The 57,671-nt window shown below is 47.9% G+C and carries 47 protein-coding genes, 1 tRNA gene and 1 pseudogene (2 of these 49 cut by a window edge); 22 read left to right on the forward strand and 27 right to left on the reverse strand.

The features are described 5' to 3' along the window. A protein-coding gene (gene parE, locus ACTHSX_RS08550; RefSeq protein WP_440377392.1) for a DNA topoisomerase IV subunit B crosses the window boundary here: on the reverse strand, positions 1-59 show its 5' portion. 1,927 nt of this gene lie to the left of the window's left edge; 59 of the gene's 1,986 nt are visible here — the first part of the coding sequence; its start codon is at positions 57-59; its stop codon lies off the left edge, out of view. Between the two features lie 68 nt (positions 60-127). Continuing rightward, on the reverse strand, positions 128-664 hold the full coding sequence (locus ACTHSX_RS08555; protein WP_004520487.1) for an RNA pyrophosphohydrolase: 537 nt from the start codon (positions 662-664) through the stop codon (positions 128-130). A gap of 328 nt (positions 665-992) precedes the next feature. On the opposite strand from ACTHSX_RS08555, the gene ACTHSX_RS08560 reads away from it, so the two are divergent. From ACTHSX_RS08560 to ACTHSX_RS08570, 3 genes are all read left to right on the forward strand, one after another. Next, positions 993-2,138: a polyamine ABC transporter substrate-binding protein gene (locus tag ACTHSX_RS08560; RefSeq protein ID WP_440377391.1), complete on the forward strand. Its 1,146-nt coding sequence runs from the start codon at positions 993-995 to the stop codon at positions 2,136-2,138. A gap of 107 nt (positions 2,139-2,245) precedes the next feature. After that, positions 2,246-2,518 (forward strand): ACT domain-containing protein, encoded by a 273-nt coding sequence (locus tag ACTHSX_RS08565; RefSeq protein WP_128581304.1) that lies wholly within the window; start codon positions 2,246-2,248, stop codon positions 2,516-2,518. A 15-nt stretch (positions 2,519-2,533) separates the two neighbouring features. Next, complete coding sequence (locus tag ACTHSX_RS08570; protein ID WP_440377390.1) at positions 2,534-3,889, forward strand: PFL family protein; 1,356 nt, start codon at positions 2,534-2,536, stop codon at positions 3,887-3,889. A gap of 49 nt (positions 3,890-3,938) precedes the next feature. Here ACTHSX_RS08570 and ACTHSX_RS08575 read toward each other — a convergent pair whose 3' ends face one another. Then, positions 3,939-4,427, reverse strand: a complete 489-nt coding sequence (locus tag ACTHSX_RS08575) for a GNAT family N-acetyltransferase (protein ID WP_036472879.1) — start codon at positions 4,425-4,427, stop codon at positions 3,939-3,941. A gap of 130 nt (positions 4,428-4,557) precedes the next feature. Then, positions 4,558-6,087, reverse strand: coding sequence for a helicase HerA-like domain-containing protein (locus ACTHSX_RS08580; RefSeq protein ID WP_440377389.1), 1,530 nt, complete (start codon positions 6,085-6,087; stop codon positions 4,558-4,560). A 241-nt stretch (positions 6,088-6,328) separates the two neighbouring features. On the opposite strand from ACTHSX_RS08580, the gene ACTHSX_RS08585 reads away from it, so the two are divergent. Next, positions 6,329-7,558: a multidrug effflux MFS transporter gene (locus tag ACTHSX_RS08585; RefSeq protein ID WP_440377388.1), complete on the forward strand. Its 1,230-nt coding sequence runs from the start codon at positions 6,329-6,331 to the stop codon at positions 7,556-7,558. Positions 7,559-7,619: 61 nt separating this feature from the next. Continuing rightward, entirely contained in the window at positions 7,620-8,429 is an 810-nt protein-coding gene (gene murI / locus ACTHSX_RS08590; protein ID WP_049331752.1) for a glutamate racemase, read from the forward strand. Positions 8,430-8,529: 100 nt separating this feature from the next. On the opposite strand, the pseudogene ACTHSX_RS08595 reads toward murI, so the two are convergent. Together ACTHSX_RS08595 and arsB are read right to left on the reverse strand one after the other, a co-directional pair. After that, positions 8,530-8,637: pseudogene (locus ACTHSX_RS08595) on the reverse strand (glycosyl hydrolase family 65 protein); the annotation flags it as partial. 63 nt (positions 8,638-8,700) lie between these two features. Beyond that, positions 8,701-9,753: an ACR3 family arsenite efflux transporter gene (arsB, locus tag ACTHSX_RS08600; RefSeq protein WP_315113341.1), complete on the reverse strand. Its 1,053-nt coding sequence runs from the start codon at positions 9,751-9,753 to the stop codon at positions 8,701-8,703. Positions 9,754-10,095: 342 nt separating this feature from the next. Here arsB and ACTHSX_RS08605 point away from each other — a divergent pair, with 342 nt between their 5' ends. Then, positions 10,096-10,218, forward strand: coding sequence for an eamA-like transporter family protein (locus ACTHSX_RS08605; protein ID WP_239994827.1), 123 nt, complete (start codon positions 10,096-10,098; stop codon positions 10,216-10,218). A 91-nt stretch (positions 10,219-10,309) separates the two neighbouring features. On the opposite strand, the gene pgmB is transcribed toward ACTHSX_RS08605, so the two are convergent. The 3 genes from pgmB to ACTHSX_RS08620 all read right to left on the reverse strand — a co-directional run bounded on the left by pgmB (position 10,310) and on the right by ACTHSX_RS08620 (position 14,674). Beyond that, positions 10,310-10,975, reverse strand: coding sequence for a beta-phosphoglucomutase (gene pgmB, locus ACTHSX_RS08610; protein ID WP_440377387.1), 666 nt, complete (start codon positions 10,973-10,975; stop codon positions 10,310-10,312). 13 nt (positions 10,976-10,988) lie between these two features. Then, complete coding sequence (locus ACTHSX_RS08615; protein WP_440377386.1) at positions 10,989-13,247, reverse strand: glycoside hydrolase family 65 protein; 2,259 nt, start codon at positions 13,245-13,247, stop codon at positions 10,989-10,991. A 74-nt stretch (positions 13,248-13,321) separates the two neighbouring features. Continuing rightward, complete coding sequence (locus ACTHSX_RS08620; protein ID WP_254320901.1) at positions 13,322-14,674, reverse strand: SLC45 family MFS transporter; 1,353 nt, start codon at positions 14,672-14,674, stop codon at positions 13,322-13,324. A 340-nt stretch (positions 14,675-15,014) separates the two neighbouring features. Between ACTHSX_RS08620 and ettA the strand changes: the two genes are divergently transcribed. Beyond that, complete coding sequence (ettA, locus tag ACTHSX_RS08625) at positions 15,015-16,691, forward strand: energy-dependent translational throttle protein EttA (protein WP_003747462.1); 1,677 nt, start codon at positions 15,015-15,017, stop codon at positions 16,689-16,691. 65 nt (positions 16,692-16,756) lie between these two features. Here ettA and mtrR read toward each other — a convergent pair whose 3' ends face one another. Then, positions 16,757-17,392 carry a multidrug efflux system transcriptional repressor MtrR gene (gene mtrR, locus ACTHSX_RS08630; RefSeq protein WP_440377385.1) on the reverse strand — a complete coding sequence of 212 codons (636 nt, stop codon included), beginning with the start codon at positions 17,390-17,392 and terminating at the stop codon, positions 16,757-16,759. A gap of 227 nt (positions 17,393-17,619) precedes the next feature. On the opposite strand from mtrR, the gene ACTHSX_RS08635 reads away from it, so the two are divergent. The 3 genes from ACTHSX_RS08635 to ACTHSX_RS08645 are packed head-to-tail and all read left to right on the forward strand — an operon-like array spanning position 17,620 to position 23,575. Then, a complete protein-coding gene (locus ACTHSX_RS08635) occupies positions 17,620-18,888 on the forward strand; it encodes an efflux RND transporter periplasmic adaptor subunit (RefSeq protein ID WP_440377384.1) in 1,269 nt (422 codons plus the stop codon). Positions 18,889-18,899: 11 nt separating this feature from the next. Beyond that, positions 18,900-22,112 (forward strand): efflux RND transporter permease subunit, encoded by a 3,213-nt coding sequence (locus tag ACTHSX_RS08640; RefSeq protein WP_440377383.1) that lies wholly within the window; start codon positions 18,900-18,902, stop codon positions 22,110-22,112. Between the two features lie 56 nt (positions 22,113-22,168). Continuing rightward, entirely contained in the window at positions 22,169-23,575 is a 1,407-nt protein-coding gene (locus tag ACTHSX_RS08645) for an efflux transporter outer membrane subunit (RefSeq protein WP_156474266.1), read from the forward strand. Between the two features lie 74 nt (positions 23,576-23,649). Here ACTHSX_RS08645 and ACTHSX_RS08650 read toward each other — a convergent pair whose 3' ends face one another. Beyond that, complete coding sequence (locus ACTHSX_RS08650; protein WP_440377382.1) at positions 23,650-24,987, reverse strand: GTPase/DUF3482 domain-containing protein; 1,338 nt, start codon at positions 24,985-24,987, stop codon at positions 23,650-23,652. A 577-nt stretch (positions 24,988-25,564) separates the two neighbouring features. Continuing rightward, complete coding sequence (locus ACTHSX_RS08655) at positions 25,565-26,026, reverse strand: winged helix-turn-helix transcriptional regulator (protein WP_003747450.1); 462 nt, start codon at positions 26,024-26,026, stop codon at positions 25,565-25,567. Positions 26,027-26,232: 206 nt separating this feature from the next. On the opposite strand from ACTHSX_RS08655, the gene alr reads away from it, so the two are divergent. Beyond that, positions 26,233-27,291: an alanine racemase gene (gene alr, locus ACTHSX_RS08660; protein ID WP_440377381.1), complete on the forward strand. Its 1,059-nt coding sequence runs from the start codon at positions 26,233-26,235 to the stop codon at positions 27,289-27,291. A gap of 244 nt (positions 27,292-27,535) precedes the next feature. Here the strand turns inward: alr and ACTHSX_RS08665 are convergent, their stop codons facing one another. Next, positions 27,536-28,279 carry a pseudouridine synthase gene (locus tag ACTHSX_RS08665; RefSeq protein WP_004520512.1) on the reverse strand — a complete coding sequence of 248 codons (744 nt, stop codon included), beginning with the start codon at positions 28,277-28,279 and terminating at the stop codon, positions 27,536-27,538. Positions 28,280-28,609: 330 nt separating this feature from the next. Here ACTHSX_RS08665 and ACTHSX_RS08670 point away from each other — a divergent pair, with 330 nt between their 5' ends. Both ACTHSX_RS08670 and ACTHSX_RS08675 read left to right on the forward strand, forming a co-directional pair. Further along, positions 28,610-30,691, forward strand: a complete 2,082-nt coding sequence (locus ACTHSX_RS08670) for a carbon starvation CstA family protein (RefSeq protein WP_440377380.1) — start codon at positions 28,610-28,612, stop codon at positions 30,689-30,691. Then, positions 30,681-30,875, forward strand: a complete 195-nt coding sequence (locus ACTHSX_RS08675; RefSeq protein WP_440377379.1) for a YbdD/YjiX family protein — start codon at positions 30,681-30,683, stop codon at positions 30,873-30,875. Before ACTHSX_RS08670 ends, ACTHSX_RS08675 begins: the two co-directional genes overlap by 11 nt. A 117-nt stretch (positions 30,876-30,992) precedes the next feature. Here the strand turns inward: ACTHSX_RS08675 and ACTHSX_RS08680 are convergent, their stop codons facing one another. From ACTHSX_RS08680 to ppsA, 5 genes are all read right to left on the reverse strand, one after another. Next, positions 30,993-31,283, reverse strand: coding sequence for a chaperone modulator CbpM (locus tag ACTHSX_RS08680; protein WP_003685006.1), 291 nt, complete (start codon positions 31,281-31,283; stop codon positions 30,993-30,995). A 15-nt stretch (positions 31,284-31,298) separates the two neighbouring features. Then, positions 31,299-32,258: a DnaJ C-terminal domain-containing protein gene (locus ACTHSX_RS08685; protein ID WP_063068882.1), complete on the reverse strand. Its 960-nt coding sequence runs from the start codon at positions 32,256-32,258 to the stop codon at positions 31,299-31,301. 282 nt (positions 32,259-32,540) lie between these two features. Further along, on the reverse strand, positions 32,541-32,945 hold the full coding sequence (locus ACTHSX_RS08690) for a hypothetical protein (protein WP_440377378.1): 405 nt from the start codon (positions 32,943-32,945) through the stop codon (positions 32,541-32,543). A gap of 172 nt (positions 32,946-33,117) precedes the next feature. Beyond that, positions 33,118-33,822: a peptidoglycan DD-metalloendopeptidase family protein gene (locus ACTHSX_RS08695; RefSeq protein ID WP_440377377.1), complete on the reverse strand. Its 705-nt coding sequence runs from the start codon at positions 33,820-33,822 to the stop codon at positions 33,118-33,120. A 270-nt stretch (positions 33,823-34,092) separates the two neighbouring features. After that, on the reverse strand, positions 34,093-36,477 hold the full coding sequence (gene ppsA, locus ACTHSX_RS08700; protein WP_440377376.1) for a phosphoenolpyruvate synthase: 2,385 nt from the start codon (positions 36,475-36,477) through the stop codon (positions 34,093-34,095). A 416-nt stretch (positions 36,478-36,893) separates the two neighbouring features. Here ppsA and ppsR point away from each other — a divergent pair, with 416 nt between their 5' ends. Further along, on the forward strand, positions 36,894-37,715 hold the full coding sequence (gene ppsR, locus ACTHSX_RS08705) for a posphoenolpyruvate synthetase regulatory kinase/phosphorylase PpsR (protein ID WP_440377375.1): 822 nt from the start codon (positions 36,894-36,896) through the stop codon (positions 37,713-37,715). A gap of 55 nt (positions 37,716-37,770) precedes the next feature. Here ppsR and dcd read toward each other — a convergent pair whose 3' ends face one another. The 4 genes from dcd to ACTHSX_RS08725 all read right to left on the reverse strand — a co-directional run bounded on the left by dcd (position 37,771) and on the right by ACTHSX_RS08725 (position 40,677). Continuing rightward, positions 37,771-38,337, reverse strand: a complete 567-nt coding sequence (dcd, locus tag ACTHSX_RS08710; RefSeq protein ID WP_003680541.1) for a dCTP deaminase — start codon at positions 38,335-38,337, stop codon at positions 37,771-37,773. A gap of 125 nt (positions 38,338-38,462) precedes the next feature. Then, on the reverse strand, positions 38,463-38,894 hold the full coding sequence (locus ACTHSX_RS08715) for a hypothetical protein (protein WP_250601083.1): 432 nt from the start codon (positions 38,892-38,894) through the stop codon (positions 38,463-38,465). A gap of 22 nt (positions 38,895-38,916) precedes the next feature. Then, on the reverse strand, positions 38,917-39,699 hold the full coding sequence (locus tag ACTHSX_RS08720; RefSeq protein WP_440377374.1) for an ADP-ribosylglycohydrolase family protein: 783 nt from the start codon (positions 39,697-39,699) through the stop codon (positions 38,917-38,919). Between the two features lie 78 nt (positions 39,700-39,777). Further along, on the reverse strand, positions 39,778-40,677 hold the full coding sequence (locus ACTHSX_RS08725) for a recombination-associated protein RdgC (protein WP_003747432.1): 900 nt from the start codon (positions 40,675-40,677) through the stop codon (positions 39,778-39,780). Between the two features lie 133 nt (positions 40,678-40,810). Between ACTHSX_RS08725 and ACTHSX_RS08730 the strand changes: the two genes are divergently transcribed. The 4 genes from ACTHSX_RS08730 to serS all read left to right on the forward strand — a co-directional run bounded on the left by ACTHSX_RS08730 (position 40,811) and on the right by serS (position 51,237). Next, positions 40,811-40,886: transfer RNA gene (locus tag ACTHSX_RS08730), tRNA-Glu, on the forward strand. Between the two features lie 490 nt (positions 40,887-41,376). Continuing rightward, on the forward strand, positions 41,377-44,724 hold the full coding sequence (locus ACTHSX_RS08735; protein ID WP_440377373.1) for an STY4851/ECs_5259 family protein: 3,348 nt from the start codon (positions 41,377-41,379) through the stop codon (positions 44,722-44,724). Continuing rightward, a complete protein-coding gene (locus ACTHSX_RS08740) occupies positions 44,724-49,778 on the forward strand; it encodes a DEAD/DEAH box helicase (protein ID WP_440377372.1) in 5,055 nt (1,684 codons plus the stop codon). The genes ACTHSX_RS08735 and ACTHSX_RS08740 overlap by 1 nt, the downstream gene beginning before the upstream one ends. A gap of 163 nt (positions 49,779-49,941) precedes the next feature. Continuing rightward, positions 49,942-51,237, forward strand: coding sequence for a serine--tRNA ligase (serS, locus tag ACTHSX_RS08745; protein WP_440377371.1), 1,296 nt, complete (start codon positions 49,942-49,944; stop codon positions 51,235-51,237). 65 nt (positions 51,238-51,302) lie between these two features. On the opposite strand, the gene ACTHSX_RS08750 is transcribed toward serS, so the two are convergent. The 3 genes from ACTHSX_RS08750 to ACTHSX_RS08760 form a co-directional block, all read right to left on the reverse strand. Continuing rightward, entirely contained in the window at positions 51,303-51,542 is a 240-nt protein-coding gene (locus ACTHSX_RS08750) for a putative hemolysin (protein ID WP_295861744.1), read from the reverse strand. A 129-nt stretch (positions 51,543-51,671) separates the two neighbouring features. Continuing rightward, positions 51,672-52,475, reverse strand: a complete 804-nt coding sequence (locus ACTHSX_RS08755; protein ID WP_049332057.1) for a basic amino acid ABC transporter substrate-binding protein — start codon at positions 52,473-52,475, stop codon at positions 51,672-51,674. Positions 52,476-52,551: 76 nt separating this feature from the next. Then, the gene (locus tag ACTHSX_RS08760) at positions 52,552-52,803 is read right to left on the reverse strand and encodes an NGO1151 family protein (RefSeq protein ID WP_003680526.1); all 252 of its coding nucleotides are present in this window, start codon (positions 52,801-52,803) and stop codon (positions 52,552-52,554) included. A 162-nt stretch (positions 52,804-52,965) separates the two neighbouring features. On the opposite strand from ACTHSX_RS08760, the gene ACTHSX_RS08765 reads away from it, so the two are divergent. The 4 genes from ACTHSX_RS08765 to ACTHSX_RS08780 all read left to right on the forward strand — a co-directional run bounded on the left by ACTHSX_RS08765 (position 52,966) and on the right by ACTHSX_RS08780 (position 56,029). Then, a complete protein-coding gene (locus ACTHSX_RS08765; RefSeq protein ID WP_440377370.1) occupies positions 52,966-53,766 on the forward strand; it encodes a hypothetical protein in 801 nt (266 codons plus the stop codon). Between the two features lie 121 nt (positions 53,767-53,887). After that, entirely contained in the window at positions 53,888-54,448 is a 561-nt protein-coding gene (locus ACTHSX_RS08770; RefSeq protein WP_440377369.1) for a DUF3465 domain-containing protein, read from the forward strand. A gap of 115 nt (positions 54,449-54,563) precedes the next feature. Then, positions 54,564-55,733 carry an O-succinylhomoserine sulfhydrylase gene (metZ, locus tag ACTHSX_RS08775; RefSeq protein WP_440377368.1) on the forward strand — a complete coding sequence of 390 codons (1,170 nt, stop codon included), beginning with the start codon at positions 54,564-54,566 and terminating at the stop codon, positions 55,731-55,733. A gap of 89 nt (positions 55,734-55,822) precedes the next feature. Continuing rightward, positions 55,823-56,029, forward strand: coding sequence for a DUF2788 domain-containing protein (locus ACTHSX_RS08780; RefSeq protein ID WP_004521104.1), 207 nt, complete (start codon positions 55,823-55,825; stop codon positions 56,027-56,029). 65 nt (positions 56,030-56,094) lie between these two features. On the opposite strand, the gene ACTHSX_RS08785 is transcribed toward ACTHSX_RS08780, so the two are convergent. Together ACTHSX_RS08785 and ACTHSX_RS08790 are read right to left on the reverse strand one after the other, a co-directional pair. After that, complete coding sequence (locus tag ACTHSX_RS08785; protein WP_440377367.1) at positions 56,095-56,886, reverse strand: Cof-type HAD-IIB family hydrolase; 792 nt, start codon at positions 56,884-56,886, stop codon at positions 56,095-56,097. Positions 56,887-57,084: 198 nt separating this feature from the next. Next, positions 57,085-57,671: the 3' end of an exonuclease domain-containing protein gene (locus tag ACTHSX_RS08790; protein ID WP_440377366.1), read on the reverse strand. 805 nt of this gene lie beyond the right edge of the window; 587 of the gene's 1,392 nt are visible here — the last part of the coding sequence; its start codon lies off the right edge, out of view — the gene reads right to left on this strand; the stop codon is at positions 57,085-57,087.

Genomic DNA, 57,671 nt, shown 5'->3' on the forward strand with positions numbered 1-57,671 from the left:
GGCTCCAAGCCTTTGAGGACGGTAATGCTGGATTCGCTGTATTGATTGTTTTTAGCCATAGGAATAATGTAAAGGCCGTCTGAAAGGATGAAAAACAACGCTTTCAGACGGCCTGAAAGCGTTTGGGTTATAGGTTTTCTATTGGATTGCGACGGATAAAGTCTTCATAGCTTTCTATGCCGCGCAGGAAACGGGAGAGTTCGGTCAATGCGTCTAAATACACGCCGCGCTTGAAGTCGATGACTTCGTCAACCGGCGCCCAGTATTGGTGCCAGCGCCAGCCGTCGAATTCAGGATGATGGCAGGCGCGGAGGTTGACGTCGCTGTCGCGACCGACCAAGCGCAAAAGATACCAAATCTGTTTTTGTCCGCGATACGAACCGCGCCATTCTCGGCGCACCCAATGACTGGGAACGTCATAACGCAACCAGTCGCGCGTACGGCCAACGATTTTGATGTGTTGCGGCAACAGGCCGACTTCTTCGTACAATTCGCGGTACATGGCAGTCTCAGGACTTTCGCCCGGCTTGATGCCGCCTTGCGGAAACTGCCATGAATGTTCGCGTACGCGTTTGCCCCAAAAGACTTCGTTACGTTCGTTAATCAGGATAATACCGACATTGGGGCGATAGCCTTCTCTGTCTAACACGGTGTCGCCCTTCATTAAATTCAATCGTGCAATTTTCCCACAAATTGGGCGGTTTTGACAAATCTTGAGGCCGTCTGAATAAGCCCACAGTTTTTTTCAGACGGCATGAAACCGTTTCCGAAAAAATGTTGTTTATGAATAAAACCATAGCTTCAGGCCGTCTGAAAAATGAAATTTTTTTCTGCTTTAAGGTATTGCATTCAAAAGCTTTTTGCCGTTTAATGCAAACCTTGCTGAATCAAGGGCAAAGGACACATGCCGGCCGCCCCCACAGTTTCCCTTTTGTAAGTGGCATCTGCCACCGCTGCAATATTTTTACCCCCCGAACAAAAGGTCTGAAACCATGAAAAAATCTTTGATGGCGGCGGCAATCTTGAGCCTCGTCTTGACTGCGTGTAGCGGTGGAAAAGAAACCGCCGCAGAATCTTCCGCATCTCAAACTCAAACTTCTTCCTCTCAAACGGATAAACTCAATATCTACAACTGGTCGGATTATGTCGATCCTGCCACGCTGTCTGCGTTTGAAAACAAAACGCATATCAACGTCCGCTACGATTACTACGACAGCAACGAAGCGCTGGAAGCCAAGCTGCTGACCGGCAAGTCGGGTTATGACCTGGTTGCGCCGTCTATTGCCAATGTCGGCCGCCAGATTAAAGCCGGCGCGTATCAAAAAATCGACAAATCGCAAATTCCCGATTACGCCAATATCGATCCCGATTTGTTGAAAATGATGGAAACCGTCGATCCGGGCAACGAATATGCCGTCCCTTATTTCTGGGGTATCAATACGCTGGCGATTAACAAACAGCAGGTTCAAAAGGCTTTAGGTACGGATAAGCTGCCTGAAAACGAATGGGATTTGGTGTTTAACCCTGAATACACCCAAAAACTGAAATCCTGCGGCATCAGCTATTTCGACAGCGCCATCGAGCAGATTCCTTTGGCTTTACATTATTTGGGCAAAGATCCGAACAGCGAAAACCCTGACGATATCAAAGCCGCCGTCGATATGATGAAAAAAGTGCGTCCTGACATCAAACGCTTTACCTCATCCGGCTATATCGACGATATGGCTGCCGGTAATCTTTGCGTATCGGTAGGCTACGGCGGCGACCTCAATATTGCCAAAACCCGTGCCAAAGAAGCCGGAAATGGCGTCGAAGTCGAAGTATTGGCGCCGAAAAGCGGCGTCGGTATTTGGGTGGATTCGCTGATGATTCCGCGTGATGCGCAAAATGTGGCCAATGCACACAAATACATTAATCACACGCTCAATCCGGAAACAGCGGCCAAAAACGGCAACTATGTGACTTATGCTCCGGCCAGCCGTCCGGCGCGTGATTTGATGGATGAAAAGTACACATCCGATGAATCGATTTTCCCAAGTAAAGAATTGATGGAAAAAAGTTTCATCGTTTCGCCTAAGTCAACCGATGCGAGCAAACTCAGCGTTCGCTTGTGGCAGGCTTTGAAAGCAGGGCGATAATTAAAATTGAAATTTGAATACTCAGGCCGTCTGAAACAGTTTTTCAGACGGCCTGAGTGTTATAATTGTCAACACTTTTCAAATATCCTATAAGGAGAAACAGCGTTATGAACAATTCAGTCATCACCGTCATCGGCAAAGACCGTGTGGGCATTGTGTACGACGTTTCCAAAATTTTAGCGGAAAACCAAATCAATATTCTCAACATCAGCCAACAGTTGATGGACGATTTTTTTACCATGATTATTTTGGTGGACACTTCAAAATGCGCTAAATCGCGTCAAGAAGTTTTGGATTTGTTTGCGGAAGAGAGCAAAAAACTCGCGCTTGACATTCGTATGCAAAACGAAGAAATCTTCCAAGCCATGCACCGTATTTAAGTCGGAGGGAGAGCCATGAGTATTCAATCCGGCGAGATTTTAGAAACCGTCAAAATGGTGGCCGACCAGAATTTTGACGTGCGCACCATTACCATCGGCATTGATTTGCACGATTGCATCAGCACCGATATCGATGTATTGAACCAAAACATTTACAACAAAATCACCACAGTCGGCAAAGACTTGGTGGCGACGGCAAAACATCTGTCTGCCAAATACGGCGTACCGATTGTGAATCAGCGCATTTCCGTTACGCCGATTGCTCAAATTGCGGCGGCAACTAAAGCCGATTCTTATGTCAGCGTGGCGCAAACTTTGGACAAGGCAGCCAAAGCCATCGGCGTGTCTTTTATCGGCGGCTTTTCCGCGCTGGTGCAAAAAGGCATGTCGCCTTCGGACGAAGTGCTGATCCGTTCCATTCCCGAAGCGATGAAGACCACTGACATTGTGTGCAGCTCCATCAATATCGGCAGCACGCGCGCCGGTATCAATATGGATGCGGTCAAGCTGGCAGGCGAGACCATCAAACGCACGGCTGAAATCACGCCCGAAGGTTTCGGCTGCGCCAAAATCGTCGTGTTCTGCAATGCAGTGGAAGACAATCCGTTTATGGCGGGCGCGTTTCACGGTTCGGGCGAAGCGGATGCCGTTATCAATGTCGGCGTATCCGGCCCGGGTGTTGTAAAAGCCGCGTTGGAAAATTCAGATGCAACGACATTGACCGAAGTTGCGGAAGTCGTGAAGAAAACTGCTTTCAAAATTACCCGCGTGGGCGAACTCATCGGCCGTGAAGCCTCAAAAATGCTCAATATCCCATTCGGTATTCTTGATTTGTCGTTGGCACCAACCCCTGCCGTCGGCGACTCGGTGGCGCGCATTCTTGAAGGGATGGGTTTGAGCGTCTGCGGTACGCACGGCACGACGGCGGCTTTGGCATTGCTGAATGATGCCGTGAAAAAAGGCGGCATGATGGCTTCCAGCGCAGTCGGCGGTTTGAGCGGCGCATTTATCCCTGTTTCAGAAGACGAGGGCATGATTGCCGCTGCTGAAGCCGGTGTGCTGACACTGGACAAACTCGAAGCCATGACCGCCGTCTGCTCTGTTGGTTTGGACATGATTGCCGTCCCTGGCGACACGCCTGCTCATACCATTTCCGGCATCATCGCCGACGAAGCCGCCATCGGCATGATCAACAGCAAAACCACCGCCGTGCGCATCATTCCGGTAACGGGCAAAACCGTCGGCGACAGCGTTGAGTTTGGCGGCCTGTTGGGCCACGCGCCTGTAATGCCGGTCAAAGAAGGCTCATGCGAAGTGTTCGTCAACCGAGGCGGTAGAATCCCGGCTCCGGTTCAATCGATGAAAAACTGATTGGATTGATAAATAAAAGGCCGTCTGAAATTGATTTTCAGACGGCCTTTTACCGAATCGTTTTGCTGTAAATATATTGCAGCCCCTTTGTGCCCATAAAGGTTCGCCCCGTATCGGCAAATCCGCAGCTTTGGTACAGGCCGATGGCGGCGCGGTTGGCGTGGTGTACGCCGAACACGATTTCGTCGCAGTCGGGCAATATGCTGCGGATGAGCGGCGCCAATTTATCGTCAGCCAGCGCCGCGCGGGCGCAGCCTTGACCCTGATATGCGGGGTTGACCGACATCGAGCGCAGCAATACGGCGCGGGGGTTGGCGCTGTAAGTAAGGCGGTCGCTGCCTTTATCAAGGATGAAAAATCCGATGGGGCGGTTTTGGCACAAAATGGTTACGGCCAAACAGTCGGGCGCGGCGAACCGGCCGTTTTGCAGCCGCTCTTGGGGCGAAACCGAGTATTGTGCTTGCTCTCCGTGCAGACGGTAGTCCAAATCGGCGGCGTGTGCGGGGTCGTACAGCACAAGGGTAACGGTTTGGGGCATGGCGTGTTTTCCTGTTTGGCGGGCACTTGGCTTGTTTTCAGGCTGCTTTGAGGCCGTCTGAAAGCAAGGTGTCGGATACAAGTATCCGACTTGCGGCTATTGCAATAAAGGCAGTATGTTTGCAGGCTGATTATTTGAACATATTTTTAATAATGCCCATTACGCTGCGTGAAATGGCGTTGGTTACTTGGCGGTTGATTTGGCTGCCGATGGCGTCGGCAACGTTGTAGCCCAAACCTTGGCCGGATTTTTTACGTCCGCCGCTCAAACCGCCGATCAGTCCGCCGAGGATGCCGGGATCGGCATTGGCAGCTTCTTTTTCTGCAGCTTTTTGCGCTTTTTCCTGCTCTTTGGCGGCATTTGCGGCTTCTTTTTCAGCGGCTGCTTGGCTGTCTGCTTCGGCCAGTGCTTCAAAAGCGGAGTAGTTGTCCACCATATCTTTATAGGTTGGATACAAATCGTCGTTTTGGAACAAACGATTGCGCTCTTCTGTGGCAAGCGGGGTCAGGGCGGATTGCGGCGGCAGGATGAGGGCGCGTTCTACCGGCTCGGGCATACCTTTTTCATCAAGGAAGGAAACGAGGGCTTCGCCGACGCCGAGTTCGGCAATCGCTTCGGCAACTTTGATATTTGGGTTGCTGCGGAAGGTTTCGGCAGCAGCTTTAACTGCTTTTTGGTCGCGCGGTGTGAAGGCGCGCAGGGCATGTTGTACTCGGTTACCCAGTTGGCCGAGAATGGTATCGGGCAAGTCAAGCGGGTTTTGGGTGACGAAATATACGCCCACGCCTTTGGAACGGATCAGGCGCACGACTTGTTCGATTTGTTCGACCAGTGCATTGGCGGCATTGTCGAACATCAAATGCGCTTCGTCGAAGAACATCACGAATTTTGGTTTGTCCAAATCGCCGACTTCGGGCAGGGTTTCAAACAATTCTGCCAGCATCCACAGCAAAAACGCGCTGTACATACGCGGCGAGCGCATCAGTTTTTCGGAGTTAAGGATGTTGATGATGCCTTTGCCGTTGTCGGTTTGCATCCAGTCTTGCAGGTTGAGGGAAGGTTCGCCAAAGAATTTTTCTGCGCCTTCGTTTTCCAAAGTCAGCAGTTGGCGTTGAATCGCGCCGATACTGGCGGCAGAAACGTTGCCGTATTGCGTGCGGTATTCCGAAGCGTGGTCGGAAACGTGTTTCAACATGCTGCGCAGGTCTTTTAAGTCCAGAATGTGCCAGCCTCTGTCGTCGGCAACTTTAAACACGAGGTTGAGCAGGCCTTCCTGCGTGTCGTTCAGATTCATCAGGCGGGCCAAAAGCATAGGGCCCATTTCTGAAACGGTGACGCGTACGGGAATACCGGTTTCGCCGTAAACATCCCAAAAGCGCACGGGGAAACTTTGCAGCCATTGCTCGCCCAAATCAAACTCGGCGATGCGTTCGCCCACTTTGCCGCTGTTGGCACCGGCTTGCGCGATGCCCGACAAATCGCCTTTGACATCGACTAAGAATACAGGGACGCCTTCGCTGCTGAAGGCTTCCGCCATGCGGCGCAGGGTAACGGTTTTACCCGTACCGGTCGCACCGGCGATCAAGCCGTGGCGGTTGGCCATTTTGCCTTGGATTTCGAGCGTTTTCCCGTCGGCGCGCGCAATTTGAAATGTAGTCATGATTATTCCTTAGAATCCGTGATGTGAAACAATTTGTTGTCTTAAGAAACAAGCATTTTAACGTTTGAAGCAAGGGGATTCAACCAAGCAAAGTTTCAGACGGCCTTAAGTTTTGCAAAGGTTTTTTTGCAGTGATTGGACAAGGTTGAAATCTGCTATAATTTCATCCAATCCGCAACCGTCTGACAAGGCGGTTGTTTTCTTTGTTTTTTGAATATTTTTTACGAAAGCGAAAGTCGGAATGACTGCACAACAAGCCCCTTTGGGCGAAAAAACCATGGCTGTGCTGATGGCGATGTTGGTCGCGCTGATGCCGTTTTCTGTTGATGCTTATCTGCCTGCGATTCCCGAAATGGCAAAGTCGCTAGGTTCGGACATCCACCGCATTGAGCAAAGCCTGAGCTTTTTTATGTTTGGCGTGGCGTTTGGTCAGGTGGTTGGCGGTTCGATTTCGGATATTAAAGGCCGCAAACCTGTCGCCTTGGTGGGCTTGAGCATTTACTTTGCCGCCGTTGTCGGTTTGACGATGGTGAATAATGTCGAGCAGCTGTTGAACTTGCGTGCTTTGCAGGCGTTTGGTGCGGGGATGACCGTGGTGATTTCCGGCGCGATGGTGCGCGATTATTATTCCGGACGCAAAGCCGCGCAGATGTTTGCCTTAATTGGCATCATTCTGATGATTGTGCCATTGATGGCGCCGATGATTGGTGCAGGCTTGCAGAATTTGGGCGGCTGGCGCATGATTTTCGGCTTTCTGGCCTGTTATTCGCTGCTGCTTTGGGGTTTGATGTGGTATTTCCTGCCTAAGCCGCACCAAAAAGGCAAAATCAGCATGGACGTGTTTGGCGTGGTGGCCGGTAGGTTTAAACGCGTTTTGAGAACGCGCGCCGCAATGGGCTATCTGTTTTTCCAAGCTTTCAGTTTTGGTTCGATGTTCGCCTTTTTGACCGAATCGTCGTTCGTGTACCAACACCTGTATCATGTTTCACCAAACCAATATGCTTGGATATTTGCGCTCAATATCATTACCATGATGTCGTTTAACCGCGTTACCGCATGGCGTTTGAAAACCGGTACGCATCCGCAAAACATCCTCAAATGGGGCATTATTGTCCAATTTGCCGCTAATCTGCTGATGACGGTTTTGGTATTGTCGCTGTCTTTGCCGCCTTTGTGGGCTTTGGTGCCATGCGTGATGTTTTCAGTCGGTACGCAAGGCTTGGTCGGTGCGAACACTCAGGCCTGCTTTATGAGCTATTTCAGCGCAGAGGGTGGCAGCGCAAATGCGGTTTTAGGCGTGTTCCAATCCCTTATCGGTGCATCGGTCGGCATGGCAACGACTTGGCTGCATAATGGTTCCGCCTTGGTGATGGCCGGTATGATGTTGAGCTCGACCGTGTGCGGTATCGTGCTGTTGTGGATTTGCTCGCATCAGGCTTGGATGGAAAACGATAAAAAAGAATATGTTTAACCTTCAGGCCGTCTGAAAAACGGTTTCAGACGGCCTCAACTTTATATTGAAGAAATTAACCATGAGTACCAGCAAACAACGCCCCATCGGCGTATTCGATTCCGGCGTCGGCGGCTTGACCAACGTCCGCGCCCTGATGGAACGCCTGCCGATGGAAAACATCATCTATTTCGGCGATACCGCACGCGTTCCCTACGGCACCAAATCCCGCGCCACCATCGAAACCTTCGCCATGCAGATTGTCGATTTCCTGCTGGAAAACGATGTCAAAGCACTCGTCATCGCGTGCAACACCATCGCCGCCGTTGCCGGACAAAAAATCCGCCAAAAAGCAGGCAATATGCCCGTATTGGATGTGATCTCCGCCGGTGCGGAAGCCGCTTTGCAAACCACCAAAAACAACCGAATCGGCATTATCGCGACCAATACCACCGTCAACAGTAATGCCTACGCGCGCGCCATCCATTCAAAAAACAACGACACGCTGGTGCGCACACAAGCCGCGCCTTTGCTTGTGCCATTGGTGGAAGAGGGCTGGCTCGATCACGAAGTCACCCGCCTGACCGTACGCGAGTACCTGAAGCCACTCTTGGCCGACGACATCGACACGCTGGTGTTGGGTTGTACCCACTTCCCACTGCTCAAACCGCTTATCGGCCGCGAAGCGCAAAACGTCACCTTGGTCGATTCCGCCATCACCACCGCCGAAGCCACCGCCAAAGCCTTGGCGCAAGCAGGTTTGCTGAATACAGAAAACGACAACCCGGATTACCGCTTCTACGTTAGCGACATCCCACTGCGTTTCCGCACCATCGGCGAACGCTTCTTAGGCAGAAGTATGGAACAGATTGAGATGGTAACGTTGGGTTGATTGGAAATATTAAAGGCCGTCTGAAAACCTGATTCAGGTTTTCAGACGGCCTTTTTACTTCCTTAGTATTTTACCTGCCCGACTGTTCCCACACGTTGTCTGTCCACACACTCGGCGGGAACGGTGCAAAGCTGAGTTTGCCGCCCCAAGTTTTCATTTGGGCGAAACCTTGGACGATGGCGAGCCACGAGCCGGTCATAGAAGTTAAGCCACGGTATTGTAGGCATTTTCGTGAAAGTTAGATTTTTAACTTCACGGATTCAGGTCATATTCAACGATTAAATTTATTTTCCATAGAATTGGCAAACCTTACCAAGGCCAACATAACAGGAACCTCAACCAGAACACCTACTACAGTTGTTAACGTAGCTCCTGATAATAGCCCAAATAGAGATATAGAAACTGCAACGGACAGCTCAAAAAAGTTAGATGCACCAATCATGCCACATGGAGCTGCAATTGAATATGGTAGCTTTGCTAAATATGCTATGAAAAATGTTATTGCAAATATAAACAGAGTTTGAATTATCAAAGGAATTGCAATAAGGATAATATTTAGTGGCTGATCCAATATCTTCTGTCCTTGAAATGAAAATATTATAATCAACGTCAACAATAATCCCATCATAGTGTATTTATCAAATGCAGGGATAAAAGTTTTATTTAGGTAGTCCTCCCCTTTGTTTTTAATGATTATACTCCTAGTTGCCATGCTTAAAATAAGAGGAACAACAATAAATAATACAATGGATAATAAAAGTGTTCCCCATGGAATATTTATATTTCCAATCTTTAATAAGAAGCTCACAATTGGTATATATGCAATCAAAATAATTAAGTCGTTACTAGCTACCTGTACTAAGGTATAAGCACTATCACCTCTTGTTAACTTGCTCCATACAAATACCATTGCGGTACATGGTGCAGCTCCGAGTAAAACCGCCCCAGCTAAATATTCTGATGCCAATTCCTTATTAATAAATCCTTTATAAATAACAAAGAAAAATAAGGATGCAATTAAATACATGGTGAGTGGCTTAATGATCCAATTTACAAACCATGTAATAAATAGACCTTTAGGGTTTTTTCCTATGTCTTTTATACTCTTAAAATCAATTTTCAACATCATTGGATAAATCATTATCCAAAGTAAAATTGTTGTTGGTATAGACACGTTGTAGAACTCAAATTTTCCTAACCTATCTGGAATAGAAGGAAAATATTTCCCAATAAATATGCCTATTGCCATACAAATTAATACCCAAAAAGTCAGGTTTTTCTCAAAAAAACCAATTCCATTTATTTTCTTCATTTCTAAATCCACTTAAATTCTTCATTTGCTTTAGCAGATAACATCTTGATTACTAGGATTTGCTTTATACAAGGATGAATTAACAATCCACCAATTTGTATGAATTGATGCCCTTGTTAGATCTTCTTCTAATCGATATGCTTCATAAAATGGGGTAGCCTCCTCCAAGCTAACGATTAATACTTCTGTTTCCTCTTCCTTTAATCTAAGTAACAAGTTTTTACAGATTCAGGTATCTGTCCTTGTATTCTTTGAACTTCTTGATGATAACTTAAAGTTGAGTCTAACAACAAGGTATGACTCGTAGAAGCAGTATCAATCACCACTATTTCATCGTCTGCTTTTTCACGAGCAATGTGCAGACCGTCTTCGGTACTGATGGCAGTGGTCTTTCTGGACGAACGCCCCAGCACGCAGGAATGGATAGGACTGGGGCTGGTTACGGTGGGCGTATTGACGCTGGCTTTGAAACGCTAGAAATATTTTTCCAATGAAAAGGTCGTCTGAAAACCAAAATTCTAGTTTTCAGACGACCTTTTTACTTCCTTAACAATTTACCTGACGCGCTTTACCTGCCCGACTGTTCCCACACGCTTTGCAGGTAGGCGTAGGTCAGCTCGGCGGTGCCGGAGACCAGCGCGATGTCGCTGCCCAAGTCTTCGGCTTTGCCCACGCCGATGGGCAAGGCGCCGGCGGCTTTGATGGCGGCGACGCCGGCGGCGGCGTCTTCAATGCCGATGCATTGGCGGATGTCCGCGCCCACGCCCTCGGCTGCTGCGAGGAAGATGTCGGGGGCGGGTTTGGAATGTGCGACGGCGGCAGGGTCGGCAATAGCGTCGAAGAAGTGGGTCAGCCCCATGCGTTCGAGCAGGAACGGGCCGTTTTTACTGGCGGACGCGAGGGCAATTTTTTTGCCGTTTGCTTTTAATGCTTCCAGCAGCAGCAAAATGCCGGGGTACACGTCTTCGGGTTTGACTGCCTGAATCATCTCGACGTAGTTGTCGTTTTTGCGGCGGGTCAGTTCGGCGAACTCGGCTTCGCTGACGGTTTTGCCGCCGTGCTCGAGGATGCGTTTGAGCGAATCGTCGCGCGACACGCCTTTGAGCTGCTCGTTAAACTTGCGGTCGATGCTGATACCCAGTTCTTCGGCGAGCTTTTTCCATGCGCGGTAGTGGTATTCGGCGGTATCGGTGATGACGCCGTCGAGGTCAAAAAGCACTGCGGTGAAAGTCATTTCGCATACCTCCTTATTTGTTTAACGCAACGGTGTGGCTGCCGTCGAGCGTGATGTCTTTGCCGTACACCTGCAAATCGAGCGGCTCGCCTTTGAGCAGGGTGAAGACGACGTTTTCTTTGCCGACGGCGATTTTAATCAGACGGCCGCGGTAGTTGATGTGGAAGGCATAGCCTGTCCACGCACTCGGCAGGAACGGGGCGAAGCTGAGTTTGCCGCCCCAGGTTTTCATTTGGGCGAAACCTTGGACGATGGCGAGCCACGAGCCGGTCATGGAGGTGATGTGCAGGCCGTCTTCGGTGTCGTTGTTGTAGTTATCCAAGTCCAGTCGGGCGGTGCGCTGGTACATTTCCACGGCTTTTTCTTCTTTGCCCAGTTCGGCGGCGAGGATGGCGTGGATACAAGGCGACAACGAGCTTTCATGCACGGTCATCGGTTCGTAGAAGTCGAAGTTGCGGCGTTTTTCGTCGATATTGAAACGGTCGCCGAAGAAGTAGATGCCTTGCAATACGTCTGCCTGTTTGATGAAAGGCGAACGCAGGATTTTGTCCCACGACCATTTTTGGTTGAGTGGCAAATCGTCGGGCGAAAGCGCGGACACGGGGCGGATGTCTTTGTCGAGGAAGCCGTCGTGCTGCACGAATACGCCGAGTTCTTCGTCATACGGACGGTACATATTGGCGCTGATGTCCGCCCATTTTTCCAACTCGGCGGCACTCACGTTCAAATCCGGACGCGGGTATTTCGCCAAGGCTTCTCTGGTGTAATCCAATACCCATGCGGCAAGGGTGTTGGTGTACCAGTTGTTGTTGATGTTGTTTTCGTATTCGTTCGGGCCGGTTACGCCGTGAATCATGTATTTGCCGTTGCGTTTGGAGAAGTGGACACGGTCTGCCCAGAAGCGGGACACTTCGACCAAGACTTCCAAGCCTTCTTTGGCAAGATAGCTTTCGTCTCCGGTGTAGTTGGTGTAGTTGTAGATGGCGTAAGGAATCGCGCCGTTGCGGTGGATTTCCTCGAAGGTGATTTCCCATTCATTGTGGCACTCGATGCCCGTAAACGTTACCATCGGATAGAGTGCGCCCGCCAAGCCCTGTTCGCGCGCGTTGTGCTGCGCCTGCGGCAGTTGGTTGCGGCGGTATTGCAGCAGGTTGCGGGTAACTTCAGGTTCCGCCAGTGCGAGGTAGAGCGGCACGGCGTAGGCTTCGGTGTCCCAATAGGTCGCGCCGCCGTATTTTTCGCCGGTAAAGCCTTTGGGGCCGATGTTCAGGCGCGCGTCTTCGCCGTAGTAGGTGGAGAACAGTTGGAACAGGTTGAAGCGGATGCCTTGTTGCGCTTCGTCGCTGCCTTCGATGACCACGTCGGCGATTTCCCAGCGGTGCAGCCAGCCTGCTTTGTGTGCGTCCAGCAAGGTTTCAAACGCAACGCCTGCGATTTTTTCCGACAAGGCGCGACCTGCGTCTTTCACCGCTTCCAAGCCTTGATAATCGCGGCTGGTGGTAACAATAACCCGTTTTTCAAAGGTTTCGGGCGTACCGCCGACTTCGGCTTCGAAAGAATTGGAGACCTGCCAGTCGGTTTGGCTGCCGCCGAGGGCTTTGAAGCTGCCGGCGAAGGTTTGCTCGGCGTTGACGATGAATTGTTCCACGCCGAAGGGATTGGCGACGGTTTGGGTGGCAATGTAGGAGCGGTCGTCTGAAACGCCTTTGTCTAATACCTGCCAGAATTTTTCTTCGTAGTTGGAGTCTTCGTTTTTCACGTCGGCGTCGATGATGGAATCGATGCGGACTTGGTGGGTTTTGCCGTCAACGGATACGGCTTCCCAGCGGATGACCGCCAGCTCTTTTTGTGCGACGGACAGGAATTTGCACACATCGAAACGCACACCGAATACGGTGAACGAGCGGCGCAACACGCCGTGCTGCATATCGAGTTCGACGGAGAAGCCGGCAACGTCGTTTTTCGCCAAATCCACTTCCTGCCCGTCGACAAAGATTCTGACTTTGCTGAAATTAAGCGCGTTGATGGCTTTGCCGAAATATTTGGGGTAGCCGTTTTTCCACCAGCCGACGCGGGTTTTGTCGGGGAACCACACGCCGGCGATGTAGGTGCCCAAGTGGCTGTCGGCAGAGTAGGTTTCTTCAAAGTTGCCGCGCATGCCCATATAGCCGTTGCCCAAACTGGTCAGGCTCTCTTGCAGCCGTTTGTGTTCTTTTTCCAGTTTTGCCGAACGCAATGTCCAAGGGCTGATTTCCATGATTCTTGTATACATTTATGAAGCTCCTGTTATTAAAATCGTAAGTTCGGCAAAGGTTTCAGACGGCCTTTGCCGATGGTATTAATGGATTATTCGCCGTGGGTCTCTTTAATCAGACATACTGAGAAGGCTCCCAGCAGCAAGACTGCGCCTGCAACCAAGAACATGGTTGCCTGATGGCTGCCCAGCATAGGGAATAGGATAAAGCTCAGCAGGGAGGCGACGATTTGAGGCATACAGATAGAGCCGTTAAACAGACCCAAATAAGTACCCATGTGTTTGCCGGAGAGGGCATTGGTTACAATCGTCAAAGGATAGGTAATAATACCTGCCCACGCAATACCGATTAAGGTATAAGACAGGATTAATGCGTATTGATTGTGGATGAAGAAAATAGAGAAGAAACCGAGCGCGCCTAAAGCCAAGCAACCGAAATAACCGACTTTATGGTATTGATTCGGTACTTTTGCCAGAATAAACGAGCAGATAACGGCAGCAATGGATTGTACCGCCGCCAAAACGCCGTACCAGTTGCCCGCTTCCTGATAGCCTACGGAAGAGGCATCGGTTGTCTGCCAAACGTTTTCTGCAATCGCGCCTGCCGAGTAAGTCCACATATATTGGAAGGCGAACCAGCAGAAGAATTGCACCAAAGTAACCGTCCAAAATGCTTTAGGTGCGGTTTTTAAGAGTTCGAACCAGTTGGCTTTTTCCTGATTTGCAGCCACGTCGATACCGTGGTAGCGGGCGTAGGTTTCCGGATCATATTCTTTGACTTTGAAGATGGTGAACGCACTGGTAATAATCAGTAAGGCTGCGCCCACATAGAATGCTACGACCACGGTTTGCGGCACGACGCCTTTTTCTGCCGTGTTTTCTAAGCCGATATAGGCAAAGACGAATGGCAAGATGGCGGCAACGACTGCGCCTGTATTGGCTAAGAAACTTTGAATGCCGTAGGCGTAGCCTTTTTGCTCCTCGTTGACCATGTCGCCGACCATCATCTTAAACGGCTGCATTGCCATATTGGAGGACACGTCCAACAGCGCAATCATCAACGCGCCAAACGACAAAGCCGCCAAAGAAGCGTAGCCAAAACCGAAGCTGCCCGAGTTCGGCATCAGAATCATGACGATAACCGCAATCAGCGTACCGTAAAGCAGATAGGGCAGACGGCGGCCACCCAAGCGCGGCATCCAAGTGCGGTCTGAGTAGTAGCCCACAATCGGCTGAACCAACATACCGGCCAGCGGCGGCAGAATGAAAAACCAGCCCAAATTGTGCGGGTCAGCGCCTAAAGTTTGAAAAATTCGGCTCATTTGTGAGCTTTGCAGGGTAAAGGCCGTCTGAACGCCGAGATAGCCGAAGCTCAGCATCCAAATCGTACTTTTCGCCAGTGACGGCAAACCTTGTTTTGCTGTTTTTTGCGTATGTTCCGACATGAGGTAAATCCTTTTTTTGAAAAGTATTTTTATTGAGAAATCTGAAATGTTCCTTGGTGTGGTGTTCTCTGTCGTTATTGTTTGTGTGCGTATTTTCAAGGATATGGGTGCATTTTATGAAGTGCGCCGGATATTGGCAATGCCAGTTCAAGGATAAACTGGCTTAAATCAAATTTTCTGCGGTTTTGCATTGATACCGTCGGGCAATGAGGGTATCGGTTCGGCTCGGTGTATATGTTGATGCTTATTTCTATTTTCAGACGGCATTTGAACAAGCAAGTATTGGGGCAATAGGTTAAAATGGGCAGTCTGAAATTTGTTTGACGGAAACGAGAAAACTATGTCCCAACAATACGTCTATTCTATGCTGCGCGTGAGCAAGGTTGTGCCGCCGCAAAAAACCATTATTAAAGACATTTCCCTTTCATTTTTTCCCGGTGCAAAAATCGGTTTGCTCGGTTTGAACGGTGCGGGTAAATCTACTGTACTGCGGATTATGGCGGGCGTGGATAAAGAATTTGAGGGCGAAGCCGTACCAATGGGCGGCATCAAAATCGGCTACCTGCCGCAAGAGCCTGAGCTTGATCCTGAAAAAACCGTGCGCGAGGAAGTGGAAAGCGGTTTGGGCGAAGTGGCGGCTGCGCAGAAACGCTTGGAAGAAGTGTATGCCGAGTATGCCAATCCTGATGCGGATTTTGACGCGTTGGCGGAAGAACAAGGCCGTCTGGAAGCGATTATTGCGGCGGGTTCGTCCACGGGCGGCGGTGCGGAACACGAATTGGAAATCGCCGCCGATGCGCTGCGCCTGCCTGATTGGGATGCCAAAATCGGCAATTTGTCCGGCGGTGAAAAACGCCGCGTCGCTTTGTGCAAACTCTTGTTGAGCAAACCCGATATGCTGCTGCTGGACGAGCCGACCAACCACTTGGACGCGGAATCTGTCGAATGGCTGGAGCAATTCTTGGTACGCTTCCCTGGTACAGTCGTTGCGGTAACGCACGACCGCTACTTCTTGGATAATGCCGCCGAATGGATTTTGGAACTCGACCGCGGACACGGTATTCCGTGGAAAGGCAATTATTCGTCTTGGCTGGAGCAGAAAGAAAAACGCTTGGAAAACGAGGCAAAATCCGAAGCCGCGCGCGTGAAGGCGATGAAGCAGGAATTGGAATGGGTGCGCCAGAATGCCAAAGGCCGCCAAGCCAAGTCTAAAGCGCGTTTGGCTCGTTTTGAAGAAATGAGCAACTATGAATACCAAAAACGCAATGAAACGCAGGAAATCTTCATTCCTGTCGCCGAGCGTTTGGGTAACGAAGTAATTGAATTTGTGAATGTTTCCAAGTCGTTTGGCGATAAAGTGCTGATTGATGATTTGAGCTTCAAAGTGCCTGCTGGCGCGATTGTCGGCATCATCGGCCCGAACGGCGCGGGTAAATCGACGCTGTTCAAAATGATTTCGGGCAAAGAGCAGCCTGATTCCGGCGAAGTGAAAATCGGGCAAACCGTGAAAATGAGCCTGATTGACCAAAGCCGCGAAGGTTTGCAAAATGATAAAACCGTGTTCGACAACATTGCCGAAGGCCGTGACATTTTGCAGGTTGGTCAGTTTGAAATCCCCGCACGCCAATATTTGGGACGCTTCAACTTCAAAGGCAGTGACCAAAGCAAAATCGCAGGTCAATTGTCGGGCGGCGAACGTGGCCGTTTGCACTTGGCAAAAACTTTGTTGAGTGGCGGCAATGTCTTGCTGCTGGACGAGCCGTCCAACGACCTCGACGTGGAAACCTTGCGCGCGTTGGAAGACGCATTGCTGGAATTTGCCGGCAGCGTGATGGTGATTTCGCATGACCGTTGGTTCCTCGACCGTATCGCTACGCATATTTTGGCTTGTGAAGGCGACTCTAAATGGGTGTTCTTCGACGGCAACTATCAGGAATACGAAGCCGACAAGAAACGCCGTTTGGGCGAAGAGGGCGCGAAACCGAAACGTATCCGTTACAAACCGGTAACACGTTAATTAGGTTTAAACCAAAAGGCCGTCTGAAACTTTTAATGTTTCAGACGGCCTTTTATTTTTGATGTTTATGATTGTTTTCTTAATTGCGGATGGTTTTCCAATGTATCAATGATGATTTCAATCATGCGGGGGGCGGTTTGCGCCAAATCGAAGCCTTGACCTGAAGAAAGCCAGCACCAAATCAAGCCGTCTAATGAAGACTTGATGAAGATGACTGCCATATCGGTATCCAAATTATCCGCCAACGCTTTTTGTTGTACTGCATCAGTCAGGACGGCAATGATTTTTTCACGCCATAATGATTGGTGTTTTTTAGCGATGGCAATGACCGCCTCGTTTTGCTCGGTGTGTTCGCATTTTAAAAACAAAATGCTGTGAAATTTATAGTGAAGCTCGTTGTGTTGCAGGCGTTCGAAGAAACGGGTCAGGGTCAGGCGGAAGCTTGGCCAAGCCTGTTCGTTATTGTTGTTCGAGTCCTCTTTCATGCAGCTTTCGATGTCGTCGCAAATCCGTTGGAACAAGGCATCAAACAAATCTTCTTTGTTTTTGAAATGCCAATACAGCGCGCCGCGCGTTACGCCTGCGGCTTGGGCGATTTCGTTGAGCGAAGTGCGGGCAATGCCTTTCTTATAAAACGTATCTAATGCGGCAAGCATGAGATATTCTTTGGTTTTTAAAGCTTCGGTTTTGGTTCTTCTCATGGTTTTTTTGTAGGAAATGTAAATTTATGGTTCGGATTATAAAAAATTACTTCTGGACATGCAAGAATGTATGTATAATTCAATTTAGTACTTGATAGTGTTTTCTCAACACTATATAATCGGCCTGTTTTTTATAAAAACAGGCAATTTCTGTTTGTGAAATATGAGATTAAAGTAATCAATTTTTAATTAGTCAAACCCTTATTTATCATAGAGATAGGAAAATTATGGCTCTTTATGCTTCTAAAATGATGCGTGTCGCAGCAATCGCAGCAGCTACTGCGTTGGCACTTTCCGCTTGCGGCAAAGGCGATGAAAAAGCAGCCAGCCAACAGGCACAAGGCAGTCAGCAACAGCAAAAACAACCTGCGCCTGAAGTGCGCGTGGTCACTGTACATCCGGAAACCGTTGCATTGACAACCGAGTTGCCGGGCCGTCTGGAATCATTGCGTACTGCCGAAGTTCGCGCCCAAGTCGGCGGTATTCTGCAAAAACGCCTGTTCCAAGAGGGCAGCTATGTGCAAGCCGGTCAGCCTTTGTACCAAATCGACAGCTCATCTTATGAAGCAAACTTAGAAAGCGCACGCGCCCAGTTGGCGAGTGCGCAAGCTACTTTGGCCAAAGCGAATGCCGACTTAGCCCGCTATAAACCGCTGGTTGCCGCCGATGCCATCAGCCAACAAGAATATGATGCGGCCGTAACAGCCAAGCGTTCGGCAGAGGCAGGCGTCAAATCCGCTCAAGCAGCCATCAAATCTGCCGGTATCAGCCTGAGCCGATCCCGCATTACTGCGCCGATTTCCGGCTTTATCGGTCAATCTAAAGTTTCTGAAGGTACATTGCTGAATTCCGGCGATACCACTGTTTTAGCCACCATTCAACAAACCAATCCAATGTATGTCAACGTTACCCAGTCTGCGAGTGAGGTCATGAAACTGCGTCAACAGGTTGCCGAAGGCAAATTGTTGGCGGCAAACGGCGCGATTGCAGTGGACATCAAATTTGACGACGGTACGGTTTACCCTGAAAAAGGCCGTCTGCTGTTTGCAGATCCGACTGTCAACGAAACGACCGGTCAAATTACCTTGCGCGCCGCCATTCCTAACGACAGAAATATCTTGATGCCGGGCTTGTATGTACGCGTGTTGATGGAACAAGTGGCAGTGGATAATGCATTTGTAGTGCCGCAGCAAGCAGTTACCCGCGGTTCGCAAGATACTGTGATGGTGGTGAATGACAAGAGCGAAATGGAAGCGCGTGTCGTGACCGTAGCCCAACAGCAAGGTACTAATTGGGTGATTACAGACGGCCTGAAAGACGGCGACAAAGTGGTTGTCGAAGGTACCAGCATTGCCGCTATGTCAGGTGCTAAAAAGGTAACGCCGAAAGAATGGACGCCGCCTGCAAACGCCGCAGCGGCAACCCCGGCAGTTTCAGACGGCCAGGCTGCATCCGAGGCCAAGCCTGAAGCTAAAGCTGCATCTGAAGCCAAATAAGGAACGCGTGAATGTCTAAGTTTTTTATTGACCGCCCCATCTTTGCATGGGTTATTGCGATTTTTATCATCGCAGCGGGTATTTTCGGCATTCAAAAACTGCCAATTTCCCAATATCCGTCCGTTGCAGCACCGACCATTACTTTGCGCGCTACTTATCCGGGCGCTTCTGCTCAGGTAATGGAAGACAGTGTACTGGCCGTTATCGAACGTAATATGTACGGTGTGGAAGGTTTGGACTATATGACGACTTCTGCCAATTCCAGCGGCAGCGGCAGCGTCAGTCTGACGTTTACACCGGAAACCAATGAAGATTTGGCGCAGGTGGACGTGCAGAACAAATTGTCGGAAGTGTTGTCCACATTGCCGTCTACCGTACAGCAATATGGTGTAACCGTATCTAAAGCGCGTTCCAACTTCTTGCAAGTGGTCATGCTTTCTTCTGAAAAGCAATCCATTGAGGAAATGAACGATTACGCCCAGCGCAATATCATTCCTGAACTGCAGCGTATCGACGGGGTAGGGCAGGTACAATTGTTTGGTGCGCAACGCGCCATGCGTATTTGGGTTGACCCGAAAAAACTGCAAAACTACAACCTGTCTTTTGCAACGGTAACCAACGCACTGGCTACTCAAAATATCCAAATTTCTGCAGGCTCTATCGGTTCTTTGCCGGCGGCTGCAGGTCAGACCATTTCGGCGACCGTTACTGCGGAAGGGCAATTAAGAACGGCTGAAGAGTTTGGCAACATCATTTTGGTATCCAATACCGATGGTTCTAATGTCTATCTGAAAGACGTTGCCAAAGTCAGCTTGGGTATGCAGGACTATTCTACTTCCACACGTTTGAACGGCGTGAATACCACCGGTATGGCAGTGATGCTGTCCAACAGCGGTAACGCTTTGGCAACGGCGACTGCCGTGAAAGAAAAAATGGCAGTTTTGCAGAAGTATTTTCCAGACGGCATGAGCTGGAAAGTTCCTTACGATACTTCCAAATTTGTGGAAATTTCGATTGAGAAAGTGATCCATACGCTTTTGGAAGCCATCGTATTGGTATTCTTGGTGATGTATCTCTTCCTGCAAAATATCCGCTATACGCTGATTCCGACTATTATCGTGCCGATTTCCCTGTTGGGCGGTTTTGCCTTTATCTCATATATGGGTATGTCGATTAACGTATTGACCATGTTTGCGATGGTATTGGTAATTGGTATTGTGGTCGATGATGCGATTGTGGTCGTTGAAAACGTTGAGCGTATTATGGCGAGCGAAGGTCTGCCGCCTAAGGCTGCAACCAAAAAAGCGATGAGTCAGATTTCCGGCGCGGTGATCGGTATTACTGCCGTGTTGATGTCCGTATTTGTGCCGCTGGCAATGTTTAGCGGTGCAACCGGTAACATTTACAAACAGTTTGCCCTGACCATGGTGGCATCGATCGGCTTCTCCGCATTCCTTGCTTTGACGCTGACTCCGGCATTGTGTGCCACCATGCTCAAGCCGATTCAGAATGGTCATCACGAAGAGAAAAAAGGTTTCTTCGGTTGGTTTAACAAGAAATTCGACAACTGGACACACGGCTACGAAGGCTGGGTAGCCAAAGTCTTGCGCAAGACTTTGCGCATGATGGTTGTCTATATCGGTTTGACTGTTGTGGGCGTATTCCTGTTTATGCGTCTGCCGACTTCCTTCTTGCCGACTGAAGACCAAGGTAACTTGATGTTGAGCGTACAGCTGCCTGCCGGCGCGACCAAAGAGCGTACCGATGCAACTTTGGCTCAAATCACTCAACTGGCGAAATCTGTACCTGAGATCGAGAACATTGTTACCGTTTCCGGCTTTAGTTTTAGCGGTTCCGGCCAAAACATGGCTTTGGGCTTTGTCATTCTGAAAGACTGGAGCGAACGTACTGCTCCGGGCAGCGATGCGACTTCTATTTCCGGTAAGTTGACCGGCATGATGATGGCTACGCTGAAAGACGGTTTCGGTTTGGCGATTGTGCCTCCTGCCATCATGGAATTGGGTACAGGCTCCGGCTTGACGATTTACCTGCAAGACCGTAACAACAGCGGCCATGCCGCATTATTGGCCAAGCGCAATGAGTTGATTGACAAAATGCGCAAAAGCGGTTTGTTTAACCCAAGTACCGTTCGTGCGAGCGGTTTGGAAGATGCGCCGCAGTTGAAAATCGACATCAACCGTGCCGCAGCAGCCGCACAAGGTATTTCGTTCTCTGACATCCGTACTGCTTTGGCTTCTTCTTTGGGTTCGTCTTATGTAAACGACTTCCCGAATCAAGGCCGTCTGCAACGCGTGATGGTACAAGCTGATGCGAGTGCCCGTATGCAGCCTGCCGATATTCTGAACCTGACTGTACCGAACAAATCCGGCGTTGCCGTACCGCTTTCTACCATTGCTACTGTTTCTTGGGAAAACGGTATGGAACAAAGCGTCCGCTTCAATGGTTATCCGGCAATGGAGCTTTCCGGCTCTCCTGTTAATGGCGTATCTTCCGGTCAAGCCATGGCTGCGGTGCAGCAAATGGTTGATGAAATGGGCGGCGGTTACAGTCTGGAATGGGGCGGTCAGTCTCGTGAAGAGGCTAAAGGCAGCTCACAAACTGTCGTGTTGTACGCATTGGCCGCTGCCGCTGTATTCTTGGTATTGGCTGCTTTGTACGAAAGCTGGTCTATCCCGTTGGCGGTTATCCTTGTGATTCCGTTGGGCTTGATTGGCGCGGCATTGGGTGTGACTGGCCGTAACATGTTTGAAGCATTACTGGGCAGTATTCCGGCATACGCCAACGATATCTACTTCCAAGTCGGTTTCGTTACGGTGATGGGTTTGAGTGCGAAAAACGCGATTTTGATTATCGAGTTTGCCAAAGACCTGCAAGCGCAAGGCAAGAGCGCGCTTGAAGCTGCGCTTGCCGCCGCACACTTGCGTTTCCGTCCGATTATCATGACTTCGTTTGCCTTCATCTTGGGCGTGGTACCGCTTTATGTTGCCAGCGGTGCCAGCTCCGCCAGCCAACGTGCGATTGGTACGACCGTGGTCTGGGGTATGTTGATCGGTACGATTCTGTCTGTGTTCCTTGTGCCTTTGTTCTATGTGGTTGTGCGCAAATTCTTTAAAGAAACCGCACACGAGCATGAGATGGCCGCCAAACACGCCGCTGAAGCCGGCATGATTGAAGACGGTAAACAAGATTCAGACAAGCACTAAAGCAAAGGCCGTCTGAAAAATTTTCAGACGGCCTCAAAATGCTAAAGGATTCTAAAATGAAGAAGATTACATTCAAACCTGTACTGACCGCCGTTGCCGCCGCCGTGGCTTTGTCGGCCTGTACCATGATGCCGAAATATGAGCAGCCTCAAGTTGCCGTGGCCGATACGTTTAAATACGACACTGTTGACGACGGTATCCGTGCAGCCGAATTGGGTTGGCAAGATTACTTTGCCGATCCTCGCCTTCACCGCCTGATCGACATCGCATTGGAACGCAATACCGATTTGCGTACAGCCGCGCTGAATGCGGAAATCTACCGCAAGCAATACATGATTGCGCGTAATAATTTGTTGCCAACCGTCAATGCCAGCGGTACAGGTTCGCGTCAAGGCAGTTTGAGTGGCGGCAGCGTTAGCAGCCAATACAGCGTGGGTTTGGGCGCAGCCTCTTATGAGCTTGACCTCTTCGGCCGTGTCCGCAGCACCAGCGAAGCCGCGTTGCAAGGTTATTTTAATGTGGCCGCAAACCGCGATGCCGCCCATCTGACCCTGATTTCTACCGTTGCCAAAGCCTACTTTAACGAACGCTACGCGGAAGAAACCATGGCATTGGCACAACGCGTATTACAAACCCGTGAAGCGACTTACAAGCTCTCGCAATTACGCCATAAGGCCGGCGTGATTTCCGCCGTTGATTTGCACCAACAGGAAGCGCTGATTGAATCGGCCAAAGCAGATTACGCATCCGCAGTGAAAAACCGCGAGCAAGCGCGAAATTCCTTGGCTATGTTGATTAATCAACCTTTGCCTGAAGACTTGCCTGCCGGTTTGCCTTTGAACAAACAGTTCAAAATGACCAAACTGCCTGCCGGTTTGAGTTCGGACCTGTTGCTCAACCGTCCGGATATCCGTGCGGCCGAACACGCGCTCAAACAAGCCAATGCCAATATCGGTGCGGCACGTGCGGCGTTTTTCCCGCGCATCAGCCTGACCGGTTCTGTCGGTACCGCTTCCGGCGAGTTGAGCGGCCTGTTTAAGAGTGGCACAGGTATTTGGGCTTTTGCACCGTCCATCACCCTGCCTATCTTTGATTGGGGCACAAACAAAGCCAATCTTGACGTAGCCAAGCTGCGCCAACAGGCACAAATCGTTGCTTATGAAGCCGCTGTTCAATCTGCATTCAAAGACGTTTCCAATGCGTTGGTTGCACGCGAACAGCTGGATAAAAGCTATGACGCTTTGAGCAAACAAAGCCGCGCCTACAACGACAGCCTGCGCCTCATCAGCCTGCGCTACAAACATGGCGTATCCAGTGCATTGGATTTGCTGGATGCTGAGCGCAGCAATTACAGCGCAGAAACTGCTCTTTTGGCCAATCAGCTGACCCGTTTGGAAAATCTTGCCGATTTGTATAAAGCACTTGGCGGCGGTTTGAAACGCGAAACCAAAGCTGCTGAATAAGTATTTGCCTGCTAAGATTAAAAGGCCGTCTGAAACATTTGGATTTCAGACGGCCTTTTTGTTATGAGGCAATTCTAAGCTTTTAATTTCTCGCTTAAAGTGGCGACATAGGCTGCGCGTTCGTTACGGCTGGCTTCGGGCTGGTGTGTGTTGAGCGAAGACCATTTGCGGTTGCTGCGCGCTTTGTTGAGTTCGCTTGGCAATTTGGCCGCATTCCATGGCGCTTTGCGTTCTTTTAGCTCGATATGCGATTGAGCCGCATGACCGCGCGTTTGCAAAACGTGCAACAAATCCAGAGCGCGTGCGGCGAGTAGGGTAAGGGTTTCCGGATCGATATGCAGGGTTTGTCGGCCGTTGATTTTGTCGGTGATGTCTTGGGCATTGGGTAAAATACCGCCCAATAGTCCGCCGATGGCGGTACCCAAACCAAGCGAGCCGCCAAGCGTGGCAATATCCAAGCCTAAACCGATGAGTGCGCCTGCGGTTGCGCCGGTACCGGTACGGATGCCGTAATGTTTGAGCAATTCGCTGTCAAACGGATCTTGTTTGAAGGCTTTGGGCATCCATGTGCTGTCGCTGCCGACTTCGTCGTGATAGAAGCGGTAAAGTGTGAACAGGCGTTGTTGCATTTGCCGTTCAAGTTGGCGGATTTCCGATTGCATGACTTCCAAAGTCGGGGCAGGGTCGTCGTTTTCGGCAATTTCTTGGGTAAATGCGGCGGCATCCAGTAGAAAATCGGCAATTTCACGGCGCGCTTCCGTATCCAGCCGTTGCCACTCGCGCCGGCGCATATTGATGAGGCGGTCGAGGATGTCGCGCTTAGGTAACATGGTGGCAAGGTTGTCCCATAATCGGATTTCGCCTTCAAAGTCGAAGGCAACGGTATCGAAACCAGCGTAAACATGCAGGTTTCTGCGGGCGAGCATATTGGTCCAAGCGGTCAGGTCTTGATTTTGGGTGAAGTTGAACACGGGCATGATGGGCTTGGCGCACCAAGACAAAATGGTCAGCTCGTCTTTGTATTTGTTAAGGACGGGTTCCCGCGCGTCGATGACGTACATGGCCATATCGCTTTGCATGACTTGGCGCAGCACTTTGGCCTCTTGGTTGAACTCGTGATGCGCTTCATGATTGTTGAGGAATTGCTGGATGCGTTCGATGCCGTCATCGCGTGCAGATGTGTGGGTTTCCAGCCAGTCCAACACGCCGCCGGCATCTTCTAGGCCGGGGGTGTCGTAGAGGTAAACCAAGCTGTCGTCACCGTCGTTGATGAGGGCTTCTTCGACATGGCGTGTGGTTGAGGGCGCATTTTTTACTTCGCCGAAGGTGCTGTCGCGCAAAAGCGTGCGTAAGAGTGAGGTTTTGCCTGTGTTGGTATGGCCGACGACGGCAAGGGAAAGTGGGGTGGTCATGGTTGTGGGTTGGGACGGATATGGGCTATGAATGTGTGAGTATGGGGCTGTTTGCCTGCAGTGGCAATATGTGTTTCAGACGGCCCTAAATTTCCTTTATATATGGGCGAAAATAGCCAGAAAAAGAGGGGAATAGCGGATTTGTTGTTTTTTGGCAAAATGCTTGAAAATAGGCAGGAAAACAGTTGACAGTCGGGTAGAAGGCTAGGATAATTCGCGCCGTTGAGTTGCTTGATGCAGCTTGATTTTTCTCCTCTATTTCTCCTTTGTAGACTTGGCGCATATCGAAACGGTATGCGCATTTTTTTATCTGCATTGAAACATGATTACATTTAAGTTCTGTAAATTGGATAATTAAGAAACTTTACAAGAAAAATACTTGCATGGTTGAATCTCTTGTTGCATAATTCGTTTCGTTAGCTGGTTCGAGTAGTCAGTTAATAGTTTCTCCTCTATTTCTCCTTTGTAGACTTGGCACACATTCTATCGGATGTGTGCATTTTTTTTTTTGCCTGTTTAAAACAAAGGCCGTCTGAATGTTGTAATCTTTCAGAGGGCCTTTGTTGGTTAAATGGAATTAGATGTCTAATACTACTTCTTCTTTGACTTCTTCCATGACAACATAGCTGCGGCTTTCGGCTGCAGCCGGCAGTTGCAGCAGGATATTGCCGAGCATATCGCGATAGGCGGACATATTGGGCAGGCGGACTTTGATGAGGTAGTCGTATTCGCCGGAGACCAAGTGGCATTCCAAAATTTGCGGAATCTTCAGCACTTCGCGTTTGAAGTCTTCAAAAATATTGCCGGATTTTGAACGCAGTTTCAGTTCGACAAAGACCAAGAGGCTTTGACCTAAGGCATGTGGATTCAGATGGGCGTGATAGCCGGTGATGAGGTTGTCGCGTTCCAAGCGTCGGACACGTTCGGTTACCGGCGTAGTGGAGAGGCCGACTTTTTCAGCCAATTCGGTCATGGGGATGCGTGCGTTTTGTTGCAGGAGCTTGAGAATTTTTAAGTCGGTTTTGTCGAGTTCTTTCATGGCTTTGATGCTTGTCGTTTTCAATTTGGATGACATCATAACCTTAAAACAGGCTCAGAAGAAGCATAAATCCTTAAAGGTAAGGCGGAAGGAAGATATTAATCTTGTGTATTTCATGGAATCCTGTATGGTTTTTGACCTATAATATTCGCTTCAAAGTAATAGGGCAGGCCGTCTGAAACGGATGCCGATAAGAGGAATACATTATGCGTCCGCTCAATGCGCAAATCCGTTTGGATAATTTACGTCAAAATTATCGTTTTCTCAAAGAGTTGCACGGCAATAAATTGTTGGCTGTGATTAAGGCCGATGCTTACGGGCATGGTGCGGTCAGATGTGCACACGCGTTGGCGGATATTGCCGACGGCTTTGCGGTGGCAACGGTAGATGAAGGCGTGGAATTGCGTCAAAACGGCATTAAAAATCCGATTGTTTTATTGGAAGGTGTATTTGAGGCTGAGGAATATGCGGATGTTGACCGTTATGATTTGTGGCCGGCAATCGGCAGCCAATGGCAGTTGGAGGCGTTTGTGCATCATGAGTGGCAACGTCCGACAACCGTATGGCTGAAAATGGACTCGGGTATGCACCGTGCCGGTTTCTTTCCGCATAACTATGCTGCGGCCTATACTGCATTGAAACAATCCGAATCGGTTGAAAACATTGTGAAATTCAGCCATTTTGCCTGTGCGGACGAGCCGGAAAACGGTATGACCGAAATGCAGCTTGAAGCGTTTGATTTGGCGTGTGAAGGTTTGGAAGGCGAAGAGAGCTTAGCCAATTCCGCCGCGATTTTGAACGTGCCTGAAGCACGCCGCGATTGGGGCCGTGCCGGTCTGGCCTTATATGGTATTTCGCCTTTCGGCGGCGTGGATGAGCGTTTAAAACCGGTTATGCGCCTGACTTCCCGCGTTTTCGGCGAGCGTGTGTTGCAGCCGCATTCTCCGATTGGCTACGGCGCAACGTTCTACACCAGCAAATCTACCCGTGTCGGTTTGATTGCCTGCGGCTATGCCGACGGTTATCCGCGTCGTGCTTCCACTAATTCCCCTGTGGCGGTGGATGGCAAACGCAGCCGCATTATCGGCAGGGTATCTATGGACATGATTACGGTTGAGCTGGAAGCCTCGAAAGAGGGATTGGGCGCGGAAGTCGAGCTTTGGGGTGATGTGATTAATATTAATGAAGTTTCCGAAGTTGCCGGTATGATTCCGTACGAAATCCTCTGTAATATTAAACGTGCGAAGTTTACTTATATCGAGTAAGCAGTAAAAGATCAGGCCGTCTGAAATGTGTTTTCAGACGGCCTGAGACCTTTGCAAAAATAGTCTATTAACGAAATTTGACGCATAAAAATGCGCCAAAAAATTTTCAATTGACTAAAACCCTCCTAATATTGAGCAAAAAGTAGGAAAAATCAGAAAGGTTTTGCATTTTGAAAATGAGATTGAGCATAAAATTTTAGTAACCTATGTTATTGCAAAGGTCTCGGCCTTTTTTTATCTGCAATTAAAACGATTCGTCAGCGCGTAAATAACGCCATTTGCCCGGCGGCAGTCGGCCGAGTTTAACCTTGCCCATACGGATGCGTTTCAAACCGACGACGCGCAGGCCGACCAGTTCGCACATGCGGCGGATTTGGCGTTTTTTGCCTTGTCGCAAAATAAAGCGCAACTGGTCTTCGTTTTGCCATTCGACTTTGGCGGGGCGCAACTTTTCTCCGTCCAAACTCAAGCCGTGGTTGAGCAGGGCGAGGCCTTTGTCGTCCAGTTTGCCGCGGACGCGGACGAGGTATTCTTTTTCGCTGCTGCTGTTTTCGCCAATCAGTTGTTTGGCAATGCGGCCGTCTTGAGTGAGTACCAACAATCCGACGGAGTCGATATCCAGGCGGCCGGCAGGGGCCAAGCCGAATTTGTGTTTTTCACTGAAAGGGATACGGCTATCGTCGCCTTCCCAATGGTTTTCGGCGGTAATGAGTTCGGCGGCGGACTTATAGCCTTTTTCTGCTTGCGCGCTGACGTAGCCGACGGGTTTGTTCAGCAGGATGGTTACGCGCGCTGCTTGTTTTTCATGGGCTTGTTTGTTGAGGTCGATGCGGTCGCGCTCGGTGACTTTTTGACCGAGTACGGCGGTTTGGCCGTTGACTTTGACCCAGCCTTGCTCAATGTAGCTGTCTGCCTCGCGGCGCGAGCATAAGCCCAATTGTGCCATGCGTTTGGAGAGGCGCATGGTTTCGGAATCGTTGTTTTGCATGGTATGGCAATATAGAGAAATGGGAATGTCGGATTATAGCATTGACCGTTTGTTAGGCCGTCTGAAAACTGAAGATTTGGGTTTTCAGACGGCCTTTCATTTGCGATATGCTAAGAAATTTTTAGTTTTAAAGTAAAAACTAAAGGGTGTATTGTCTGTTTGTGTTAACCTTACGGACGAACTAATCATTTTGTTTTCAGTCGAATTTGAGTTGAAATGACATTTCACTCATTAAATCATGAAGACTATAATGACTGGTCTTTCTGAAGCGCATTAAGGCAGTTTGTCGCTAAAGCAAGCCTTTGTGCATCACGTTTTAAGGATAAATTAATGAAATCGCTCAAATCATTTTTGATCTGGGGCATCGTGGTTTTGGTAGGCTTGGCCTCCTTTACTACTTTAGCTCTCAGCCGTGGCGAGCAAGTCAGTGCGATTTGGATGGTTACGGCCGCCATTTCGGTATACTGCATTGCCTACCGTTTTTACAGTCTTTACATTGCCAACCGTGTGATGCAGCTTGATCCTAACCGTCTGACTCCGGCAGAACGCCACAATGACGGCTTGGACTATGTGCCGACACATAAAGGCGTACTGTTCGGCCACCACTTTGCCGCTATTGCCGGCGCAGGCCCTTTGGTTGGTCCGGTATTGGCAGCGCAAATGGGTTATTTGCCCGGTACTTTGTGGATTATCTTCGGCGTGGTGTTTGCCGGTGCCGTACAGGACATGATGGTACTGTTTGTTTCTATGCGCCGTGACGGTAAGTCTTTGGGCGATATCGTGAAACAAGAACTCGGTACCTTCCCAGGCGTGATTGCATCCATCGGTATTTTGATGATTATGGTCATCATCATGGCGGTGTTGGCGCTGATTGTTGTGAAAGCATTGGTTCACAGCCCTTGGGGTACGTTCACCATCGCAGCAACCATGCCGATTGCCCTGTTTATGGGTATCTACACCCGTTATATCCGTCCGGGCAAAATTGGTGAGATTTCCATCGTCGGTTTTATTTTGCTGATGTTGGCTGTGATTTATGGTGAAGATGTTGCCAATAGCTCCTTTGGTCACTGGTTTGACCTTGACGGCATTCAGCTGACTTGGGCGATTATGATTTACGGTTTCGTGGCTTCCGTATTGCCGGTTTGGCTCTTGCTGACTCCGCGCGACTATCTGTCTACCTTCCTGAAAATTGGTACGATTGCAGCTTTGGCTTTGGGTATCGTTATTGTTAACCCGACTCTGCAAATGCCTGCAGTTACCCACTTTATTGATGGTTCAGGCCCGGTATTCTCCGGTGCATTGTTCCCATTCTTGTTCATTACCATTGCTTGTGGTGCAGTTTCAGGCTTCCATGCGCTGATTTCTTCAGGTACCACACCAAAAATGCTGGAAAACGAAACCCACGTCCGCATGATCGGTTACGGTGGCATGATTATGGAAAGCTTTGTGGCCATTATGGCTCTGGCTGCCGCCGCTTCGCTTGAACCAGGCGTGTACTTCGCGATGAACAGCCCGGCCGCGCTGATTGGTACGGATGCCAATACTGCTGCCGAAGTCATCACCACTAAACTGAATTTCCCTGTTGATGCCGCAACCCTGTTGCACACTGCTAAAGAAGTGGGCGAAAACACCATTCTGTCTCGTGCAGGCGGTGCGCCAACCCTCGCAGTCGGTATGGCACACATCATGAGCCGTCTGATTCCGGGCGAAGCCATGATGGCGTTCTGGTATCACTTTGCCTTACTGTTTGAAGCCTTGTTCATCTTGACCGCGGTTGACGCCGGTACACGCGTTGCCCGTTTCATGATTCAAGACTTGGGCAGTATCTTCTACAAACCATTCGGTAACACCGATTCTATCCCTGCCAACTTGGTTGCGACCTTCTTCGCTGTGGCATTGTGGGGTTACTTCCTCTATACCGGCGTAACCGACCCTCTGGGTGGTATCAACTCGCTCTGGCCGTTGTTCGGTATCGCCAACCAAATGCTTGCAGGCGTAGCGTTGATTATGTGTACCGTTGTATTGGTGAAAATGAAACGCGATCGCTATGTTTGGGTAACCTTGGTTCCTGCTTTCGGCGTATTGTTTGTCACTTGCTACGCCGGTTTGCAAAAACTGTTCCACAGCGACCCACGCGTCAGCTTCTTGGCTCACGCAGGCAAATACCGCGATGCCTTGGCTTCAGGCGAAGTCCTTGCCCCAGCTAAAGATATTGGCGAAATGTCACAAATCATCTTCAACGACCAAATCAATGCCGGTCTGACCGCTTTGTTCTTGTCTGTTGTGGTGATTGTCGCCGTGTACGGTTTCCGTACCGCCATGAAAGCCCGTAAAGTCGGCTGGCCAACTGCTAAAGAAATTCCGGCAGTGTACCGCGACGGTAAACAGCCGGAGGCTCAGAATGAAGCATAAGCTCGCATCTTGGTGGAAAACCATCAAGTTAACAGCAAACTTGATGGCCGGTGTCCCAGATTATGAAAACTACGTTGCCCGTCAACGCAGACATAATCCCGACGCGCCGGTCATGACTAAGCTGCAATTCCAAGACTACTGCCGCAAACGCCGTTGTGGCGGCAACGGCGGACGTTGTTGTTAATTAAGGCATAAAAAGGCCGTCTGAAAATATTTTCAGACGGCCTTTCATTATAGAATATCAATAAACATCAAAAACTTTGTCTTGTCATCAATATTTAATCGAACAACTTGTCGATATTTACTCTTCTTCGAGTAGTACCAGCGGACGCTGTATTTTTCTGAGTTCTTCCACCTCGTCTAACAACCGCATAATCAGCCCCAATGCGGGAATGCCGGCCTCAAAATCACGGCTTAAGCGTTGTGCGCGACGGATGCGGGCAAGATGAAAACCACTGAAGGTGCTTTTTTCAGGTGCACCATCGATGCTGATGATGTCTTCTGCTATAAGTTCCAACAGCCAATCGCGACGGCAGCGGCTGGCGGCAACGATTTCTTCAAAAGTAAGGGTAATATCGGAGGACTGAATCATAATTTATCCTTTCTCTTATGCTTGTTTTGCGGCAAAGTGTTCGGCCAATTTTTCCCATGCGGCACGGTCGGCTTCGCTCTCTACTGGCGGAACATTAATGCGGATATTAAGATAAAGGTCTCCGGCTTCTTTTGCAGGAATACCTTTGCCTTTAAGGCGGATGCTTTTACCGCTTTGGCTGTTGGCAGGCAGATTGACCTGTAAGCGGCCTGAAGCGGTAGGGACGATGATTTTGCCGCCCAATACGGCTTCCCAAGGTTTGACATCTATTGTTTGATATACGTCTTTCCTGTTTTTGACATATAAATCAGGTTGGTCGTGGAACTTGATTTTTAAGTACAAGTCACCGTTTTCCCCGCCGTTGTATCCCGGCAAACCTTGACCGGCCAAACGGATTTGTTGGCCTTCTGCAATGCCTTTGGGGATTTTGACGTTGAGGGTTTTATTTTGATAAACCGCACGTCCGTATTCGTCTAGAGTCGGCACATTCAAAGTCATGCTACGTTCTGCGCCAACATACGCTGCGTAAATATCAATACTCAATTCAGCATGTTGATCCTCGCCTTTTATTGGGCCGCGGGGTTGCTCGGAACGAGTGTGGGATTGGCGGAATGATGAAAACAGATCTTCAAAATTGAAGTCTCCCGCTCCGAACGGTTCGCCTTCATGACGTTCATAGTGGAAGCCGCCACCGTTAAATCCATTACCAAACGGATTGCCGCCTTGACCGAACGGATTTCCTCCGGCGCTGCGTCCGTAAGGATTAGCCAACATTTCATCGTATTCAGCCCGCTTTTCTTTGTCGGAAAGCGTTTCGTAGGCACGGTTGATTTCTACCGTACGTTCGGCTGCGTCAGGTTCTTTGCTGACATCGGGGTGGTATTTGCGCACCAGTTTTCGGTAGGCTTTTTTGATTTCGGCCTCATCCGCATCTTTGGCAACGCCTAGTATTTCATAATAGTTTTTTTCTGCCATGTTATTCCTTTGACTGCTCATATACAAAATTCTTATGGTTTTAATAATTGAGGGTAGATATTCTAAAATCAAGGGCGTTGGAAATAAAATTCTCTATTTCTGACAATGATTAATGGATAATTTATTTCTTTGTTCCTAGAGAAATAGAAAATATATAGGCCGTCTGAAATACGGTTTTTCAGACGGCCTTTATCAAATTGGGGTTTTATTTGTCTTGAGCGTTTTTTTGTTCTCGAACAATCCATTGGGCAATGTCAGCTCCCAAAACTTTAGAAGTACGATTTAAGACCGCACAAGAGCTTTTATAAGCGCCAAACATGCCGCCGGAAGAGTTGCGGGTGAAGGTTTTTTTATAACTTGTTTGCCGTCAACATACAAAGTAGCTGAAACCGCCATACCTTTGGCGTGACCGATAAAAGCATTGCCTGCGCTCATGGCGGAAGTAATGGCGATATCTGCGTATGTGCCTTGTTTTTTACCGTCACGGACAACAGTTACATCACTTTTGGCTGCAGTTTCTTGCAAAGATTTGGACATAATGCTGCCCACTTCTAAACATTCAGAAACGATACGGGTATCGATTTCTTCTTTGTTGCGGTAAGGAATGCTTTCATCAATATGGACATCTGCGCTGGCAAATGCAGAAGCAAACAAAAATGCGGTTGCAAGGATGCGGTTAGGAGACATAGTAGGGCACCTAAAATAGAATGTTAAAAAGAGTTGTCATTGTATAACGGCGTTCTCACTCAATCAACATAAGTTAAGTTGGTAAATACTTTGTTGAAATGAGTGTTATGGTAAGACAAATCAAAAGGCCGTCTGAAATAAAGTTATTTCAGACGGCCTTTTGATTGAGGTATTAATTTGTTCTGGTCAAGTAAGGCAGGGGATCGACTGCTTTGCCATTTAGACGTACTTCAAAATGAAGTTTGACGCTGTCTGAATCGCTGCTGCCCATGGTGGCGATAACTTGGCCTGCTTGGACTTTTTGATCTTTTTGTACCAAAAGCGTGTCGTTGTGGGCGTAGGCGGTAATGGTGTATTCATTGTGGCTGATCAAAATCAGCTTGCCGTAGCCGCGGACTTCTTCGCCAACGTAGATAACGGTTCCGGCTGCGGCAGAACGGATTTGTTGGCCTTGTGTGCCTGCAATATCTATGCCTTTGCTGGTGGTGCCGTTGTAGCGTTGGATAATGGAGGATGAAGCGTTATCGGTCGGCCATTGCAGGTTCAATCGGTTGATCGGGGTAACGGCAGTGGTTTGGCGTTGTTGCGTTGCAGTGCTGCGTGGGGCAACATGACGGCGGACGCGTAATACTTGGCCGACCTCGATTTGTGAGGCGTTGGGAAGGTTATTCCAGGCAACCAGTGTGTTGACATTTTGTCCGTAGCGTTTGGCGATTTGGGTCAGGGTATCGCCGGGACGGACTTTGTAGTAGCCGTCAGGTACGGCGCGGTTGGAAGAGGTATTGTTGCCGGCGCAGGCTGCTAAGACGGCAATGGTGCTGATGAGTGCCAGACGTTTTAAGGCCGTCTGAAAGGTGGAAATAAAGTTTGTATTCATGGGATATTTCAAAATGTATCGTTATGCTGTATATGATAGATAGGAAGAGTGAGAAAAGGTTCACTCAAAAGGCATGGGGTAAAATACAGAAAGGCGGTATATTAACATTGAAAATTTGTAGATATGGCGGCATATTTTTTTATCATTTTGATGATAAAGGATTTTTTTATTAAGGTAAAAGAAAGTGAAAGTTTTTTCAGACAGCATTGAATAAGGCAATAAAAATCCCCTGCCGGGATAAACGGGCAGGGGATTTTTGTCTCATCGAACTTATTTGTTCAATTCGTTAGCCAGATACAGCCAGGTTTCAATGACGGTATCAGGGTTGAGCGATACGCTCTCGATACCTTCTTCAACCAGCCATTTGGCAAAGTCCGGATGGTCTGATGGGCCTTGACCGCAAATACCGACGTATTTGTTTTGTTTGCGGCAAGCAGAGATTGCCAAGTGCAACATCACTTTAACGGCAGGGTTACGCTCGTCGAAGGAGTCAGATACCAAACCGCTGTCACGGTCGAGGCCGAGGGTCAGCTGGGTCATGTCGTTAGAGCCGATGGAGAAGCCGTCGAAGTATTGCAAGAATTGTTCTGCTAATACAGCGTTGCTTGGCAACTCGCACATCATGATCAGGCGCAGGCCGTTTTTGCCGCGTTCCAAACCGTTTTCTTTCAGGGCTTTAACAACAGCTTCTGCTTCACCCAAAGTACGGACGAATGGAATCATGATTTCGACGTTGGTCAAACCCATTTCATCGCGAACGCGTTTCAAGGCTTTGCACTCGAGTGCGAAGCAGTCTTTGAAGTTATCGGCTACATAACGCGCTGCACCACGGAAGCCCAGCATTGGGTTTTCTTCGTGCGGTTCGTAGATGCTGCCACCCACCAAGTTAGCATACTCGTTGGATTTGAAGTCAGACATACGAACGATGGTTTTGCGTGGATAAACCGAAGCAGCCAAAGTTGCCACACCTTCTGCGATTTTATCGACATAGAAGTCGACAGGAGAGGCGTAGCCGGCGATGCGGCGGGTAATTTCCGCTTTCAATTCGTCGTCTTGTTTGTCAAATTCTAACAAGGCTTTAGGATGGATACCGATTTGACGGTTGATGATGAATTCCATACGAGCCAAGCCGATACCTTCGCTAGGCAGATTGGCGAAGCTGAATGCCAATTCAGGGTTACCAACGTTCATCATCACTTTTACAGGCGCTTTAGGCATGTTGTCCAAAGCAACATCGGTAATTTGTATGTCCAGCAAGCCGGAGTAGATGAAGCCGGTATCGCCTTCGGCACAAGATACGGTCACTTCTTGGCCTTCGGACAGCAGATCGGTAGCATCGCCACAACCTACAACAGCCGGAATACCCAATTCACGAGCGATAATCGCTGCGTGGCAGGTACGGCCGCCACGGTTGGTAACAATGGCAGAAGCACGTTTCATTACCGGTTCCCAATCCGGGTCGGTCATGTCGGTAACGAGTACGTCGCCTGCTTCAACAGAATCCATCTCGGACGCATCTTTCACCAAGCGAACTTTACCTTGACCGACTTTTTGACCGATGGCACGGCCTTCGCACAAGACCACTTTTTCGCCGTTGATAGAGAAGCGGCGCAGGTTGCGGCTGCCGTCTTCTTGAGATTTCACGGTTTCAGGGCGTGCTTGCAGGATGTAGAGTTTGCCATCCAAGCCGTCGCGGCCCCATTCGATGTCCATTGGGCGGCCGTAGTGTTTTTCGATGGTCAGTGCGTAATGAGCCAACTCGGTTACTTCGGCGTCGGTAATGGAGAAGCGTTGACGGTCTTCTGCAGGTACATCAACGTTGGTTACAGATTTACCGGCTTCGGCTTTGTCGGTAAAGATCATTTTGATTTGTTTCGAACCCATGGTTTTGCGCAGGATAGCCGGTTTGCCTGCTTTCAAAGTAGGTTTGAATACATAGAATTCGTCAGGGTTTACCGCGCCTTGTACGACGTTTTCACCCAGACCGTAAGAAGAGGTAACGAAAACGACTTGGTCGTAACCGGATTCGGTATCGATGGTAAACATCACACCGGAAGCACCGCTGTCAGAACGCACCATGCGTTGTACGCCGGCAGAAAGGGCAACGATGTCGTGTTCGAAGCCTTTGTGTACACGGTAAGAAATGGCACGGTCGTTGTACAGGGAAGCGAATACATGACGCATTGCTTCTTTAACGTTATCCAAGCCGTTGATGTTCAGGAAGGTTTCTTGTTGGCCGGCGAAAGAAGCGTCCGGTAAGTCTTCTGCTGTTGCGGAAGAACGTACGGCAACGGAGATGTCCGCACCGCCGGCATCGGCAACCATTTTGTTCCAAGCTGTTTCGATTTCAGCATCCAGCTGCTCAGGGAACGGAGTATCCAAAATCCATTGACGGATTTCTTTACCCACGCGTGCCAATTCGGCAACGTCTTCAACATCCAGTTGTTTCAGGGCTTCGGAAATACGCTCGCTCAGACCATTGTGAGCCAGGAAAGCACGATAAGCTTCGGCTGTGGTTGCAAAACCGCCGGGAACGCGCACGCCTTTTTCAGTCAGTTGGCTGATCATTTCGCCCAAAGAGGCATTTTTACCGCCCACTCGCTCAACGTCAGTCATACGCAGGTTTTCAAACCAAATAACGTAGTTTTCGGCCATTTGTGTGTCCAATCCAATCCAAAAATGTTAAAAAAGAAACAAATCCGTCTGCTTATTGTAGCCATTCGTTTGATAGCTGTCATGTGTTTTATCTTTTTAAAAATCACAAATTCGTCTGTGATATTGTGCTTTTCAGGCGTGTAGCCTTCTGAAATATGAATATCAGATTCATGTTTTTACGTGTTATCTTCTTGTTAAATATGGAAAACAAAATAAGTTAATAAATTTAAGAATCGAAATTTATTTTGCAAATGTGGAATATAATTCCAATAAATCTAAAAAAATAAAATTTTATTCCAATTTAAAATTTGTTCAAATTTGTTGTAATCCTGTGTAATCTGCCGGGAATCGCTTTATTGCAAAGGCTGTAACTGCTATGATTGCCGTCTGAAACGTTACCCTCTGAAGGATTCATTATGACTGCTCCACGTCAAGTCTTCTATATTTCCGACCGCACCGGTCTGACCGCCGAAAATATCGGTGAAGCTCTGTTGAACCAATTCGGCAATGTCGAGTTCAAGCGCCATGTTCATCCATTTATCGATACGCCTGAAAAAGCGTTGGCCGTAGTGGATGAAGTCAATAAGACAGCCGAACAGTTTGGTGATCGTCCGATTGCTTTTGTCAGCGTGGTAAATCATGAAATCCGTGAAATCATCAAAAAATCCAATGCATTCCATATTGATTTCTTTGAAACGTTCTTGGGTTTGCTGGAAAAAGAATTGAATGTTGAAGCAACGATTGCCGAACGGGGCCATCATGGTATCGGCAATACCAAGCGTTATGATGCGCGTATGGAAGCAGTGAACTTCTCGCTCAGCCATGATGACGGTGTCAGCGATAAAAACCTGCAGGAAGCCGATGTGATTTTGATGGGCGTGTCCCGTTCGGGTAAAACGCCGACTTGTCTTTATTTGGCTCTGCAATACGGTATCCGCGCCGCAAACTATCCATTGATTCCCGATGACTTGGAATCGACCGATTTGCCGCGTATGGTCAAACCTTATAAAGACAAGCTGTTCGGCTTGACCATTCAGCCTGAGCGTCTGCAGGCTATCCGTCAGGAACGCCGTCCTAATTCGACCTATTCCAAAATCGATACTTGCCGCAGCGAGATTGCCGATGCGCAAAATATGTTCAAACGCCACGGTGTGCCGTTTACCAATACAACGGATAAATCAGTGGAAGAACTCGCTGTTCATATCTTGCAGGCTTGTAAGCTGAAACGCCGTTTCTAAATGAAATGATAAAAGGCCGTCTGAAACTTCAGACGGCCTTTTTTTATTTTGTACATTAGGTTTTAGGCAAGGTAACACCGGTTTGTCCCATGTATTTGCCGTTGCGGTCTTTGTATGAAGTTTCGCAGACTTCATCGCTTTCAAAGAACAAGACTTGAGCCACGCCTTCGCCTGCATAAATTTTGGCAGGCAGGGGGGTGGTGTTGGAAAACTCAAGCGTAACGTAGCCTTCCCACTCAGGCTCGAACGGGGTAACGTTGACGATAATGCCGCAGCGAGCGTAAGTGGATTTGCCCAAGCAGACGGTCAGGACGTTGCGTGGGATGCGGAAATATTCAACTGTGCGCGCCAGTGCAAAGGAGTTGGGTGGAATGATGCAGCAGTCATCTTCGACGGTAACGAAGTTTTTCGGGTCGAAGTTTTTCGGGTCGACGATGGTGCTGTTGATATTGGTGAAGATTTTAAATTCATTGGCACAGCGGATGTCGTAGCCGTAGCTGGATGTGCCGTAGGAAATGATGCGTTGGCCGTTGGCCTCTTTGATTTGGTTGGGCTCAAACGGCTCAATCATGCCGTGTTCTTCGGCCATGCGGCGTATCCATTTGTCGGATTTAATGCTCATGGTGGTTGTCCTGGGGTAAGGGTTGTTTGGAAATTCTTTGAAATCAACACAACAGCCTTTAGGCAGGCTTGTTAATTGATGTTTCAGACGGCCTGAAATATGGGTAAGGCCGTCTGAAAGGCTGTTTATTTGGTTTTGGAAGCAGATTTTTTAGGCAGTTTGACTTCTTTAATCATACCGTCTTCGCATTTCATGATGAAGACGGGCGTGCCGTTTTGAGAGGCGGTAAAGTTTCCGTGTGCCTTGCCTTTTTTGAACATGCCTTCCAGCGTCATATTGCGTAATTTGGCGCTATTGGAGGAGAAAGGTTCGATAAAGGTTTCGCGGTTGCCTGAAACGGTATATGCGCCTTTGCCGTCAAATTTGCCGTTTTTAAATGAGCCGACATAGCTGCGGCCGTCTTGGCATTTCCATGTGCCTTTGCCGGACGGTTTGCCGTCTTTGCCGACATCGCCATCATAAGCGCAACCTTTTTCTTGATAAGGATTGATGGTTTCGGCAATGGCAGGCGTACCCAGCATGAAGGCGATAGGGAGTAGGGCGAGGTATTTCATCATTTATTCCTTTTTGCAGGCGGTTTCAGACGGCCTGATATTGGGATTCAAAAGTCAGCAGGGTTTCAGCAATACGGCGTGGCAATATGGCTAAAGCGTGTTCGCGCATGGCCGTAGGGATACCGTAGTAGGCTTCGGCAATACTGCCGGTAATGGCTGTCAAGGTATCGCTGTCTCCGCCCAGGGAAACTGCCAGTCGGATGGCGTGTTCAAAATCATCGCTTTCAAGAAAGGCGGTAATCGCTTGAGGTACGGTTTCCTGACAGCTTTCGTTGAAATGATAATGCGGGCGGATTTGGTCGCAACTTTGGCTTAAGTCGTAGCCGAATTGCCGTGTAATGTTTTCTTTGATTTGCGCTTTGCCCATGCCGGTACGCGCCCAAAAGATGGCGGCGGCTACGGCTTGCGCACCTTTAATGCCTTCCGGGTGGTTGTGCGTTACGGTGGCGGATTGTTCGGCAAAATGCAGGGTTTCTTTCAATGTGGCAAATGCCCAACCAACGGCAGAAACACGCATGGCCGAGCCATTACCCCAGCTATTATAAGGTTCTGGATCTTTCCATTCTATCCATTGTGAGAAGCGGCCGCCATATGCGCCTTTAGGGTAGGGATATGCCCTACACCAGCCTTGCAAAATAGAGGCTAAATTATCGTTGCAGCCTTGTAAAACCCAATCGGCAATGGCAACAGTGCAAATCGTGTCATCGGTAAAGTCGCTGTCGGGGCTGAAAATGTCAAAATCGGTGTGACGGTAGTTGTCAAACTCGAATCGTGATCCGGCAATATCGCCAATGACTGCACCCAACATCATGACATCCTTTCTGATACTTCTATTTGTATTTCAGACGGCCTTTGATATTTCCCAATCAAAAGGCCGTCTGAAAAATTATTCTTGCCAGCCGCCCAAATAAGAAACCAGCTCTTCCAACATGGTGCTGATGGCTTCGGTCATCAGGATTTGCGAGGCAAAGGCGAGGCTGGCGGCATCGTCACCGTTGCTTTCGGCTTCTTCTTGCAAAACGTCCAAATACTGGATGCGTTTGAGCGTAAAGTCTTGGGTGAGGATAAACGCGATTTGTTCGCGCCATACCAAGCCCAGCTGGGTAACGGTTTTGCCGTTTTTGACGTGTTGTACCACTTCATCGGCGGTCAGGTCTTGTTTGGAAACTTTGACGACCGGAACAACATCGCCTACGCCTTTGAGTTCGCAATCGCTGTCCAATTCAAAACCGCCTTCGCAATGGCCTTGCAGCAGCCAGCTGGTCATCAGGGAAGAGGGCGATTGTTTGGTGTTGGGCAGGGCTGCTTCCAAACCGCCCAAGGCTTCGCGCAGTTTGGTCAGGATATTTTCCGCTTTGGCAGATGCGGCATTGTTGACCAAAAGATAACCATGGCGCGTGTCGAAAATCGCCTGTGTGCGGCTGCTGCGCGTAAAGGCACGGGGCAGCAGGTCGTCAGTAATCTGTTCTTTCAGCTCTTGTTTTTCCTTACGGCCGACATTGCGTGCTTCGTTGTTTTGGATTTCCAAAACCTTTTCATCCAAAATATCGCGGATCACGCCGGCAGGCAGGACTTTTTCTTCTTTTTTCAGAGCAACGCGCCAAGTGTAATCGGCAGGGAAAACCAGCTCGGGCGAAAAGGAAACCGGCGTGGCAAAGCCTTCGCTAAACCAGTCCAAACCCTGACAATGGGCAAATTCGGATTGCGCCAATTTGTCGGCAAGGACTTCCAATTCGGGCAATTTGTCTTTGTTGAGCGGATAAAAACTGATTTGCTTAAACCACATGGTGAGTTTTCCTTTTTATTAAAACCGGCATTATACAGGGAAAATAACATACGGAAATCGGCAGCATCTTTAAAAATGCAGTAAAGGCGTTGACAGAAGAAAAGGCTTTCTGTATAGTTCGCGCTTCGGTTACGCGCCCATCGTCTAGAGGCCTAGGACACTGCCCTTTCACGGCGGCAACCGGGGTTCGAATCCCCGTGGGCGTGCCATATTTTGGATAAACCCTTACTAAAAAATAGTAAGGGTTTATTTTTTTGCCACTATGGTACTGTTTGTATATCTTTAAACTCTATTGTAAACGTGGACTAGAAGTAAAATACTCGGCCTATTCGACATTTCTGGGTGTTCTACATTAACTAAAAATAATGTATCGGTGACTGGTAGATGGGTCCCATCATTCAGAAAAGGCAAAAGAGTGTCTCATTGATGATTAAACTTAGAAGATGAATAGAGGAAGAAATCGTGAAAACGAAGATTATGTTGAAAGCACTGAAAAAAGAATAGATTAACTTCCCCTCTATGAAATCCATTGAGGAAGTGTGTGTTTAATAAGCCTATCTGGAAGTTTTTAGGTTGTAGGCGTCTGATATGCTGTTTTTATATTAGGTTTGTAAGATTGGTCTAGGTACTACACTTAAAATACAAATGTTTTTTATATGCTGATATAATTTCGGTTTAAGTCAACTGCCGATTTTTATTATGAAAAATCTTACGGACCCGTTTAAGAGTTGGTTATCACATTTCTTTTTTAATCGTGATCCACTTAATCCTATTCCGAATGGTAGGCCACTGTATACTTATGCAGTTAATGAAAATGAATACCGTGAACTGTGTGCACTGTTTTGTCGTAAGCCTTTTTTGATATCGGGTTCTTCTTATCAGGACGAATGGTGTGCCTGTTACTGTCTGGCAGTGAGTGAAACTTATCGGCGCAAGTATTCGGGTGGTGAATGGAGTTGGGCATTTTTCGATAATGCAATAGGTACGCAATTTGATAATGAACAGCAGCGTTACAAATATTTGAAAAAAGGGTTGGCATATTGGCGGCGAGAATGGAAATATGACGCTGCTAAAAATACGCGTTATCTTGGTACATTAATTGCTGAAGGTGGATTACCACTGAAAATGCTTGCAGCTGATGATAATGCTATTCGCAATATTATTGATTATGGCTTGAAAAAATATCAGGAGAGTATGGAAACTTTCCGCCCTTTAGAAGAATATATTGCTGAAAGAGTATATAGGCTGGCACAAGTATTTCGTGATACTGCGGCTGTTGTTCTATTTGCTGATACAGTTAGAGCACTAGTCAAGCTCGCTGAACGGTATGACTTGAAGAATAAATGCAATTTGGTCGAATACCTAGATCAGGCAGATAGTGGTTGGCGCAGTGAGTTTCCTTTTGCTTTGGATGGTAATCAGGTGGATGCAGTTATCAACCGCTGGTTGGGTAATGCAGCAGACGAACGTCAAAAAGTGGAAAAGCAAGAGTTCTCCTGTCGGCATTATGTAAAGGAGGAAAGTTGGTGCTTGCATGCTAAAATCGGGTTACCTGAAAAATTTAGTTTTCCTATTCAGAATTATCAGGGTAAAACGGTTTTACAATGGCAAATTTTTGAAGGAGAAGAGCCAGTTGCACAAATGGGAGCAACAGCATTTGCTTCTCTTAGTGATACAGGCGGAGAGCTAACATTCAAACTTCCTTTTGGGAAGCAGCTTGACTTTGTCCGAGAGAAACCTAGTCTGCCTTTGTCTATGCGAGTGTTTGCTAGCGGACGGCTGCTTTATACCAAGTTGTTTGGAGATACTGGATTTGATGAAGATGCACCGCTGGTGTTTCGTCCTGATCAAGATCAACATTGGCAACTGTTCTCCACTAATGAGTACACGCGCAGTAAAGATAGAGATATTTTGATTCATCTACCAGACGGTTTTGGGTTGTCTGAAGATGAAAATGTTTCCTATTTGGGTGGGCAGTGGTTTAAGTGTTCGGACGGATTGACCGCTCGTCACGCGGATGGGCGAGAAATAGTTGTTGTACAAGCTAGTCTGACAGAACAGAGTATTTTGCACGGGAGGCTGTTTTATCACTGCCAAAATACTGATAGTTTACCTGTGTATCGTGGTTTTCCTACTCTGCTAACGCCCCCTGACTTATCTCCGACGCACATCAAAATCAACGGTGAGGTTCAATCAAATATCTGCCCGAGCTATTATGGTACATTTCAGGTGGCTTTCTATAAGGGCACAATTTGTTTGTTGCGGCGTAAAATTACTGTCCTGCCTGAAGATTTTTCCTATACTTGGCAAGCGGCAAGCGACAAAGATCCCGCCATTTTAAATGTTGATACTTCCGAAAAGGTTTTCATAGATGTCTTTGCCAAGCATCTAGATATCACAAAAATCCATTCCCAATTTAGATTTATCTGCCAAGCTGAGGACAGTAATTATCCATCTCATATTATTCTTGCAGTTGGAAGTAACCCTGTTCAAGCTGCACGATTAAGACTACCTCTACCGTTTGATGGTGCGTATCTATATGATGAAAAAGGTAGAATTGATGATTGCCGTCTGAATATCAATCAGCTGCTAGGCAAGTGGATAATGGTATATTCCTCCGCATCGACCGATATGAGGCTGGTATTCAAATTATCGGATAATGTGCATGGTCTCCCCATTTCTATTAGCGAACGTTTGTCAGCAGATGGTCTGGTGCAGCAGTTTTTCTTAGATCAATGGAAACCGCAACTTTTGCAGCTTTTATCGTGTAGCAGTAGTCAAGATGCCCAGGTAGAAATAACTGTGTGCCATATGGGCTCAGAGAACCCTTTGATACGGCTTATCTTGTCTCGTTATAATGGTCTAGTTATGTGGAATAATCAGTTTTACCGTTTCGGTATTCTGGCAGTGACAGATGCATTACGAAAAAGTTTCGTCATCAAACGGCAGGCAGAAGACGAATTGACTTGCCGAGAAGCAGTAGTAAACATCATGCGCTTGGATGCACCTGAAAAAGGTGCACAAAGGCTGCTTGAAAGCACAATGAGGATAAATGGGCATTATCAACTGTCGTCCGAACAATATGATGAAGGATTGTGGTTGATTTACCCTGCGCCTGAATCACCAGTTCAATTCCGTCCAGCTATATTTGACAATAGCAGTGAAAAATTTATCGAACCATTTCAACATAATTCCCTGCATATTGCTGCACGCGCTTTCCATCCGGACCACAATCCCGAAGCTATTAGCCGTATCATTACGGAAATGGTGGGTAATCCTGAGCATTCTGGTTGGCTGTATTTTGAGAGCCTGAAGCAGCATTTTTCTCATCTGCCATTGTCAGTATTTGAAACATGGAAAGCCTTGGTACAACAGCCCAAAGCCTTAGCTTTGGCGGTATTACGCTTAGGGTTGGATGGTGTATTTTGCGAGCGGATGCGTAATGAATTGGCCGTGGTATGGGAGTGGTTGGCTCTACAAGATTGGTTTGCTGCCATAAGTGTGTACAAACCATACATTCGTACCAAAATTGCAGCTACAGGCTTGAATCCTGATGATTTTCCCTTGTCTGAAAACTGTATTCCTACAAGCGTGTTGTGCCATGACGAGATTTTACGCAATCATGTATTTAAAGGATTTCTTTCAGAAATAGAAATGATAGTGGTGGAAAACACGCTTGGGGAAATTTTCGACAAGAAGCACGATTCACGTTATAACCGCCATTACAATGCATTGCGTCAGAATAAAAACCAACGCATTCCTGAAACGCTTTCAGATGGTCTTCAAAAATGGTTGGAAAAACAACAGGATGTATTTTTCAATAAAGTACGCTGTCTGTCCAAAATTCCTTTTGACCGTGCAGTTGTCTGGCTACCAGTATTTACTGCCTGTGTTAAAGCCGGCAATGCGCAGCCTTCAGATATCATGCCATTAGAAATGACTGCTGCACAGTTTGCTGATGCTTTTTATCGTATTTACGCTTTGGATGCAGAATGGTTTGATTACGTCTGCGCTTCCCTGAGCTGCTACCTAGTGAGTGAATCATAATGAATACCGATACCACGCAAACTCTTTCCGGATTGATAGAGCAAAGTCTGAACCGTATCAAGGAAGCTACTATTGGCGTATTGGATATTACAGATAATAAATTACGCAGTCACCTGCGACAATTGATTAGCAATGAATTGGGTAATGAAAACTGTTTTCTTGCTGCCCCTGTCGTTGAACATACCTTTGGTTGGAAAAGCGCGGACTGCACCTTTGCAGATTTGGTAAGACAAAACCTGTTTTCTACAAAACTTACAGATGTGTTGGCAGATGCAGACAGATATGGTTTTCCCAAAACTGCCCGCCCCTATACCCATCAGTTGCAGGTATGGAAGCACCTTCTGGAGGATGATCCAAAATCTGCCATCATTACCAGTGGTACAGGATCAGGTAAAACTGAATGTTTTATGATTCCGATATTGGAAGATCTGATACGTCGCCAAACGTTGGAAAAAACAGCGCTTATCGGTGTTCAAGCTCTGTTTCTCTACCCACTTAATGCTTTAATCAATTCTCAAAAGGAACGTTTGGATGCATGGACGAAACCTTTTGGTAACAAAATCCGCTTTTGTCTTTACAACGGTAACACAAAAGAAAGTGCTGATCCACGTGACAAAGACCGGCCCAACCAAATCTTGTCGCGGGAATTGCTACGCAAAGAACCTCCGCCTATCCTACTTACTAATGCCACTATGTTGGAATATATGCTGGTGCGCCAAGTAGATGCCCCTATTTTGGAAAAATCTCGCCAAACAGGTTCATTGCGCTGGATAGTATTAGACGAGGCACATAGTTATATCGGATCGCAGGCAGCAGAAATTGCATTGTTATTACGCCGTGTAGTACACGCTTTCGGCAAAAAGCCCGAGGACATACGCTTTGTTGCTACATCTGCCACCATTGCTTCCGACAAAGCAGCAGACGAACTTCGCTGCTATCTTGCTGATTTGGCTGGGGTACCAAAGGAACAGGTTCTAGTAGTTTCTGGGAGCCGCGACTTTTTGCCGATTAGTGTTGCCGATGGTAGACAGAGTCTCACAGATATCACATCTATTAAGGAAGAAACCGAACGCTTTACAGCCCTTTGTCAAAGTGTAATAGCCACTACCCTGCGTAATTGTCTGACAGTCAATACCCAACCTTACACGCTGAACCAATTGATACAGGCAACGCAAACATATTTGCTTTCTGATAGCCTTTATGAACAGCAGCGTGAAGTTTTAGGCTGGCTGGATGTTATGAATCAGACAAGGCCGTCTGAAAATGCTGAACCATTTTTAAAACTGCGTTTGCATTTATTTCAATCAATGCTGCATGGGTTATGGGCGTGTGCTGACCGTCATTGCAGCAAAAAAGAAGGTTACCTTAAAGACTGGCTATTTGGGCAGGTTTATCTTAACCGCAGAACTAAATGTGATTGTGGTGCTCCTGTGTACGAATTAGTGTTGTGCCAAGATTGCGGTACCCCGCACTTGATGGCGCAGGAGTATAACGGTATTTTGCAGCAGTGCGATACCTATATCACCGATGAGTTTGCACTCAATCCTGAGCCTGCAGCTAATGACGAAGAAGACAGTGGTGATGACGTAAACCCAATTTCAGATGGTCTACAATTCATATCCCGCAATAAAGTGATTGCAGCCCCAGTCAATATGCAGTCTGAAGACTATACGGTACAAAAAATCGATAAAGAAACTGCGCAAATCGGCGTACAGCAAGGTAAAACTTTTGAGTTGGCTTTGGATTACTCCCCGCATGCCTGCTGTTCCGCCTGCGGCAAAGAAAACCGAAGAATGCCGTTTTATCGTGGACAATATTTGGGTGCACCGTTTTATGTAACTAACGCTGTTCCGACCGTATTGGAATTTTGTAGTGATGCTGAAAATGATCCGCAATCGTTACCCGCTCGTGGGCGGCGATTAATTACTTTTACTGACAGCCGTCAAGGCACAGCAAGAATGGCGGTAAAAATGCAGCAGGAAGCAGAGTATTCCAAACTGCGTGGTATGGTGTTTGATGTATTGGTGCAGGAAACAGGCAAAGCAGAAGCCATGCCGCCTGAGTTAGTTGCACTGATGCAAGCTAATCCTGCTTTGGTAGGACAAATTGCATGGAAAGGTTCTAGTGGTAAAAAAACTCATCTTACTTGGGATGATATGTACCGTACACTGCGCGACAAAGCTGAAGTGACGCAAGATTTACTGCCTTACAATCGAGAAACCAATCCCAGTATGTTTAATGATCCTAGTGGCAACGGAGCAGAAAAGCTGGCAGAGTTGCTACTGGCACGCGAATTTATCAGACGCCCAAGAAATGCCAATAGTTTGGAAACTTTAGGTTTGACAATGATTTGTTATCCTGGTCTGGATAAAATCAGCACAGTGCCTGATGGTTGGGTAGAGACACGTGTTTTAAATCAGGCAGACAATCCAAGCAAACCGCTGGATTTGGATGATTGGAAAGCATTTTTAAAAATGATTTTGGATTTTCATGTCCGTGAAAATTCCTTTACCAATTTAGATGAGCAGAAAAAACGATGGTTAGGCAAACGCTTTTCGGGAAAATCCCTGCTGCCGCCCGATACCAGAGAAAAGCAAACTTCGCGCAAACGAGCTTGGCCGCAAGTTCGAGATAAAGGCCAACAGCCTCGAGCAGTCAAAATTTTGCAGGCGGTTACAGGTCTTGATATTCAAAACCCTTTGGCTAAACACAAAATTAATTCGTGGCTGCAAACTGCGTGGAAACAATTGACTACTGATAGCAATATCCTGCATCCCGATAATGATGCTTGGAAAATGCCGCTTTCAGCAATAGCGTTTAAGTTACCTGAAAAAGAAATGTGGCTGTGTCCGCAAAGTCACCGCCTGATCGACACTACTTTGCGCGGTGTGTCTCCTTATTTGCCTGGTAACTGGCAGGAAATGCCGTCTGAAAAACTATTTTGCAGCAAAACTGAGATTCCAGATTATTATCGTTTCAAACAGGATGCCACTGCTGAATCTCGTCGTAGCCAAATGCGTCGTTTGCTGAAGCAAGATAAAGATGTAGGCCACTTGCGTCAAGAAGGTTTGTGGAGCAATTTGAACGATAAAATCGTAGAAGGAGGTTTCTACTATCGTGCGGCGGAACATTCAGCACAAATTGCATCTACACAATTAAACAGATACGAACAGATGTTCAAAGAAGGGAAAATTAATGTATTGAGCTGCTCTACTACCATGGAAATGGGCGTGGATATTGGCGGTATGGCAGCAGTGGTAATGAATAATGTACCACCACACCCTGCCAATTACCTGCAACGTGCGGGTCGTGCAGGGCGCCGTAGCGAAGCGGCTGCAATAGCTTATACACTATGCAAAAATGATCCTCATAATCGTCGTGTATTTACCAATCCAAAATGGGCGTTCACCACCGCTATTGCTGCTCCGAAAGTATCGTTAAGTTCTAAAAAAATCGTCAGCCGCCATATGCATTCGCTCTTGTTGGCAGCATTCCTTGCCAAGCGCAGCGATACAGGCAAAGACCGTACTAAGCTAAATACTGCATGGTTTTTCAACCCAACCCAATCTGTTTGGGAGCAGTTTTGCGACTGGATGAACTCCCCAGCATGCTCTACTATTGACCAAGCTTTGGGTGAGCTGGCGGTAGGCACTGCTTTGGAAGGAGTACCATTGACACGTATCAAAGCAAGTGCTAAACAACGGCTGCTGGAATTGGCAGAGAATTGGCAGGCTGATTTCCATAATATCAACCATAAAATTAAGCAAACTGACGACGTTTCATACAAGAAAGCCTTAAATCACGAGAAACAACTACATGAAGATGAGAACCTGCTTGGCTATCTGGCGGTAAACGCATTTCTACCTGGTTATGGTTTCCCTACTGGCATAGTAGAAATGAAAATCCGTAAAATGGAAGACTTACGCCGTGAACAAGAGAAGCGAGATGATAATCTGTTCATCCGTAAAGAAAACCCAAGTCGCAGTTTGGATATTGCACTGCGTGAATACGCACCTGGTTCGGATGTTGTATTGGATGGGCGCGTATACCGTTCTGCTGGCATCAATCTACGGGTAAAATCGGATGAACGAGGTAAAAACGAAGACCAACGCTTCGATACTGCGTGGCGCTGTAGAAACTGCGGTACATCTGGCGTGACGCGTTACAAATATAGCTGTAGTGATATCCAATGTTCTTACTGCGGTGAAAGTATTCCTTTTGATGAACAATGTACGGTACTAATCCCAACAGGTTTTCTGACTGACTTTTTTGAAGACAGTAGCAACGATGTTTCCTACCAAACATTCGTTCCTATTCAGCCTCCTAGAGTACAATTGAATGGTGAAACTGTAGCCTTTCTAAAACATGAGTGCGGTGAAATTAGATATGGTAGTGACGGTAGAGTACTGTTTCGCTCTAGTGGCAAGCATGAAAAAGGTTTTGCTGTTTGCATGAGATGTGGTAGGGCTGATTCCATGACTGAAACAGGTGAACTGCCTAATGTATTTTTGGGTGAGTATCATAAAACCTTGGGTGGCGGTTTGGATCTTAGCAGTAAAAGTAAAGATTGTTCTAATAGTAATGTTCAGATCAATATCCATCTGGGCCATCATATCTCAACCGATGTATTGGAGATTGCCCTGAAAAATCCACAAACTAAGGTATGGCTAGGTAGTGGAGATAAAACTACCGCCCGCACGATTGCCGTTGCTGTACGCGATGAAATTGCTGCTTTTTTGGGTATAGAAACTACTGAAATGGGCTATGCCGTGCGAGCAGATAGAGATTTGGAAACAGGTGCCGTTCGCTGTTTGATTCAGATTTACGATAAAGCTGAAGGGGGAGCCGGTTTCGTTTTATCTGCTGTAGATGACATCAACGGTATCATAAGTCGCGCTTTAGACCGTTTGAATTGCCCAGCTGATTGTGGTAGTGTGTGTCAGCATTGCCTTGCGGGTAGTGATAGCAATGTGGAGCGAGAAGAACTGGACCGTCATCAGGCTTTACAATGGCTTGAGGAAGCTCAATTGAAACAACATTTGAACTACCAGTAAGTATTTTGTGTGCCGATAGTTATACCTGTGGGCGTGCCAAAATTCTTAAAAAACGCTCCTGCTTTTGCAGGGGCGTTTTTTGTTTTCAGACGGCCTGTCGCTGTGAAAATATCTTTAAATTGGTTTACAATAATGCCATTCTGAATCTTAACGAGAGAAAACAATGTTAGACATCCAATTGCTCCGCAGCAATACCGCCGCAGTCGCCGAACGTTTGGCCGCCCGCGGTTACGAGTTTGATACCGCGCGTTTCAACGCTTTGGAAGAACAACGCAAAGCCGTTCAAGTGAAAACAGAAGAGTTGCAGGCTTCGCGCAACAGTATTTCCAAACAAATCGGCGTGTTGAAAGGCCAAGGCAAACACGAAGAGGCTCAAGCTGCAATGGATCAGGTTGCTCAAATCAAAGTGGATTTGGAGCAGGCTGCTGCTGATTTGGATGCCGTTCAGAAAGAATTGGACGCATGGTTGTTGACCATTCCGAACCTGCCGCACGAAAGCGTACCTGCGGGTAAAGATGAAACTGAAAACGTTGAAGTCCGCAAAGTCGGCACGCCGCGCGAATTTGATTTTGAAATCAAAGACCATGTTGATTTGGGCGAGCCTTTGGGTTTGGATTTTGAAGGCGGCGCGAAACTGTCCGGCGCGCGCTTTACCGTGATGAAGGGCCAAATTGCCCGTCTGCATCGCGCTTTGGCTCAGTTCATGCTGGATACGCACACGCTGAAACACGGTTATACCGAACATTACACGCCCTACATCGTGGACGACACCACCCTGCAAGGTACAGGCCAACTGCCTAAATTTGCAGAAGATTTGTTCCACGTTACCCGCGGCGGCGACGAGAGTAAGAAAACGCAATATCTGATTCCGACCGCCGAAGTGACGCTGACCAATACCGTTGCCGACAGCATCGTGGCCGGCAGTGATTTGCCGTTGAAATTGACTGCGCATTCCCCATGTTTCCGTTCCGAAGCGGGCGCATACGGCAAAGACGTGCGCGGTTTGATTCGCCAGCACCAATTCGACAAAGTGGAAATGGTGCAAATCGTTCATCCGGAAAAATCATACGAAGCGCTGGAAGAAATGGTCGGACACGCTGAAAATATTTTGAAAGCGTTGGAACTGCCATACCGCGTGATCACTTTGTGTACCGGCGACATGGGTTTCGGCGCAACCAAAACCTACGACTTGGAAGTTTGGGTTCCTGCGCAAAATACCTACCGCGAAATTTCCAGCTGCTCCAACTGCGAAGATTTCCAAGCTCGCCGCATGAAAGCACGTTTCAAAGATGAAAACGGTAAAAACCGTTTGGTACATACTTTGAACGGCTCAGGCTTGGCAGTCGGTCGTACTTTGGTGGCGGTATTGGAAAACCATCAAAATGCCGACGGCAGCATTAATGTTCCTGCTGCGTTGCAACCGTATATGGGCGGCGTAACTAAATTGGAAGTGAAATAATCGCTGTTTAAAAGAAAAGGCCGTCTGAAACTTAGGTTCAGACGGCCTTTTATGTGATTAAGCAATTATTTGTTGTGTTGACGGAAATATTCCCATTCTTCGACAACGGTACCGTCAGGCAAGTGGCACACGCCGTATTCGTTGCCGTCTTTGTCTTTTTTGATTTCGGATTTGCCGCCTTGTTTGACGCAGAATTCGGAAGCCGGATTGGCCACGCCGACGTTAGGAGATTCTTGTTTTTCTGAAGCGGAGCAGGCGGCCAAAGCAGTTGCGGCAGCGAGGCTGAGGATAACGGGTTTGATCATGGCGTATCTTTCATTTGAAGGATAAAAACAAGCGGATTATAGGGGATACTTGCGTTTAATTGAGTTAAACAGATCAAAGGCCGTCTGAAAAATTTTCAGACGGCCTTTAGTTCAGGAAGTCATACTGGATTATTTGGCTGCTTCGGCTTTTTCGCCTTCTTTAGCAAAGTATTTGGCGTAAATTTTGTCATATTCGCCACTTTCGCGTACTTTTTTCAGCGCATCGTTCAACATTTTGATGGTCGCTTCGTCGCCTTTGCGTGCAGCGATACCGTAGTTTTCGATGGTGAAGTCAGGCAGGGAGATGAAATCCAAGCCTTTGGTCGGGTTGTTTTTCACATAGTTGGCAATAACCGCGCTGTCGCTGACTACGGAATCCAAACCGCCGTTTTCCAATTCTTTAATAATCAGAGGAACGCTTTCAAAGCGGGCGATTTTCGGATTGTCGTTGCCCAAGAGTTTGGAAACGGAGAAGTCGCCGGTGTAGCCGGTTACCACGCCGACTTTGGCCATGTTTTTCAGGTCTTCGGAAGAAGCCACTTTTTTGCCTTTGGGAACGAGGACAACTTGGGTAATTTCAAAGTATGGATCACTGAAGAGCATGCTTTGTTTGCGGTCGTCAGTGATGGTTACGCCGGACATAACGATGTCCACGTCGCCGTTGTTCAGAGAAGGGAAGAGGCTTTCCCATGGCTGGTGTTTGAATTCGACTTTGAAGTTGCCGGCTTTAGCCATGGCGTTCATCAAGTCAACATCAAAACCTTCCACTTTGCCTGCAGAATCCAAAGATTCAAATGGGGCAAACTCGGCGTTAGAGCCGACACGGTACACTTTATCGGCAGGAGCAGAGGCATTGTTGCTTTGACCGCCGCAGGCAGTCAGAGCAAGGGCGGAACAAGCGAGGGCAGTGGCCAGCCATTTTTTCATGTTCATGATATGTGCTTTCTTAATAAAATGTTAACGGATAAAATCTTAGTTTAGCATAATTTTGTGAACAAACTAGCCGAAATCAGTGGTCTTTTTCTCGGAAAAATGCGTAGGTTACGTCATGGAAGAGGTCGGTGTGCGGACTGTCTTCATAGCTTAATTCCGCCAACGCGTCTTCAAAGGCAAGCTGGATGGATTCTACAGCATCGTTGGCCATGTCGGAGGGCAGGGAGCGGATAAGGCCTTTGAGTGCGGTGGCGAGGACGTGGTTTTGCATACGCAAAGCGTCGTTGGCCTCTTCCAAATATTCGAGGCGTTGTTCGATGCTGCTCATGATGTATCCTTGAGTATTAAATAAAATAGTGATTATATAGCGAATTAATATTAAAATGTGACACTTGCGCCGGCTTGCCGGATATGTCCAACCATCGGCCGTATTTCAAGTGATTTTAGGCTTGAATGTGGTTCACAATAAAAATGAAAAAACGAGATTATTATGGAAAACAACCGTCTTGACCCCACAGCCCTCGAGGAAGAAGACCTGAATTGGGAAAAACGCCTGGAAAGATTGCGTCAGGCACGACAATTCAATACCGCGCCGACTCATGCACCATTGGTTAAAAAATCGGACGACGCTGTCGAAGCTGCGCCCAAAACCGCACCTAAAAAAGAATATAAGTTGGATGCTGACAATCGTGAAAAAGTATTGGAAGAATATTTGTACCGTTGGCAGCTGGAACACAATACTGCCCTTGCTGACGAGGGCGAAGCAGTGGAAACCGATGCGATGGTGGTTTTGCAGGACAACTGGTTGAGCGCGCAATCGGCATTGCAGGCTGCAGCTTCAGAGCGTCATATTGAATCAACGCGTACCGTCAGACTGAATCCGAAATCAGGTGCCGTAGATTTTGATGTGCCTGAAGTGGAAGAAACTGAAAAACCGGAAAATGATGATGCGGAAGTGGCTGAAGAGGCGGTTTCAGACGGCCTTGAACAAGAACCGGCCATCAATGTCCATATCAATGTATTGAACCCGCAAGCGATCGGCCGTCGGGAAGTATTCTGCGTTTCTGAAAAAGAGTTGACCGAGCGCCTGATTAAGCGTTTGCGTCCCCATGTGGCCGATGCAGTCAACGGCATGATTCGGATTGCCGTGCAAAAACAAATGGCCTTGTTCACTTATCAGTTGCAGCAAATGCTGAACGAGCAGGCGCCGGGCTTGGTGGAGGATGTATTGGAACACAACGTCAAACGTATTTTGGACGATATGAAGACTGAAATGAAATATCGCCGTTGAGTATCCAGGCCGTCTGAAAAATTTCAGACGGCCTTTGGTGTAAATTTCCCTTAAAATTTTACGAAGCGTGTATAATAGCGGCTCACGTTTTCGTGATAAATATCCTTTCTAAATAGTTGATATGCCCGATGCAGAATCGGGCATTTTTTTTGAGATCGTTATGAATAAAAATAAAATCATTGTATTGCTGATTGCTTTGGTTGCCGTATTTGCTTATAACAAAATGCAAAACAAGCAGCCGGTACAATCGCAGAATCAGCAGAAAATAGAAGCTGTTCAAAAACAAAATAATGCGGGCAAAAAGAATGCCGATACGGCTCAGCAGCAAATCGGTTCGGGCAAAGAATCAGCCGAAGCGGTTTTGAAACAGGCGTTTGAAAACGAGCAAAGCGATATTCAGGTTAAGGGCGAGGGCACGGTATGGAAAACCCTGCCGGATGACAACAAAGGTACGCGCCATCAACGCTTTATCTTGAAGCTTTCCAGCGGTCAAACGCTTTTGGTGGCGCATAATATCGATTTAGCCGACAAAATCAAAGGCTTGAAAAAAGGTGATAAAGTAGCGTTTTACGGCGAATATGAATGGTCGGAGCAGGGCGGCGTTATCCATTGGACACATCATGATCCGGCAGGCCGTCATGAAGACGGTTGGCTGAAGCACGGCGGACAGGTTTATCAATAACCGTTCAGACGGCCTTCTGCTTGAAAGATGACAGGAATAAGCGCAAAATGTTAACAAATTAAACGGGCGTATTGTTTACTACGCCCTTCGCAACATACAGTAGATTGAAAAACAAATGAGCAAAAAACTTCATCCTCAAACGCTTGCCATCCGTAGTGGCAAAGAGCAAACCGAATATTATGAACACAATCAGGCTCTGTTTTTGACCAGCAGCTTCATGTGGGAAAACGCCCAACATGCGGCTGATTTGTTTTCTAAAAAAATCAAAGGTTTTACTTATACCCGTACGTCCAATCCGACTACTGCCGCCTTTGAAAAACGCATTGCCGCATTGGAGGGCGCAGAGCGCGCAGTGGCCACTTCGACCGGTATGTCCGCGATTCAAGCAGCGTTTTTTACCTTCTTGCAAGCCGGTGATCATGTTATTTCCAGCCGCAGTCTGTTTGGTACGACTGTCGGTTTTATCAATAACATCGTAACTAAGTTCGGCATCGAAGTCAGCCATGTGTCGCCAACCGATTTGAACGAATGGAAAGCCACGGTTAAAGACAATACCAAATTGCTGTTTTTGGAAACCCCGTCCAATCCTTTGGGCGAAGTTGCCGACTTGGAAGCGTTGGCAGAACTGGCACACAGCATCGGCGCGCTTTTGGTGGTGGACAACAGCCTCTTGTCGCCAGCCGGTTCGCAGCCTTTGAAACACGGTGCGGATATTTCCGTGTCTTCCGCAACCAAAGCGATTGACGGTCACGGCCGCGTGATGGGCGGCGTGTTGGCCGGTTCGGAAGAATTGATGACGCAAGTTGCCATGTATTGTAACTCTTGCGGTTTGGCGATGTCTCCGTTTAACGCATGGCAGCTGTTGAGCGGCGTGGAAACCTTATCGCTGCGTATGGAAAAACAGTTTGATAATGCGTTAAAAATCGCCCAATGGCTGCAACAACAGCCGCAAGTCCAAGCCGTGTACTACACCGGTTTGCCTGACCATCCGCAAGCCGAACTGATCCGTAAACAGCAAAACGGTGGCGGCATCGTCATCGGTTTTGAAGTCGCCGATCAGGAAGCCGCATGGAAAATCGTGGACGGCGTAGAACTCTTTTCCCGTACTGCCAACCTCGGCGACGTGCGCTCAACCATCACCCATCCGTGGACAACCACGCACGGCCGGATGCAGCCTGAAGAAAAACTCGCCGCCAATATCCGCCCGGGATTGGTGCGCCTGTCTGTCGGTTTGGAACACATCGACGATTTGATTGATGATTTGCAACAAGCGTTGAACAAATAATCTAAAAACAAATTTCAGACGGCCTTAAATTTTAATAGGCCGTCTGAAAGCAATTAAACACACATCTTAAGAATAAAAGGAAAAAAATAATGTCTGAAGCAGAATTTGCCTCATGGGCAATGAAAATCCTACTGAGCGGCCTGATTATCTTTTTGGGCTTTATCGTTTGGAACTTGGGTAAAGAATCCAAAGCCGGCAAATTCGGCATCGCCATGCTCTTCTTGGTTTTGGGCTTGGGTGTGTTTGGATTCGTATTTAAAGAATTGCTGATTAGCTTTTTGGTATTGCCGAAGTAAGCAGAAAGTTTACAGATAGAACAAGGCCGTCTGAAAATATTCAGACGGCCTTTTGATTTGATGGTTTAAATGACGCCCAATTCTTGCAAGCCGCGCAATACACCGTCTTCATCGACACTTGGGCAGACGAATTGTGCGGCCGCTTTGGCTGCTTCTTCGCCATTGCCCATGGCAATGCCAAAGCCGACGGTTGACAGCATTTCCAAGTCGTTGAAGCTGTCGCCGAATGCCATCACTTTGCTCATATCAATGCCCAGTTTTTCCACTGCGTGGGCGATGCCGCGTGCTTTTGAACCTTCTTTACGCAGCAGGTCTACAGCATATTCATGCCAGCGGACGGATTTGAAGCCTTGTTGCTGGGTTAGTGGGTGCAGGATTTTTTCTTCTTCCTTATCCACAAAGACCAACATTTGATAAACAGGCTGTTTGCGGAAATATTCTTTGTCTGTCAGGAAGTTGGGCAGGATATGCGATAAGCCTTCAACAACGCGCGGAGAATGGGAGGAAACGGCAATTTCTTGGTTGTTGACGAATGCGTAGTCTATTTTGTGTTGTTCAAGCAGGTTGATGGCAGTTTCGATGTCGGTAATGTCCAAGGGATAGCTTTGCAGGGGTTCGCCGCGAAAGGAAATATATTGGCCGTTGATGGTAACGAGCATGTCGATACCGCATTCTTGAATCAAGGCTTTGACTTTGGCGGGCATGGCGGCTTCCGGACGACCGGTGGCAATGGCAGTCAAAATGCCTTTGGCTTTCAATTCGCGCATGGCTTGGGCAACCGAGGGACGCAGGGTATCTGTGTATTTGCGGTAGAGGGTGTCGTCGATGTCAAAGAAGATGATTTCAGGGTTGTTCATGGTTTACTCGTTGGGCTGGGTATGCACAGCTTTCATTGAAAATTGTGTGAACAGCTTGTGTATAAATTGTTTTAGTATTTGATTACTATTATAAAAATAAGTTCTGATTAAAATTTAGGCAGAGTTTTATTTTGAGAATAAAGCGGAAAGTTATCCACATCAGGCCGTCTGAAAATTTGGTTTTCAGACGGCCTTGTTTTAAGCAATCAAACGGATATTTTCTTTGTCTTGCCTGAATTTGTTTTTAATTACGAGAGGCAGGCTGCTGTCGAAATACCAGCTTCCATCAGGCAATGCCAACGCGCCGCCGGCACAGAGCAGGGTAATGCTGTTTCCGGTCAGGGGGTCGGTTTCGGTAATTTCAATTTCGTGCGCTTTACCCCAATCGGTTACAGGGAGTAGGGCGGCCAGCTCGGTAATGCGTTGGTTTTGATGTTTGATACCATTTGGCTGGCGACAGTTGCCGTTGCATTTTCCGACGGCCTCAACTGGGCAGGGTTCGCCCTTTGCGTAGCTGGTCGGCAAAATGTTGAGCGAATCCGGGCAGAGCCTGTGTTCTTGCGACCATTGCGTCAAGGCGCGTTTGGCTGCTTTTTTGTGGGCAAACAAACCGTATGGACGCCAATTTCTGGTGCCGCTGTTTAACAAGACAATGCGTGCTTGAAGGCTGCCGTGTTCGTCAGCAATAAAGCGGACGGTGGAAAACGATGTGGACTTTTCAGACGGCATCAGTTGGTATTCCTGCATGGTTTGGGCTTTGAGCCATAATGTATGGAGCTGCCCGA

This window comes from Neisseria sp. P0014.S002 (genome assembly GCF_051958295.1).
Classification (GTDB): domain Bacteria; phylum Pseudomonadota; class Gammaproteobacteria; order Burkholderiales; family Neisseriaceae; genus Neisseria; species Neisseria flavescens_B.

Coding starts and splice junctions, on each gene's coding strand:
- ACTHSX_RS08695 (WP_440377377.1), bottom strand. CDS start 33,822: ATGAATACAAACTTTATTTCCACCTTTCAGACGGCCTTAAAACGTCTG.
- ACTHSX_RS08735 (WP_440377373.1), top strand. CDS start 41,377: ATGAAAAATCTTACGGACCCGTTTAAGAGTTGGTTATCACATTTCTTT.
- ACTHSX_RS08575 (WP_036472879.1), bottom strand. CDS start 4,427: ATGCCCCAAACCGTTACCCTTGTGCTGTACGACCCCGCACACGCCGCC.
- ACTHSX_RS08685 (WP_063068882.1), bottom strand. CDS start 32,258: ATGGCAGAAAAAAACTATTATGAAATACTAGGCGTTGCCAAAGATGCG.
- murI (WP_049331752.1), top strand. CDS start 7,620: ATGAGTACCAGCAAACAACGCCCCATCGGCGTATTCGATTCCGGCGTC.
- ettA (WP_003747462.1), top strand. CDS start 15,015: ATGTCCCAACAATACGTCTATTCTATGCTGCGCGTGAGCAAGGTTGTG.
- serS (WP_440377371.1), top strand. CDS start 49,942: ATGTTAGACATCCAATTGCTCCGCAGCAATACCGCCGCAGTCGCCGAA.
- ACTHSX_RS08555 (WP_004520487.1), bottom strand. CDS start 664: ATGAAGGGCGACACCGTGTTAGACAGAGAAGGCTATCGCCCCAATGTC.
- metZ (WP_440377368.1), top strand. CDS start 54,564: ATGAGCAAAAAACTTCATCCTCAAACGCTTGCCATCCGTAGTGGCAAA.
- ACTHSX_RS08750 (WP_295861744.1), bottom strand. CDS start 51,542: ATGATCAAACCCGTTATCCTCAGCCTCGCTGCCGCAACTGCTTTGGCC.
- ppsR (WP_440377375.1), top strand. CDS start 36,894: ATGACTGCTCCACGTCAAGTCTTCTATATTTCCGACCGCACCGGTCTG.
- ACTHSX_RS08740 (WP_440377372.1), top strand. CDS start 44,724: ATGAATACCGATACCACGCAAACTCTTTCCGGATTGATAGAGCAAAGT.
- ACTHSX_RS08755 (WP_049332057.1), bottom strand. CDS start 52,475: ATGAACATGAAAAAATGGCTGGCCACTGCCCTCGCTTGTTCCGCCCTT.
- ACTHSX_RS08785 (WP_440377367.1), bottom strand. CDS start 56,886: ATGAACAACCCTGAAATCATCTTCTTTGACATCGACGACACCCTCTAC.
- ACTHSX_RS08690 (WP_440377378.1), bottom strand. CDS start 32,945: ATGTCTCCTAACCGCATCCTTGCAACCGCATTTTTGTTTGCTTCTGCA.
- ACTHSX_RS08725 (WP_003747432.1), bottom strand. CDS start 40,677: ATGTGGTTTAAGCAAATCAGTTTTTATCCGCTCAACAAAGACAAATTG.
- ppsA (WP_440377376.1), bottom strand. CDS start 36,477: ATGGCCGAAAACTACGTTATTTGGTTTGAAAACCTGCGTATGACTGAC.
- ACTHSX_RS08650 (WP_440377382.1), bottom strand. CDS start 24,987: ATGACCACCCCACTTTCCCTTGCCGTCGTCGGCCATACCAACACAGGC.
- ACTHSX_RS08760 (WP_003680526.1), bottom strand. CDS start 52,803: ATGAGCAGCATCGAACAACGCCTCGAATATTTGGAAGAGGCCAACGAC.
- ACTHSX_RS08670 (WP_440377380.1), top strand. CDS start 28,610: ATGAAATCGCTCAAATCATTTTTGATCTGGGGCATCGTGGTTTTGGTA.
- ACTHSX_RS08665 (WP_004520512.1), bottom strand. CDS start 28,279: ATGCAAAACAACGATTCCGAAACCATGCGCCTCTCCAAACGCATGGCA.
- ACTHSX_RS08780 (WP_004521104.1), top strand. CDS start 55,823: ATGTCTGAAGCAGAATTTGCCTCATGGGCAATGAAAATCCTACTGAGC.
- pgmB (WP_440377387.1), bottom strand. CDS start 10,975: ATGACTTTCACCGCAGTGCTTTTTGACCTCGACGGCGTCATCACCGAT.
- ACTHSX_RS08605 (WP_239994827.1), top strand. CDS start 10,096: ATGTGCAGACCGTCTTCGGTACTGATGGCAGTGGTCTTTCTGGACGAA.
- ACTHSX_RS08770 (WP_440377369.1), top strand. CDS start 53,888: ATGCCCGATGCAGAATCGGGCATTTTTTTTGAGATCGTTATGAATAAA.
- ACTHSX_RS08715 (WP_250601083.1), bottom strand. CDS start 38,894: ATGATGAAATACCTCGCCCTACTCCCTATCGCCTTCATGCTGGGTACG.
- ACTHSX_RS08640 (WP_440377383.1), top strand. CDS start 18,900: ATGTCTAAGTTTTTTATTGACCGCCCCATCTTTGCATGGGTTATTGCG.
- ACTHSX_RS08765 (WP_440377370.1), top strand. CDS start 52,966: ATGGAAAACAACCGTCTTGACCCCACAGCCCTCGAGGAAGAAGACCTG.
- ACTHSX_RS08620 (WP_254320901.1), bottom strand. CDS start 14,674: ATGTCGGAACATACGCAAAAAACAGCAAAACAAGGTTTGCCGTCACTG.
- ACTHSX_RS08565 (WP_128581304.1), top strand. CDS start 2,246: ATGAACAATTCAGTCATCACCGTCATCGGCAAAGACCGTGTGGGCATT.
- ACTHSX_RS08580 (WP_440377389.1), bottom strand. CDS start 6,087: ATGACTACATTTCAAATTGCGCGCGCCGACGGGAAAACGCTCGAAATC.
- ACTHSX_RS08635 (WP_440377384.1), top strand. CDS start 17,620: ATGGCTCTTTATGCTTCTAAAATGATGCGTGTCGCAGCAATCGCAGCA.
- mtrR (WP_440377385.1), bottom strand. CDS start 17,392: ATGAGAAGAACCAAAACCGAAGCTTTAAAAACCAAAGAATATCTCATG.
- ACTHSX_RS08645 (WP_156474266.1), top strand. CDS start 22,169: ATGAAGAAGATTACATTCAAACCTGTACTGACCGCCGTTGCCGCCGCC.
- ACTHSX_RS08585 (WP_440377388.1), top strand. CDS start 6,329: ATGACTGCACAACAAGCCCCTTTGGGCGAAAAAACCATGGCTGTGCTG.
- ACTHSX_RS08675 (WP_440377379.1), top strand. CDS start 30,681: ATGAAGCATAAGCTCGCATCTTGGTGGAAAACCATCAAGTTAACAGCA.
- ACTHSX_RS08720 (WP_440377374.1), bottom strand. CDS start 39,699: ATGTTGGGTGCAGTCATTGGCGATATTGCCGGATCACGATTCGAGTTT.
- ACTHSX_RS08570 (WP_440377390.1), top strand. CDS start 2,534: ATGAGTATTCAATCCGGCGAGATTTTAGAAACCGTCAAAATGGTGGCC.
- dcd (WP_003680541.1), bottom strand. CDS start 38,337: ATGAGCATTAAATCCGACAAATGGATACGCCGCATGGCCGAAGAACAC.
- ACTHSX_RS08655 (WP_003747450.1), bottom strand. CDS start 26,026: ATGAAAGAACTCGACAAAACCGACTTAAAAATTCTCAAGCTCCTGCAA.
- ACTHSX_RS08615 (WP_440377386.1), bottom strand. CDS start 13,247: ATGTATACAAGAATCATGGAAATCAGCCCTTGGACATTGCGTTCGGCA.
- alr (WP_440377381.1), top strand. CDS start 26,233: ATGCGTCCGCTCAATGCGCAAATCCGTTTGGATAATTTACGTCAAAAT.
- ACTHSX_RS08560 (WP_440377391.1), top strand. CDS start 993: ATGAAAAAATCTTTGATGGCGGCGGCAATCTTGAGCCTCGTCTTGACT.
- ACTHSX_RS08680 (WP_003685006.1), bottom strand. CDS start 31,283: ATGATTCAGTCCTCCGATATTACCCTTACTTTTGAAGAAATCGTTGCC.